We start from the raw sequence: 55,939 nt of genomic DNA on the forward strand, positions 1-55,939 counted from the left end.
CGCGGTGGTGCTGGGTGTGCCGGTCGTGGCGCTCACGATCGCGGAGGGGTTCGTCCCCGCCAACGATCAGGTGGTCTTCTGGTCGGCGATCCTGCACGCGGCGTTCTACGGCTACACCGGCTACGGCCTGATCCGCTACCTCTTCGACGACTCGTGGGTGACTCGCGACGAGATCTTCGCGGTGGGGGCGAACTTCACCGTCGTGTCCTGGATGTTCGCCCACCTCTTCATGGCGGTGCAGGTGGTCTATCCGGGGTCCTTCACCGCCTTCCAGGGCGAGGGGCACCGCACCTTCCTCGAGCTGCTCTACCTGTCCTTCGCCAACCTCACCAGCGTCGGGCTCTCCGACGTGTCGGCAGTGCTGCCGCTCGCGCGGTCGGTCGTGATCATCGAGCAGGTCGCGGGCGTCATGTACGTCGCGTTGATCATCGCTCGTGTCGTGGGCCTGACCATCACCCGCTGGCGCAACTAGGCCGTCGCTGGCGGGTCCTCGGAGACCGGCTGGTCCTCGGATGACGGCTGGTCCACTGAGGCCTGCTGGCCGTCGAGGTCCTTGATGGTGGCCAGGCTCGGGCCGCGTTGCTGCTGCAGCTCCTTTGCGCCCGCCTCCGCGTCCCGCATCACCCGCAGGATGTTGCCGCTGGTGAGCTTGCCGAGGTCGTCGTCGGACCAGCCGCGGTCGGCCAGGGCCGCGAGCAGGCGCGGGTAGCCGGTGACGTCCTCGAGCCCTTCGGGCAGGGTCGCCACCCCGTCGTAGTCGCCGCCGAGGCCGACGTGGTCGACCCCTGCCACCTCGCGGACGTGCTCGATGTGCCGCACCACGTCGGCGAGCGTGGCCTTGGGCGTGGGGTGGGTGAGGGCGTGGGCGTCGTAGAACGTCGAGTAGGCATCCGCGTCGGCGGGTGTGATGCCCTGGGCCGCGGCCACGTCGTTCAGCTCCTGACGCCAGGCAGCCGCCTCGGGGCTCACGAAGGTCGGCACGAAGGTCACCATGCAGACGCCGTTGTTGTCGCGCAGCAGCTCCAGGACGTCGTCGGGCGCGTTGCGCGGGCTGTCGCAGACCGCTCGGGCCGAGGAGTGGCTGAAGATGGCCGGCACCTCGGCCACCCGCAACGCGTCGCGCATCGTGTCAGGGGACACGTGGGACAGGTCGACGAGCATCCCGATCCGGTTCATCTCGCGCACGACCTCGACACCGAAGGCCGAGAGCCCTTGGTGGACAGCCACATCCGTCGCGGAGTCGGCCCAGTCGACGTTGCTGTTGTGCGTCAGGGTCATGTAGCGCACACCCAGGACGTGCAGCATCCGCAAGGTCGCCAGCGAGTTGTTGATCGAGTGGCCACCCTCGGCGCCCAGCAGCGACGCGATGCGTCCGGACTCCCAGGCGGCGGCGACGTCGTCCGCGGTCCGGGCAAAAGCCAGTTGGCCGGCATACCTCGCCACCATCTGGTGGCCGGCGTCGATCTGCTCCAGGGTGGCACTCACGGCGTCGTCACCCGCGAGCGACGCGGGCACGAAGACCGACCAGAACTGGCCACCCACACCTCCTTGCACGAGCCGGGGCAGGTCGGTGTGCGTCGGGGTGCCCCCGGCTTCGATGTCGAGGCGGTCGAAGTCGTAGCCGACCTGCTGCCGGGCCTCCCAGAGGAGGTCGTTGTGCCCGTCGATGACGGGGTGGCGCTCGAGGAGGGCGCTGATCCGGGCGGTGGTCGCATCGGCTGTCGCGGTCATGGCGCCACGCTACCCACCCTTAGAGTGGAGCCCATGAGTTCGACGGCACAGAGCAGTTCAACGGCTCAGCGCAGCGTCGCCTTGGTCACCCTGGGCTGCACCCGCAACGAAGTGGACTCCGAGGAGCTAGCCGGTCGGCTGGCCGCCGAGGGGTGGCTGCTCGTCGACGACGCCGACGATGCTGACGTCGCCGTGGTCAACACCTGCGGCTTCGTCGAACAGGCCAAGAAGGACTCGATCGACGTGCTCATCGAGGCCTCCGCGCGCAAGGGGCACTCGAAGACGCAGAAGGTGGTCGCGGTCGGCTGCCTGGCAGAGCGCTACGGGCAGCAGCTGGCCGACGAGCTGCCCGAGGCCGATGCGGTGCTGGGGTTCGACTCCTACGCCGACATGTCCACGCACCTGCGCGCCGTCCTCGACGGCCACAAGCCGGCCTCGCACGTTCCGTCCGACCGCCGCCAGCTGCTCCCGCTGTCGCCGACGCAGCGACAGGGCGGGTCCGCTGGAGTCGCGCTGCCGGGACACGGCATCCCCACTGATCCCACGTCCCCCGAGCAGACGTCGTCGGAGCCGCTGTCGACGGCGCCGGTCGACGTCACCATCGACGGACCGGTCCCCGCGTCAGGGCCCCGCGTGATCCGGGCCCGTCTCGACGGCCGTCCGTGGGCCCCGCTCAAGATCGCCAGCGGGTGCGACCGGCGCTGTGCGTTCTGCGCCATCCCCATGTTCCGCGGCGCCTTCGTCTCGCGGCGCCCGCACGACATCATCGCCGAGGCGCGGTGGCTGGGGGAGCGCGGCGTCAAGGAGCTGTTCCTCGTCAGCGAGAACTCCACGTCCTACGGCAAGGACCTCGGCGACATCGGTCTGCTCGAGAAGATCCTGCCCGACCTCGCGGCCGTCCCCGGGATCGAGCGGGTGCGGGTGAGCTACCTGCAGCCGGCCGAGATCCGACCCGGCCTGCTCGACGCGATGGCCTCCGTGCCCGGCGTGGTGCCCTACTTCGACATCTCGTTCCAGCACGCCTCTGCCACCCTGCTGCGGTCGATGCGGCGGTTCGGCGGGCGTGAGGCCTTCCTCGGGCTGCTCGACGAGGTGCGGGCGCGCGTGCCGCTGGCCGGCATCCGCAGCAACGTCATCGTCGGGTTCCCGGGCGAGACCGAGGACGACCTCACCGAGCTCGAGGACTTCCTCGTGACAGCCAGGCTCGACGTCGTCGGCGTGTTCGGCTATTCGGACGAGGATGGCACCGAGGCCGAGACCTACGCCGACAAGCTGTCTGATGACGTTGTCGCAGAGCGCGTTTCGCGCTTCACCGCCCTCATCGAGGAGCTCAACCTCCAGCGCGCAGAGGAACGCATCGGCGAGCACGTGGACGTGCTCATCGAGTCGGTGCCCAACGGTGAGGATGACGAAGAGGAGACGTCCGTCGTGGGCCGGGCCGCGCACCAGGGGCCAGACGTCGACGGAGTGACCATGCTCGACCCCACCCAGTTCCCCGACGTCGCCGTGGGCGACATCGTGCGGGCGGTCGTCACCGGGACCGAGGGGATCGACCTGCTGGCCGAGCCATGCTGAGCGAGTCCGCACCGGCTCCCGACCCGGCAGCCACGCCCGTCGCGGTGCCGGCGCCGAGCTCCTGGAACATCGCCAACGCCCTCACCGTCACGAGGATCCTGCTCGTCCCGGTCTATGGCTGGCTGCTGCTCCTTGACGGGGGCGACCGGCCGGCGATGCGCTGGACGGCCGCGGCCGTGTTCGCCTTCGCGACGGCGACCGATCGCGTTGACGGAGACCTTGCCCGACGGCGCGGCCTGATCACGAACTTCGGCAAGATTGCCGATCCGATCGCCGACAAGACCCTGATGGGGATGGCGTTCGTGGGCCTGTCGGTCCTCGGCGAGCTCCCGTGGTGGGTCACCGTCGTCGTGCTGGTGCGCGAGTGGGGCGTGACGGTCCTGCGGTTCTTCGTCATCCGCCACGGCGTGATGCCGGCCGGCCGCGGCGGGAAGGTCAAGACTGCCCTGCAGTTCTTCGGGCTGCTGCTGTTCACCCTGCCGCTCGCCTCGTTCGCCGGAGCGGACACCTGGACCCTCGTGGCGGATGTCATCCTCGGTCTCGCCGTCGTCGTCACCGTGGTGACCGGGCTGGACATCGCGGTCAAAGCGCTGCGTCTGAGGCAGACCAGTGAGCGTTCGGCGATGAAGCGCGCGCGTCGAGCCGCCCGCCAGGGATGAGCACCGCGCCTGAGGTGGTGGCCGCGCTGGTCGCAGCCTCGCGAACCATTGCCACCGCCGAGTCGCTCACCGGCGGCCTGGTCTGCGCCGCCCTGACCGACGTGCCGGGCGCCTCGGCAGTGGTGCGGGGCTCCGTGGTCGCCTACGCGACCGAGCTCAAGGCGCAGGTCCTCGGGGTCGACGCCGACCTGCTCGCCGCCGGTGGTGCGGTCCAGGCCGAGGTGGCCCGCCAGATGGCCGCCGGGGTATGCCGCGTGCTCAGCTCCGACGTGGGCGTCGCCACCACGGGTGTCGCAGGGCCGGAGCCCCAGGACGGGCGAGCGGTGGGCACCGTGTTCGTCGCCGTGGCGTTCGAGGACGAGGTGGTCGTGCGTGAGCTGGCCCTGACGGGGGACCGTGCGTCGATCCGGCGGGAGACGGTGGCCCGCGTGCTGGAGCTGGTGGCTGGTGTGGTCGGTGGGACGGAAGATTCTCACCCCCTGGACCGTTGATGCTGTCGTACCGCGTGTTCTGCGATTCCTGCGCGCGCAGCGTCAGGACCTCGGGGTACCGTTGGTGCCTACGAACCGGCAATCGAGCAGTGAATGGAGGCGTCATGATTCTGCTTCGTCGTGAACTTGGTGACGTGCTCCGCGAGCAGCGCCAGTCGCAGGGACGCACCCTCCGCGAGGTTTCGGCCGCCGCCTCCGTCTCGCTCGGTTACCTCAGCGAGGTCGAGCGCGGTGAGAAGGAAGCCTCTTCGGAGCTCCTCGCCTCGATCTGTGGCGCGCTGCGCCTGCCGCTCTCCCAGGTGCTTGGCCAGGTGTCCGAGCGGGTTGCCGAGACCGAGGCGCTGACCGCGCCGGTGTCGCTGCCGCTCCCCGCGACCGCGATGGTCTCCGCGTCCGCAGCCTGACGTCCCGTTCTACCTGACCTGCGACCTGGCTGAGTCCGACGAGGACGTCAGTTGCGGCGGTAGCCCGTGGTGCGGCCGCTAGAACGACCTGCCGTCGCGCCGAGTGGGCGCTGCGGGCGTCCGTCGTCGGTGGGCCCCACGCCGCCCTGGCAGCCGGGGCAGTAGAACATCGTGCGTTCGCGGGTCGGCGGGCCGATCATCGCGACCCGCACCGTGGTTCCGCAGCGCCGACACGGACGTCCGGAACGGGCATGGACGTAGGACTCCTCACCACGGCGCCGGATCCCGGTGCTGGACTGGACCGCATGGTGCCGGGCCTGGCTGAGCAGGTCGTGCGCTCGGGCGACCACCGCACGCAGGTCGTGGTCGCCCACGTCGGCGATCGGTGTCCACGGCCCCACCCGGCTCAGGAAGAGTGACTCGCTGGCCCACAGCGTTCCGATGCCCGCGAGGTTGCGCTGGTCGAGCAGGGCGGCAGCGACGGTGGTGCCGGAGCTGCGCAGGTTGGCGATCGCGGTGGTCTGGTCCCAGTCGCTGCCGAGCACGTCGGGTCCGAGGTGGCCGACGAGCGTGCCCTCGGCGCTCGTCGGGACCAGGTCGAGCATGCCGAGCCGCAGCCCCAGCGCGGTCCAGTTCGCGGTGCCGACCGCGGCACGCAGGTCTTCGCGCCGCAACCACCGCGGAGCGTCGGCCGGCGCCTCGACGCGCCACTGGCCCTCCATCCGCAGGTGTGAGTGCAGCGTGAGGCCGTTGTCGAAACGGTGCAGCAGGTGCTTCCCCCGGCTGACGACTTCCAGCGTCGTGGTGCCTCGGAGGTCCGTCGTGGCGACCTCGGGAAACCGCAGGTCAGACACGATGACCTGGCCGCCGGCGAGCGCCTTGTCCAGTCGTTGCGCGGTCCGCCAGACGGTGTCGCCCTCAGGCATGGGCGGCGCTCACCGGCGCAGCCGCAGCCCGCGGGGCGTGGCGTGGAACCCGGCCCTGGCCAGCGCCGACGCGAGCGGGTGACCCGAGCCCAGCACCGCGCCGCCGTCGGCCTTCTCGACGGTGAGCCGTCCCAGCGCACCCTCGCGGACGGCGAGTGCCAAGGCGTCGGCGGCGCTCTGCAGCGACTGTTCGTCGTCGGTCCAGGACAGGAGCGTCTTGCCACCGCGCTCGACGTAGAGGACGAGCTCGCCGTCGACCAGGACGACCAGCGCTCCGGCCTTGCGCGCCGGTTGGTGACCGCGTTTTCCTGCCGGCACCTTCGCGGTTGAGGACCCTGCCGCTGATGGTGGCGCCGCCGATGACCGTGCGCTCACCGAGTCGTCGGGGCTGGCGTCGTCCGGTGCGACCGCCCGGTCCGGCCAGGGCAGCGCCGCGCCGTAGGCGTTGGCCGGATCGGTGGCGGCCAGCACCATCGCGGGGACGGACCGGTCGGCCTCGTCGCCGACGGGACGGGAGCCAGCACGGAGCCGGTCGATGGAACCGGTGGTGGAGAACTGCGAGGCACCCAACGACTCCACGAAGTAGCCGCGTCGGACCCGTCCGGACTCCTCGGCAGCGGCCAGGACGCGGTAGACGCCGGCGAACCCGCCCGGCACCTCCTCCGCCACCACGGAACCACGGGTGACGACGCCGTAGCGATCGAGGAGCACCTCTGCGGTGGCGTAGGCGCGGACGGTCGTGTCCTGCTCGACCTCGGGCAGGAGGGACCACCGCCCGGCACCCGCCGGTGGTCCGCTGCGGGTGGGCACCGTCGGGCGCCCCAGCCCACGCTGGCCGGAGAGGGCACCCAGCGAGCCGCGCCGACCGGCATAGCGGGTGGTGCGGGGGCCCGGGCGGTTGCGCTTGTGGCTGGTCCTGCCACCCGCGAGCAACGCCCGCAAGGGGGTGAGCGTGTCGTTGCTGACCCGGCCGTCCCAGGCGAGCGCCCAGAGGTCGGCCAGGAGGGCTTCGTCGTCGGTGCTGCCGACGGCGTCGGCCAGGGTGCGGAAGAAGTAGGCGCCGCCACCGGCCAGGGCGTCGACGATGGCCTGCTCGCCTTCACTGGGCGCGCGGTCGGACGGCGGTGCCAGGGTCAGGTGGGCGGTGTCGGCGAGGTGCAGTGACACCCAACCGTCGTCGCCGGGAAGCGACCCGTGGCCGCGCCACAGAACCTCGCCGCTGCTGGTGAGGTCGTCGAGCAGGGCGGGGGAGTAGTCGACGATGCGGGTGGGCAGGACCAGGCTCTCCACGGCACTCGCCGGCAGGACGGCGCCCGCGAGCTGCTCGACGGCACGGACCAGGCCCTCGCGGCCGCGCAGGCCACCACCGACGGACTGCCACTGCGGCAGGAACCGGGCCAGCTCGACGGCCGGGACGGGCTCGACCTCGGCGCGCAGGGCGGCCAACGAGCGGCGACGCAGGAGTCGGAGCACCTCGGCGTCGCAGTAGTCGAGGCCGTGCAGCCCGCCGCCGTTCTCGGTGGGCAGCAGCTCACCCTCGACGACGCGACCGGTGGAGACCATCCGACGCAGGGCATCGAGGGCAACGGCGGGCCCGACGCCCCACCAGGCGGCGACGGCGGCAGCAGGGAAGGGACCATGCGTGCGGGCATAGCGGCGAACGAGGTCGCCGAGCGGGTCGGGCACCGACTCGAGGAAGGTCTGCGGGATGCCGACCGGCAGGGAGCTGCCCAGGGCGTCGCGGAGCCGGCCGGCATCCTCGATCGCGGCCCAGCGCTCCTGGCCGGCGATGCGGACGCGGATCAGGCGTCGCGCCCCTTCGAGGTCGACCAGCCAGGCACCGATCTCGTTGCGCGCCAACGACTCCTGCGACCGTCGCACGATCTCGTCGAGGGGCAGCGGACCCAGGACGCGGAGCAGGTCGGCCACGTCCTCGGCGTCGCGGCAGGCGCGCTCGGGCACCAGGCGCTGGAGCTCGGACTCGGTGCGGGTGACCTGTTCCGGGTCGAGCAGGTCGCGTAGGGACAGTCCCTCACCGCGCCCGAGCAGCTCGGCCAGCAAGGTCGGGTCGAGCGCCAGGGCGGCAGCGCGCTTCTCGGCCAGCGGGGAGTCACCCTCGTACAGGAACTGGGCGACGTAGCCGAACATCAGCGACCGGGCGAACGGAGAGGGCTGCGACGACTCGACGTCGACGAGGGTGACCTCGCGGGACTCGATCGACCGCATCAGGGCCGTCAGACCGGGCACGTCGAACACGTCCTGGACGCACTCGCGCACCGTCTCCAGGACGATCGGGAAGGAGGCGTACTGGCTGGCCACCTCGAGCAGCTGGGCCGCCCGTTGGCGTTGCTGCCACAGGGGTTGGCGACGGTCGGGTCGCCGACGGGGCAGGAGCAGCGCGCGCGAGGCACACTCCCGGAACCGCGCCGCGAACAGGGCTGACCCACCGATCTCGGACGTGACGAGGTCGTGGACGTCGTCGGCCTCCAGCCGCACCAGCTCGAGCAGCTCCGCACCCACCCCGCGGTTGCCGGACCCCTCGTCCTCGAACTCGAGGTCAGGGAGCCGGAAGACGATCCCGTCGTCGCCGTGCATCGCCTGCACGTCGACGCCGTAGCGCTCGCGCATCCGGGCGGAGACGCACAGCGCCCACGGTGCGTGCACCTGGCCACCGAACGGAGAGTGCACCGCCACTCGCCAGTCGCCGATCTCGTCACGGAACCGCTCGACGACGATGGTCCGGTCGTCGGGGACGTGGCGGGTCGCCTCCTGCTGCTCGGCGAGGTAGGACAGCAGGTTGTCGGCCGCCCATTCGTCGAGCCCAGCGGCGGTCACCCGGGCGCGGGCCTTGGCGGGGGACAGCCCGACCACCTCGCGGACGAACGCACCGACGGCCCGCCCGAGCTCGGCAGGACGCCCCTGCTGGTCGCCCTTCCAGAACGGCAGCCGCCCGGGCAGACCCGGGGCCGGCGTCACGAGGACCTGGTCGTGGGTGATGTCCTCGATCCGCCACGTGGAGGTGCCAAGCGTGAAGACGTCGCCGACCCTCGACTCGTAGACCATCTCCTCGTCGAGCTCACCCACCCGCCGACCGGCACCCTCGCTGGAAGCCAGGAAGACGGCATACAGACCACGGTCGGGGATGGTGCCGCCGGAGGTGACGGCGAGGCGCTGTGCGCCCGGGCGCCCGGAGAGGACGCCGGTCACACGGTCCCACACGATGCGCGGGCGGAGCTCGGCGAACTCGTCGCTTGGGTAGCGGCCCGACAGCATGTCGAGCACCGACTCGAGGATCGAGCGCGGCAGCGAGGCGAACGGGGTGGCCTTGCGGACCACGGTCTCGAGCTCGTCGACGGTCCACTCGTCGAGGGCGCACATCGCCACGATCTGCTGGGCGAGGACGTCGACGGGATTGGCGGGGACCCGCAACGACTCGATCGCGCCCGCGCGCATGCGTTCGACCACCACGGCGGTCTGGACCAGGTCGCCACGGAACTTCGGGAACAACACGCCCCTCGACACCGCCCCCACCTGGTGACCGGCGCGGCCGACGCGCTGCAGTCCCGAAGCAACCGACGGCGGGGACTCGACCTGGATGACGAGGTCGACCGCGCCCATGTCGATGCCGAGCTCGAGCGAGCTGGTCGCGACCACCGCGGGCAGCCGCCCGGCCTTGAGGTCCTCCTCGATGAGCTGGCGGTGCTCCTTGCTCACCGAGCCGTGGTGCGCGCGGGCGAGGACCGCGGGTGCCCCGGACGAGGCGCCCGACTGCGCCATCACCTGGGCCGGGGTGCGGTTGCCGGTATGCCGCGTGCTCGCTTCAGGGGGATCGTCGCCGCGCGCTTCGCGCATGGTCTCGAGCCGCTCCTCCCAGATCTCGTTGAGTCGGGCCGTGAGCCGCTCGGCCAGGCGTCGGGAGTTGGAGAAGACGAGGGTGGAGCGGTGCGAGGCGATGAGGTCGACGATGCGTTCCTCGACGTGCGGCCAGATCGAGGCCCGGCGCTCGGCCCCGGAGGCGGGTCCGGACAGGTCGTCCTCGATGACCTCGCCCAGAGCGGACATGTCCGCGATCGGGACGACGACCTCGAGGTCCCACTCCTTGGTCGAGGGCGGGCGCACGATCTCGACCGGTCGGCCGCCGGCCAGGTAGCGGGCGACCTCGGCGACGGGTTCGACCGTGGCAGACAGTCCGATCCGCTGAACGGGCTTGTCCAGCAACGCATCGAGGCGTTCGAGGGACAGCGCGAGGTGGGCGCCACGTTTGGTGCCGGCGACTGCGTGGACCTCGTCGAGGATGACGGTCTCGACGCCGGCCAGCGCCTCGCGCGCCTGCGAGGTGAGGATGAGGAACAGTGACTCGGGCGTCGTGATGAGCACGTCGGTGGGTGTGCGGGCGAACGCGCGGCGCTCGTTGGCGGGGGTGTCGCCGGAGCGCACCGACACGGTGATGTCCGGCGGCGTGAGGCCCAGCCGGGTCGCCGCGTGCCCGATGCCGACGAGGGGTGAACGCAGATTGCGCTCCACGTCGACCGCGAGCGCCTTCATCGGCGAGACGTAGAGGACCCGGCAGCGCTTGATCTTCTCGGCGGGAGGAGGCTCGGCGGCTAGCCGGTCGAGGGCCCACAGGAACGCGGACAGGGTCTTGCCCGACCCGGTCGGCGCCACGACGAGGGCGTGGCGGCCCGAGCTGATGGCGTCCCAGGCGCCCGCCTGGGCGGCGGTGGGCGCGCTGAAGGATCCCCGGAACCACTCGGCGGTGGCGGGGGAGAAGCGATCGAGGACATCCGCTGCCATGAGAAGGACAGCCTCTCACCCGGCACCGACACACCACCGCTCCGTGCCGGCTCCCATGCGCGCGCCCCTCGACCTTCGGGGGCGGAAGGGAGGGGCGACACGGTTACCTGCCGCGGGTTGCGAACTGGTTCCGGGGGATGCGCACAGCCCCGGACGGTTAACAGTCGCAACCAGGGTCCGGGGCAGCGCCTTCACTCTACTCCCGGCCGGCCCGCAGCAGAAGAGCCGTGGGCCACATCTTGCGATGTGGTTGCCCCGCTTGGCGCCACCCACGTTTGGCTGCACTGGCGTGCGACTCCGTCGACCAGCTACCGCATCCGTCGTAGCCTCTCCCCCATGGACGCGGTGTGGTCGGGGCAGGACCCCCGTGGCTGATGCCGAGGACGTGCGCCGACTGGCCACCTCGCTGCCGCACGTGGTGGAGGTCCCCAGCGATGGCTTCGACTTCCGGGTGGGGGACAGGGGATTCGTCTGGTCCTACCCCGAGCGACGGCCGGGCAAGCTCCGGGTGATCCGGACGGACATCGCGGTGCTCTACGTCGGTGACGAGGACGAGAAGCAGGCGCTGCTCCTCGGCGAGCCCACCCTCTTCTTCACGGCGCCGGGCTACCTGAACGCCCCGCTGGTGATGCTGCGTCTGGCGCAGGTGGGGGTCGACCGTCTCAGCGAGCTCGTGACGGACGCCTGGCGGATGCGCGCTCCGGACGCCCTCGCCAGCGAGCTCGCTGGTGAGCTGCCCGCGGACGCCAGCTCGGCCGGGACCGACCCTGGCTGACGACCGTAGCCGTGCGAATCCAGCCGGTCAGGAATCGAGAAGCGCCCACTGACCGGTCCGGCCTAACCTTTCGACGAAGGCCGGCACGATGCCGAGTCCGCACGCTCACGAAGGGAACCCGAGATGCCCGCGAAAAAGGCCACCACCACTACCCAGCCCGATGGATTCAGCGCCGAGGAGCGTGCCGCGATGAAGGGGCGCGCCGCCGAGCTGCGTGCCGAAGGCAAGAAGGGGGCCAAGGCGGCTGACGGCCTCCAGGCGCTGCTCGACGGGATCGCGGCGATGGACGCGGAGGATCGCGCGCTCGCAGAACGGGTGCATGTGACGGTCTCTGCCACAGCTCCAGACCTGGTGCCCAAGACCTGGTACGGGATGCCCGCCTACGCGAACGCGGACGGCAAGATCGTCCTGTTCTTCCAGAACGCCGGGAAGTTCAAGTACCGCTACGCGACGCTGGGTTTCCAGGATGAGGCCAACCTCGATGACGGTGACATCTGGGCGACGTCGTACGCCCTCCAGAAGTGGACGCCTGCGGTGGAGAAGAAGGTCATCGCGCTCGTGAAGGCCGCCATCTCCTGACCCGTGGCAACGCAAGGGCCGTCCATCTGGGCGCACCCTGTGGCGGCTTCCTGGCGCCGACCTCACAGGGTGGTGCGCATCACCCAGCGCCACTTGGCGATCTTGCGATCCCGGACGAAGCCGAAGTCCTCGAACAGCTCCTCCGGACCGGTGTGCAGGAAGGCACCGCGCTGGGGCGGTCGGTCGATGGTCTGCTCCGGATAGGCCTCGACCACCCCCCCGGCGGTCCGGATTGCGGCCAGCGCACCGGCCACCGCCGCCCGTGCCACACCATGCCCGCGGCGCTTGCTGTCGGTGAAGATGCACCCGATCCGCCAGTCCGGCACCAGGACGGCGTCCCGCTCGTACTTCGCGCGGTTCTGGATGTTGGGCAGCTCCACCGGGGAGCCGTACTGGCACCAACCCACGCACGTGTCCGACTCGTCGTAGACCAGGATCTGGTGGACCGTCCCGCCGTCGACGTGCGCGCGCTTGGCCTGCTTGTTGCCCTCCCGCGTGTGCCCCTTACCGACACCCTCCGGGTGGAAGCCCATGCACCAACACCCGCCCCACACACCGTTGTTGGCCTCGACCAGCGCGCAGAAGTCACCCCACGTCTCGGCCGTCAGCGGCGCCGTCCGGTACGTCGGTTCAGACTCCCCAGTCACACGCCGATGCTCTCACGACCCACCGACAGCCTTCGGGGACGCAGGACGGCATACCCGTGGCTGCTTGCGGGTCGGCCGCGTGGTGGTGTCGGATCGGGGGACGGGTGTTCGTAGGAGTAGTGAGTGGCAGCCCACGAGGGACGCCCGAACCACAGGAGCTGATCCTCAGATGCAGTACCTCGTTTCCGTGATCGATGACAAGAGCAACCCGGGCAGCACGGACCGGCAGCCCGCCATCAGCGCGTTCAACGAACGTCTCATCGCCGAGGGCTACTGGGTCTTCGCCGGCGGGCTCGCGGACACCGATGCCGCCACGGTCGTCGACAACCGGGGCGAGCAGGTGGTGTTCAGCGACGGGCCCTTCGTCGAGTCGAAGGAGTACCTCGCCGGCGTCTGGGTGTGGGAGGCCCCCGACCTCGACGTTGCGCTCAAGCTCGCCACCGAGGCGTCGGAGGTCTGTGACCGGAAGATCGAGGTCCGGCCGTTCCTGTGAGTGCTGCCGACGTCGCAGGGGCGATCACCCGGGTCCACCACGAGGAGTGGGCACGGGTGGTCGCCTCCCTGACCCGGCGGTTCGGCGACCTGGACATTGCCGAGGAGGCGGCCGCCGAGGCGTTCGCCGTCGCCGTCCAGCGGTGGCCAGCCGACGGCATACCCCCCAATCCAGGCGCATGGCTGACCACCACCGCCAACCACAAGGCAATCGACCGGATCCGGCGCGAGGCCAAACGCGAGGACAAGCAGAAGCAGGCCCAGATGCTGTACGACGACGACCCTCCCGCGCCCACCGGAGCCATCGTTGACGAGCGGCTGCGGTTGATCTTCACCTGCTGTCACCCCGCGCTCGCGATGGAGACTCGCGTGGCGCTCACGTTGCGCATGGTCGCCGGGCTGACCGTCCCGGAAATTGCCCGCGCCTTCCTGGTGCAGGAGACCACGATGGGACAGCGGATCACCCGCGCGAAGGCCAAGATCAAGGCGGCCGGCATCCCCTACCGAGTGCCGTCCGAGGAGGACCTTCCCACCCGTGTCTCCGGCGTGCTCGCCGTCCTCTTCCTGGTCTTCAACGAGGGCTACCTCGCCACCGGCCCCGACACCGACCCGGTCCGTCATGAGCTGACCGCCGAGGCGATCCGGCTCACTCGACTGGTCCGTGACCTCATGCCAGAGGACGGTGAGGTGGCCGGACTGCTCGCCTTGATGCTGCTCACCGAGGCCCGCCGCACCGCTCGGGTCTCGGCGGACGGCGAGCTGGTCACCCTCGACGAACAGGACCGTGGGGCGTGGGACGCGACGTTGGTCGCCGAGGGCCACGGGTTGGTGCGCGAGCGCCTGACCTCAGGGGTGGCCCCGGGTCGCTACCAGCTCCTCGCAGCGGTCAACGCCGTGCACACCTCGGCCCGCGACATCCGCGACACCGACTGGACCCAGGTCGTCGCCCTCTACGACCAGCTCGTCCGCCTCGACCCGTCGCCGATCGTTGTCCTCAACCGGGCCATCGCGGTCGCGGAGCTCGACGGCCCAGAGGTGGCACTCGCGTCGGTGGACCGTCTCGAGGGCGCGTTGGCGGGCTACCACCCCTACCACGCAACCCGGGCCGACCTGCTCCGTCGGACGGGCCGAAGCCGCGACTCGCGGGCCGCCTACGACAAGGCCATCGAGCTGGCGGGGAACACCGCCGAGGTCGCCTACCTGACGCGGCGCCGCGACCAGCTGCGCTGACGCTGCTCGCGTTCGCGATGGGTATGCCGTTCGGCGGGGTGCGAGGCGGCGGGGTGCGGGGCGTGTGGCGCCTCGGGTCACGAGGCGGCGCGGGTCACGAGGCGGCGCGGCGGGTGAAGGTGAGGTGGGTGACGCCGCTGGGGGAGGAGACCGCCTCGATGTCGTAGCCGTCCTCGAGGGCCTCGAGACCGTCCCAGACGCGGACCCCGCGGCCGAGCACGATCGGGACCTGGACGAGGTGCATGTGGTCGACCAGCCCGGCGGCGACGAAGTCGCGGACGACGGTGGCGCCGCCGCCGATCCGGACGTCCAGGCCACCGGCGGCTTCCCTGGCCGTGTCGAGTGCCTCGGCCGGTGTGGCGTCGAGGAAGTGGAACGTGGTCCCGCCCTCCATCTCCATCGAGGGCCGCGGCTCGTGGGTCAGGACGAAGGTCGGGGTGTGGAAGGGCGGGTTGGGACCCCACCAGCCCGTCCAGTCAGGGTCGTCCCGCCAGCCGGGCGGGCCGAACTTGTTGGCACCCATGATCTCGGCACCGAAGCCTGCACTGTGCCGTTGGGCGAAGGCGTCGTCGACGCCGGTGGTTCCGCCAGCGGCCCAGAACCGGGTGGCGAACATCCACTCGTGGAGTCGCTCGCCGGCGTGGCCGAAGGGCGCTTCGGCTGACTGCGGCTCTCCGGTGGCGAAGCCGTCGAGGGAGATGGACAGGTTGTGGATCCGGACCAGGGACATCGGCTGCTCCTCGGGTGGTGACCGCGCTCGGCGACTGCTTCTGGTGATTGTGCAGCAGTCGGTCTCACGAAGACCGACCAGCGTGGCCGACGATTCTCATCGGTCACGCTGGTCGGTCTTGCCCGAGAAGCGCGGTCAGCATGCTCAAGGCTGGCGCAGTCCGGTCACTTGACCTCGGCGCGGCGGACGATCAACAGCCCGACCGCCATCGGCAGGACGAACCACAGCGCGCCCGCGGTGCCGAGCTGCTGCCACTGCTCGCTCGTCATGGTGCCGTTGAAGAGGGAGGTCTGCGCGTAGTTGAAGTCGACCCACGGCTGCAGGTCGGCAAACCACTTCTGGTTCGCCGCCAGCAGGCCCAGCAGCGGAGGCAGGACGAGCGTGTAGACGAAATAGGTGACGATGGCGCCCGCCGAGTTGCGGATGACGAGGCCGAGCATGAAGCCGAACAACATCCCCAGGACGCTGCCGAGGACGATCAGCGCAAAGTGGGCTGCGGAGACGTTCCACACCGGGTCCACGCCGGCGATGGCGCTCCCGACCAGGGTGCCGAGCACACCGACGACGAGGGCGATGAACATCGACACGACACCGACGCCGATGGCTGCGAGGAACTTGGCCCCGAGCACCCGGCCGCGGTGCGGCACGAGGGTGAAGGTGGTCAGGCCGCTGCGCTGGCTCCACTCGCTGGTCACCGCGAGGATCCCGATCATCGGCAGGATCACCGTCATCGGTGCCCCGATGGCTGCGGCGAAGTTGTCGAAGGTGAGCTGGTCGTCCGGTGCGAACACGATGATGGCGGCCGTGGCCAGGACGCTGGTGATGACGATGCTGGCCATCAGCCAGAAGCCCGAGCGGGTGTCGAACATCTTGCGCAGCTCCACCCCGATGAGGCGGGTCAGCGGTATCCGGGTGGGCGCGGTGCGGGTGCGGTGTGTGGCGGTGCCGGACTCGGAGGCCGGGGCGGTGAGGACGGTGGTGGTCATGCTGCTGCTCCTTCGCGCTGGGTGTCTGCGGTGAGCTCGAGGAACATCTCCTCGAGCCCGGCCCCGTCGGCGGCGCGGAGCTCGGTGAGGACCACGCGGGCGGTGAGGGCGATCTCGCCGACCTGGTCGGGTGAGGCATCGGTGTGCACGCTGCCGTCAGCGTGGGCCGTGAACACGAGGCCGGACTGCTCCATCGCCCGTGTCAGCGCGGCCGCGTCGCGGGACCGCACGACCGTGCCGGCCGTGGCGAGCAGGTCCGCCTTGGTCCCCTGGGCCACGATCCGTCCGTGTCCGATGACGACGAGGTCGTCGGCGATGACCTCGATCTCGTGCAGGAGGTGGGAGGACAGCAGGACGGTGCCGCCCTGGTCCGCGAACCCGCGCAGGAGGTCACGCATCCAGCGGATGCCGGCGGGGTCCAGGCCGTTGGCCGGCTCGTCGAGGATGAGCACGTGCGGGTCGCCGAGGAGGGCGGTCCCGATGCCGAGGCGCTGACGCATCCCCAGGGAGTAGTCCTTGACCCGCCGGTCGGCCTCGGTGCTGGTGAGGCTGACCAGGTCGAGCATCTCCTGGACCCGGCCCCGGGGCAGGCCCATCGTCCGCTGGGCCAGCGTGAGGATCTCCCGGCCGGTGCGGCCGGCGTGCTGTGCGGAGGCATCAAGCAGCACGCCGACCTCCGTGCCGGGGTTGGGCAGGTCGGTGAACCGGCGGCCGTCGACCGTGGCGGTGCCCGACGTGGCCGGCGTGAGGCCGACGATGATGCGCATGGTGGTCGACTTGCCGGCGCCGTTCGGGCCGAGGAAGCCGGTGACGCGGCCGGTGGACGCGGTGAACGAGACGTCGTCGACCGCGGTGAGGCCGCGGCCGTAGGTCTTGGTGAGTGATTCGACAGTGATCATGCCGAGAAGAGTGGCCGCGACGCCCACCTGGACGCATCGGGGAGACACCCGATCCTCACCCTGAGCCGACCCTGAGACTGACTCGGGGTGCTGCCCTGACCTGCTCCGCCTCGCCGGTGGCCGCGCGACGTCGAGCTAGGCAGTCCCTACGACATCGACCGAGATCTCAACGGCGGGAACGGTTCCGCGGTTTTCCAGCCAGTGCAAGGTGTTGCGGTCCTCCGGCCAGCCCAGACCCGGACCGTAGTCCGTGGTGGTCCCGTCCCGGTGGTCGGTGATCGTTCCCTGCAGCACGTAGACCGTCCCCGGTCTGCCCTTGTGGTCGTGGATCGGCCCGAAGACGCCTCCGGGCTGGATGGTCACCATCCGCATACGGAGCTGGCGCCCCTCCATGCCCTCGATCTCGGGGCCGAGGTCGACGGTGGCCAGCAGCTCCACCGAGACCCCCTGAGACTCCGGTGCCACCTGTTCACCCATGGTGCGTCCCTTCCTGCGTCGAGTCCCTCAGAGCTGCAGGACTCTGGCCGAGATCTCGTATGCCGCGGCCACGCCTTTCGGGTCGTGCAGGCCGGCTGGTGCCTCCAGGGCTGCCTGCACGTGGGCGCGCACCGCGGCGCCGGGGTCCGCGGCAACGAGATCGTCGCACAGCCCAGCGACCACGGTGTCGGCATCGTGCTCGTCCAGACCGTCCAGTGCGAGGCCGTTGTAGAGCAACGTCGCCGCTTCCAGGAACACCTCACGGGCCATCTCGAGGTCCACCTCGGGTCGAGCCTGGGCTACCGCCTCGGCCGTGGCGAGGAGCCGGTCGAAGGGTGGGTCCAAGGGTCCGGCAGGCATGCGATGAGCCTCTCAACGGGCACGCGTCCCGGCAAGCGAGTTTCACCGACCTGGGGCTGACGCGTGGCCGAGCGCCCAGGGCCGGTGCCGGCCGCTGTCAGGCCAAGATCCTGATGGAGGTCATCGGCTCTCTGCCCTCCGCAGGACCGACTCGAACTGCTTCCCCAGCGTGCGCGGTCCGGCGATGGGTATCAGCGCAGCAATCAGCTTGCCTTTGAACGAGTTCGGCACCCGTGTGAGTGTGACCTTCAGGTCGGTGCCCGCCGAGGCCGGCACGAGCTCGTATCGCCACCCGCTGCCGGTTCCCCACAGGTTCGAGTCGAGGGTCTCGATCGTGACGATGCCCGCGGCGGCGTCCCAGGAGTAGCGTTCCCGCTCCCAGCCCATGTTGGTGCCCTCGGTCACCTCAGCCCAGTCCGGTCCGAGCTCGTGGACCGTGAAGTGGGCCTCGTCGACGTTCGGCCACCACCGCGACCGGTCGGGGCCGAAGTCGTTGATCACGGCCATCACGTCGCTCGGGGACAAGCTCGTGTGGACGGTGAACTTCGTGGTCGCCATGTCGCGTCCTCTTCCGTTGCGGGAGTGTCGGCCGTGCTGCCCCATCATCCGCCCATGGTCAGTCGGAGGGGCCCGAGGTGGGTCGGTACAGCTCTTGCACGGCCGCCTCGATGTCGCCGCCGCTGCGGTCGACCGGTTCCATGTACAGCCGCGCCGCGGCGATCAGGTCGTCGCGCACCGTCAGGATGATGACCCCACGCATGGCGAAGGGAGAGCCATCGGTGTGTCGACCCTGCCAGTCGAACTCGCCCCACTCGGTTGCCCCGTCCACCGAGGACGCGAGCAGCTCGCCGCGGAAGTCTGGGACGCCGGCAAAGACCGCGGTCCAGTTGGTCAGCACCTGCGCGCGACCGGTGAACGTACGGCCGGGATGAACAGGTTGGGCACTGGCGTAGTCCTCAGCGAAGCAGGTCGCCATGCGCACTGCGTCGTGGGCGTTCTGTGCCTCGGTGAGACGCTCCAACATCGTCCTCATGAAGCCGAAGGTAGCCCAGGAGGTGGCGTCGGGTCAGGTCCAGAACTGGGTGGTCTTCGGAACTCGACAGGGGTGGAGTCGACCGGCAGGCTGGCCGGTATGTCGGCTGAGCGGGGGAGCGACACCCAGGACGGGGGACGACCCCAGGTCGCGTGGCGCGTGGTCGTCCCGGCGGCCCTCGCCCAAGCGGTCGCGCTGACGTTCGGATCGTTCGGCTACGGCTACCACCGCGACGAGCTCTACTTCCGGATGCTGCCCCCTGCATGGGGCTATCTGGACCAGCCGCCGCTCACCCCCTTCTTCGCCAGGCTGACCACCCACCTCGCCGACCAGCCGTGGGCCCTGCGGCTCCCTGCCACCGTCGCGACAGCCCTCTCCGTCGTCGTGATCGCGCTCATCTGTCGAGAGCTCGGGGGTGGCCGAGGAGCTCAAGCGCTCGCTGCCTGGGGGTACGCCTTCGCCGCGCTGCCGTTGATGCTCGGCCACGTCCTGCTCACCTCCACGGTTGACCTCCTGTTGCTGGCCCTCGTGGTGCTGGCCGTCCTCCGAGCGACCGGCGGCTCGCCCCGATGGTGGCTCGCCGCCGGCGGCATCGCTGGGGTCGCCACCTACAACAGACTGCTCGTTGCCGTCGTGGTCGCAGGCCTCGTCGTCGGCATCGCGGTGCTCGGTCCACGCAGCGTCTTCCGATCGCCCAGCCTCTGGGCGGGTGGTGCCTTGGCCGTCGTCGTCGGCCTGCCGAACCTCGTCTACCAGGCCAGCCACGACTGGCCACAGCTCTCCATGGGCGCGGCACTTGCCGACAACAACGCGGGCGAGGTCCGCAGCCAACTGCCCTACCTCCTCCTGGTCATGCTCGGCCCACCGCTCGTCGCCGTCTGGGTCACTGGGATCGTCTGGCTGTTGCGCCGTGAGCGCCGCCCCCGCGTCGGCTACCTGGTGGTCGGGACCGGAGTGCTGATCGCGTTCACCTTCGCCTCCGGCGCGCAGCCGCACTACCCGATCCACCTGCTGGCCGTGATGTATGCCGCGGGCTGCGTGCCGGTCGCCCACTGGCTCGCGTCGCGTCGCGCCCTTCGGGCGGTCGCCGTCGGACTGCTGGTCGTCAACGCCGCGGTCTCGTGTGTTCTCGCCCTGCCCGTCGTCCCGCTGGCCAGCGTCGGCGGCACCCCGCTGCCGGACGTCGGCCCGCTCGTCGCCGACCAGGTCGGGTGGCCGCGCTACGCGGACCAGGTCGCCGCGGCATACCGGGGCTCTGCCCTGCACCCCACGGAGGTGATCACGTCCAACTACGGCGAGGCGGGGGCGATCGCGCGCTTCGGACCCGCCCTCGGGCTGCCGCGGCCGGTGAGCGGGCAGAACTCGCTGGCGTCGGTCGTCCGTCCTGCTGACTCGAGCACCGTGGTCGTCATGGTCGGCTACCAGCTCGACGAGGTGGCCGGCCTGTTCGCCTCCTGCCAGGTGGTCGACCGGCTGGACAACGGCGTGGACGTCGACAACGAGGAACAAGGCGCGCCGGTGGCGGTGTGCCGCGACCCGAGTGAGCCGTGGGCCGCCCTGTGGCCGCGGTTCCACCACCTCGACTGAGGGAGTTCCCTCGACATCCTCCGCCCTGCTTACACTCACTGCGTGCGGCTGAGCCATTTCTGGGTGTTGATGAACGACGAGTTCGGGGAGGGCTATGCCTCCTCGCTCGCGCAGCACCTCGTCCTCGGCGTGCTCGGCGAGCGCACGGTGGTCCAGGCGCTCGAGGCCGGGGAGAGCCCGCGCCGGGTCTGGCAGGCCCTGTGCGACGCCATGGACGTGCCCGAGTCGCGTCGCCTCGGCATCGAGCGGCGACCAGCGAAGTGAGCTCGCTCGACTGGTCGGCCTGCCCCTTGGTGCTCGCACCGATGGCTGGCGGCCCGGCGACAGTCGAGCTCGCCGCCGCAGTTGGGGAGGGCGGGATGTTCCCGTTCTTGGCAGGCGCCTACCTCACGCCGGAGCGGCTCCGCAACGACATCGCCGCACTGCGCGCCTTGACGCCGAAACCCTTCGCAGTCAACATCTTTGCGCCATCACCAGACAGCCCGTCGATGCGGCAGGACGCCATCGCGTATGCCGGGTTGCTTGCTCCCTGGGCAGCCTCCGCGGGCGTCGAGCTGGGAATGCCGCGCTATGACGAGGACTTCTTCGACGCGAAGGTCGACGTGCTCGCGGAGGTGGCGCCTGCCCTGGTGAGCTTCGCCTTCGGCTGGCCCTCGGCGGAGGTGGTGGCCCGCCTGCAGGCCGCAGCAGTCGAGGTGTGGGTCACCATCAACGAAGCCACCGAGGTGGAGTGGGCCCAGGAGCTCGGTGTCGACGGTCTCGTCGTGCAGGGGTGGGAAGCCGGTGGTCACCGCGGTGGTCCGGTCGACACCGGCGCCACCCAGTCCGCGCTCCTGACGCTCGTGGAGGAGGTCGCCGGACGCACCAGCTTGCCGGTCATGGGCGCAGGTGGGGTGATGACAGGAGCCGACGCGGCGCGGGTCCTGCGCGCAGGCGCGAGTGCCGTGGCGTTCGGGACGGCGTTCCTGGACTGCCCCGAGGCAGGAACGGCGCCCGTGCACCGGCACGCACTGACCCACCGGACGGGTACCACCGTGACCCGAGCCTTCACCGGTCGCAGTGCGCGGGCCCTGACCACGACGTGGACCGAGCTGTTCACCGAAGCCGCGCCGGCGGCCTACCCGCACGTCCACCACGTCACGGCCCCGCTCCGGGCGCATGGCAAGGCCACGGGTGAGGCAGAGCTGGTCCACCTGTGGGCCGGGACCGGGCACGGTCGGCTGCGCAAGCTCCCGGCCGCACAGCTCGCTCGAACCCTCGTGGAGGAGCTCCGTGCGGAGCAGGCAGGCGACTCGACGAAAAACCGTTGAGGGTCTGTCGGTGAACCTCGATAGCGTGGTCGACCGTGACCGACGACTCCCTGCCTGACAACGAGATCTTGCTGAGCGCAACCGGACTGACCAAGACGTTCGGGGAGTTCACGGCCGTCGACGGCATCGACTTCGCCGTCCGCAAGGGGGAGTGTTTCGGCTTCCTCGGCCCCAATGGCGCCGGCAAGTCCAGCACGATGCGGATGGTCGGCTGCGTGTCCCCGGTGACGAGCGGCGAGCTGCGCCTGTTCGGGCTCGACCCCGCGGGCAACGGTCCCGCGATCCGCGCCCGACTCGGCAGCTGCCCACAGCGTGACACCCTCGACGAGGAGCTCACCGTCGAGGAGAACCTCTGGATCTACGGACGCTACTTCGGCCTGTCCCGCAAGGAAGTTCGCTCGCGAGCGGCCGAGCTGCTCGACTTCGCGCAGCTCACCGACCGGGCCGGTGACAAGGTCGAACCGCTGTCCGGTGGGATGAAGCGACGGCTGACGATCGCGCGGTCACTCATCAACTCACCCGAGATCCTGCTGCTCGACGAACCGACCACCGGCTTGGACCCGCAGGCCCGACATGTGTTGTGGGACAGGCTGTTTCGTCTCAAGCGGTCGGGGGTGACCTTGGTGCTGACCACGCACTACATGGACGAGGCCGAGCAGCTCTGTGACCGGCTGGTCGTCATGGACCACGGGCGGATCGTCGCCGAGGGGTCGCCACGCTCGCTCATCGACGAGTTCTCCACGCGCGAGGTGCTCGAGCTCCGGTTCGACGCCGAGGACCACAAGGACTTCGCCGAGCAGGTCACCGGCATCGGCGAGCGGGTCGAGGTGCTGCCCGACCGGTTGCTCGTCTATGCCGACGACGGTGAGCAGGCCGCAGCCGTCGTGCACTCACGTGGCATCGAACCGCTGTCCTCGCTCGTGCGACGAGCCACCCTCGAGGACGTGTTCCTGCACCTCACCGGCCGGACCCTGGTCGACTGATGGCGCTCACCCAGCCGCAGTCCCAGCCCGGTCCCGGCGGTGAGGGGCCCAGTCGGGCCGAGCACGGCATACGCCAGCCGTTGTCGGCGACCGAGCGGGTGCTCGCCGTCTTCACGTACTTCCTCACGGTCTACAAGCGCACCTGGCGCGGCAGCATCATCGGCCGGTTCCTGTCGCCGCTGTTCTTCCTGCTGGCCATGGGGATCGGCCTCGGCTCGCTGGTCGACGACCGGGTCGGGGGAGTCGAGGGGCTGCCCTACCTGCAGTTCGTCGTCCCCGCGATCGTCGCGACCCAGACGATGTGGGTGGCGATGGGGGAGTCGACCTACCAGGTGCTCGGGTACATCAAGTGGAACATGGGCTACCACGCGATGCTGGCGACCCCGATGACGGTTCGCGACGTGCTGCGCGGTCACTTCCTCGCGGTGGCGGCGCACCTGACGACGGCCACGGCGATCTTCATGGCGGTGGCGTCGCTGTTCGGGGGCTTCGGGTCGGTCGCGGCGGTGTTCTGCCTGCCGATCGCCGTCCTCACCGGGCTGGCGTTCACGACCCCGATCTTCGCGTTCACGGCCCGGCAGGAGGGCGACAACGGCTTCAACATCCTGTTCCGCTGGATCGTCACGCCGCTGATGCTGTTCTCCGGCACCTTCTTCCCGATCGAGCAGCTCCCGGGCTGGATGCAGCCGATCGCCTGGGCCACCCCGTTGTGGCACGGCGTCGAGGCCTGCCGGGCGGTTGCCACGGGTGCCGTCGTCTGGACGCCGTTCGTCGGGCACCTGTTGGTCCTCGCTGGGTATGCCGCGGTGGGCTGGTGGCTCGCAGAGCGCTCCTTCGCCAAGAGGTTGGTCCCGTGAGCACGTCGACATCCGGTTCCCAGCCCGCGCCCCAGCCCGCGCCCCCGTCCACACCCTCGTCGCGTGGATCAGCGTCGGCTCGGCTGGCCCACCTGGTGCCGATGCCTGCGGGCGCCGGCTTGGCCCGGATGCTCGTCGAGCGCAACATCACCTCGTTCCGGCACGGCTGGATCGCGCTCGTGACGGGCTTCGCCGAGCCGGTGTTCTACCTGTTCTCCCTCGGCATCGGCATCGGCGCTCTCGTGAAGACCGTCACGACCGACTCGGGTGCGGTCGTCTCCTACCCCCAGTTCGTCGCGCCCGCGCTGCTGGCCGCGTCCGCGATGAACGGTGCGGTGTTCGACTCGACCTTCAACGTGTTCTTCAAGCTGAAGTACGCCAAGCTCTACGACGCGGTTCTCGCAACGCCGATGGGTCCGCGCGACATCGCGGTCGGAGAGATCTCCTGGTCCCTGATCCGCGGCGGCCTCTACTCCGCCGCGTTCCTCGTCGTCGCGGTGCTGGCGGGCGCGGTCGGGTCGTGGTGGGCGCTCCTGGCGCTGCCCGCCGCGGTGTTCATCGGCTTCGCCTTCGCGGCGCTCGGGATGTTCGCCACGACCTTCATGAAGTCGTGGGTGCACTTCGACTACATCACGCTGGCCATCCAGCCGATGTTCCTGTTCTCCGCGACCTTCTTCCCGCTGTCCACCTATCCCGAGGCGCTGCAGTGGCTCGTCAGGGCGACGCCGCTCTACCACGGCGTCGCGCTCGAACGCGCGCTGATGCTCGGGGACGTCGGCTGGGGCATCCTCGCCCACGTGGCCTACCTCATCGTGCTCGGCGGTATCGGTGTCGTGGGAACCGCCCGCCGCCTCGAGAAGCTGCTGCTCTCGTGAGTGGGCCGGACCTGCCCGTGCGGTCGGCGGGGTTCGACGAGCTCTCCAGCCACACGGCATACCGGCTCTGGGCGCTGCGCTCCGAGGTGTTCGTCGTCGAGCAGGCAGCGGCCTACCTCGACCTCGACGGGCGTGACGTCGAGGCGGGCACCCGCCACCTGTGGGTCGAGGCCGATGGCCTGCCGGTCGCGACGCTGCGCGTGCTCGACGACGGCGACGTGTGGCGGATCGGCCGAGTCGCCACGGCCAGTGCGCAGCGGGGTCGCGGGCTGGCGGCCGGCTTGGTGCGGGCCGCGTTGGCGGAGTGTGTGGGACGCCCGGTCGTCCTGGACGCCCAGTCCTACCTCACCGACTGGTATGCCGGGTTCGGCTTCGTCGTCCACGGCGCCGAGTACGTCGACGAGGACGGCATCCCGCACACCCCGATGCGGTTGGACATCGTCGCCGCACCCGAGGTCCGTCAGGCCACGGACTTCTAGGCGCTCGGCCGGGCCTGTCCCACGGGGTGGGCCCCGACCGCCCACGGCCGCTCGGTCAGTGCTGCGACGATCAGCGCGGCCAGACACCCGAGGGTCAGCGCGATCGGCCAAGTGGGTTCGGAGTGGTCTTCGACGTAGCTCCCGAGCGTGGTGGCGCCGCCGACAGCGCCGATGGCCCAGCCCAGCAGCGTCCATGCCCGGATGACAGGCAGGCGTTCGACACACGCCGGCACGGCAATCGCCAACGCCGCGAAGCTCAACAGGACAGTCGCCAGGCCCGACGACGAGTGGGAGACCTGTGCACCGGAGAGGCCCAGGAGACCAGCTGCCGTGACCGAGGCGCCCCAGGCAAGCCCCCGGGAAATCCCCGAACGGGGTCGGGGGAGTGCCGATGGGGGAGTTCGGGCCACGGTCACGAACCCCAGGGCGCCGACCACTGCGAGGCCTGACTGGCCCACCAGTCCGACGTACCAACCTTCCTGCATGGAGCCGACATCGGTGTCCGCGAACGATCCGACGAAGCCAAGCGCTGCCGGGGCGACCGCGCCCGCCGCCAGCCCCAGTCCCACAGGCCCACGACCTCGCAGGAACAGCGCGCACGCGCCAGCGCTCACCGCGACCAGGCCAAGGGTCACCAGGCGGACGATCGAAGTCTCCAGGACGAACCAGCCGATGTTGTCGTACTGGACGTTCAGGACGAGCGGCGCAAGAACGAGGACGCCCATCGCCACGAGGCTGGCGCCGAACCATGACCGGGGGCGAGCGGTGGTGTCGGGCTCGCTGCCCGGGTCTGCTGCCACGGTAGCTATGACGGGCGAGGTGGTGTTCTGTGCCGCGATCTTGGCCGGAGATCCGCGCAGACCCAGGACCGCCACAACCCCGGCGGCCGTGGACGTGAGGCAGCCGGCCCACGCGACCCAGGCACCTGCCTTGATGTCGTAGGTGCTGATTCCGTCCATCGTGACCCTGAGGACCGCGATGGTGACGAGCGCGACGACGCTCATCGTGAGGACCGTCCAGGGCCAGTGACGCCGCGTCATCGAGCTCGTCAGGGTGGACATGGCGGTCCCGATGCAGAGCAGTCCGACAACAACCAGGACAACCCCCAACCAGTTGTGGAAGGTGAACACGTCGTTGCCGTAGACGAACGCGGGAAGCAGCACGGACAGCAGGACGAGGGAACCGCCGGCCAGGAGCGCCCGACCCGCCATGACGCGGTTGTGTGGCCATTCAGGGACGGCGGAGGGGGTCGCCGGGTCCGTCGTGGCGGCCCTCGTGGCCGACTGGCCGCGGAGGAGGGTTGCTGCGGTCGCGGCGGCGGACGGGTGAGCGGAGGGTGCCACGCCGAGGGGCGGCGTCGCCGAGCTGGTGGCCGGCTCCGGCGGGTCCGACGGGGCGGGTGCCGGCTGCTGGCGGGAAGTCAGGGTGTCAGCTCCGGACTCGACCGTGACGGGTATGCCGCTGGGGCGGGCCTCCGCCTCGGCTGTCGGTTCGTGCGCAGGTCCGGTCGGCGCAGATACTGCCGTGAGGGCGTCTCGTGCCGCCTCGGCGACATAGGACGTGTCCGAGCGGGCGACGTCCTGCAGCGCCTCCCGAGCACCCAGGGACACTCCGGGGTCAGCGCTCGCCAGCCGGGCTCGCAGCTCACCGACGGCGCCGAGTCGTGTGTACATGTTGTCGTCCTGCACGGCCGCGCGGAGGTCGGGCGGCAACGGCACGGCTCGGACGCGCTTGCGGTGGCTCCTGGCGACGTAGAGCTCACCCTGCAGCTCGATGTCGCGGCTGGGGGTCTGGTTCGGGTTCTGGGCGCGGACCTGGTCGAACACGTAGTCGTAGAGCTCGTTCAGCGAGACCAGCCCGTCCTCATCACGGTCCGCCGCTCCACTCCGGAGGCCTTCGACGACCGCTGAGGTGAAGACCGAGGGCTGCCGCTGCTCGTCGGAGGCGAGGGCGCTGCCCTCGAAGGCGTACTCCATCGCGCTCGACGCGGTGATGACCGCCCGACCACGCCCGCCCCCGAGCTTGCCGGCAGGGAAGCTCTCGAGGACGTTGGCCGGGCCTGCCGCCCGCACTGCGACACCCTCACTGAACGCCCCGCCGTAGCAGCAGTCGAGGAAGAGCACGATGCTGCGAGCCCGCGAGCCGCGCATGCACCGCTGGACGAAGTCCGCGGACACAGCCGTGGACGCGAGCCGGTCGGGTCTGGTGTTGGTGGCGGCGAAGAACAGCTCACCGGAGTCGCTCTTGAGCCCGTGCCCGGAGAAGTGCAGGAGCAGCAGGTCGTCGGGCCTGCCCTCGGCGAACAGGTCCTCGACCCGGGCCTGGACGGTGTGGGAGGGCGAGTTGTGGACGACGCGGACGTCGAAGCCTCCGATGTCCGGGTCACCGAGGACACCGGCCAGCGCCTCGGCGTCCGCGGACGGCGCCTGCAGCCGGCTCAGCCCCGCGTGCTCGAACTCGTCGCTCGCGACGATGAGTGCTGTCCGGCGGCCGTCCATCACGACCCGGTTCCTGCGTGGCGGCTCAGGAAGAGGGAGACCAGCTCGTCGTGCTCGGCCGCGGTGGCTCCGGACAGCTCGAGCACGTCGCCGTCCACCTCGACTCGGATGCTCCTGGGAGTCTCGTGGCCGCGGTCCAGCCAGGCTCGTACGGCAGTGATCACGGCGGTCAGCCCGCCGGAGCCCATCAGTGCCACGGCCAGGGTGCCGACGGTCGATGCGTCGCCACGGGCGCCTGGGGGACCTGGCTGGGACGGGCCAGGCTGCACCTCGGTGCCGTCGAGCTGGCGCAGCTCGTCGCGCAGCATTCGGCTCAGCTGGTCGAGCCTGGTCTGGTCGGACCCGCTCTCGGCCAGGGTGAGGTGAACTGTGGGCTCCATCGGCCCGCCTCCCGGCACGTGTTGCGGCACGTGTCCTGCCCGTTCCCTGCACCCAAAATGCTACTGCTGGTCGGCCCTCGGCGTGTCGCGTGTCGAATTCCCGATTTCGAACAGGTGTTCGGTATGTTCGTCCACAGGTGGAACCACCACAGACCACCGTCCACAGGCCGCGAGAGCGTCCCGGGCGGCTGTCGGTGCCGACACCTAGCGTCTGACCCGACAAGCAGAACTGCTGCCCGAGGGTCGAAGGCAGGCGCGCCCGACTCGAAGCGAAAGAAGGAACGGTGGCCAGAATGGCTGGAGCGGTAACACCAACTGTGGACCAGAAGGCAAAGTCCCTCGACAGCGTGATGGGGCAGATCGAGAAGTCGTTCGGCAAGGGTGCAGTCATGCGCCTCGGCGACGACGTCCGACCGCCCATCGACGTCATCCCCACCGGCTCGATCGCGCTCGATGTCGCGCTCGGTATCGGTGGCCTCCCGCGCGGCCGCGTCGTGGAGATCTACGGCCCGGAGTCCTCCGGCAAGACGACGGTCGCCCTGCACGCGGTGGCCAGCGCACAGAAGGCCGGCGGTATCGCGGCGTTCATCGACGCCGAGCACGCGCTCGACCCCGACTACGCCAAGAAGCTCGGGGTCGACACCGACGCGCTCCTCGTCAGCCAGCCCGACACGGGTGAGCAGGCGCTCGAGATCGCCGACATGCTGATCCGCTCGGGCGCCATCGACATCATCGTGATCGACTCCGTGGCCGCGCTCGTGCCACGCGCCGAGATCGAGGGCGAGATGGGTGACAGCCACGTCGGTCTCCAGGCCCGCCTGATGTCGCAGGCCCTGCGCAAGCTCACCGGTGCCCTCAACAACACCGGCACGACGGCCATCTTCATCAACCAGCTGCGCGAGAAGATCGGCGTCATGTTCGGCTCGCCCGAGACGACGACGGGTGGCAAGGCGCTGAAGTTCTACGCCTCCGTCCGCCTGGACGTCCGTCGCATCGAGACCCTCAAGGACGGCAGCGAGCCGGTCGGCAACCGCACCCGGGTCAAGGTCGTCAAGAACAAGGTGGCCCCACCGTTCAAGCAGGCCGAGTTCGACATCCTCTACGGCCAGGGCATCTCCCGTGAGGGTGGGCTCATCGACATGGGAGTCGAGCAGGGCTTCGTCCGCAAGGCCGGCGCCTGGTACACGTACGAGGGTGACCAGCTGGGGCAGGGCAAGGAGAACGCCCGGCAGTTCCTCAAGGACAACCCCGACCTCGGCAACGAGATCGAGAAGAAGATCAAGGAAAAGCTGGGGATCGGCCCACAGGTCGACAAGCCGGCTGACGCGATTCCCGAGGTGCCGGTCGAGTTCTGAGCCACTGGTTCGAGCGACCCACCACTGATCTCGCAATGACTGATCGACACGCCGCAGCCAGGGCAGCCTTCGAGGCGGCCCTGGCTGCGACGTCGGCCCCCGCTGACGAACCGAACCCGAGGCAGGCGCGCCCGCGGGCCTGGCAGCCCATCCCGGGCGACCCCGAGGCCGACCTCCAGACGAGCGACAACGAGCCCGACGCCTATGACGTGGCGCGGCAGATCGTGCTGCGCCAGCTGGCCATGTCGCCCAAGAGCCGTCAGCAGCTCCTCGACAAGCTCCGCACCCGCAACTGCCCCGACGACGTCGCCGAGGCCGTCCTCGACCGGATGACTGCCGTCGGGCTGGTGGACGACGTGGCCTACGCGGGAATGCTCGTGCGGTCCCAGCAGGCCGGACGCGGGCTGGCCAAGCGAGCGCTGGCGCGTGAGCTGCGCACCAAGGGGGTCGACGACGAGACGGCGCGGGCGACCCTCGAGTCGATCGACCCTGAGGGTGAGCGCGACCGTGCCGCGCAGCTCGTGGCCAAGAAGCTCAGGTCGATGCATGGGCTCGAGCCGCTGGTGCAGAAGCGGCGCCTCGCCGGCATGCTCGCCCGCAAGGGCTACCCGGCGGACCTGGCGATGGCCGTCATCCGCGAGGCCATCGCCGGGGCGCCGGAGCACCAGCGGGACTGACGGGGACCCTCAAAACCCCGGGTTCCCCACCGTCCGGCTCCGGCCTCCTGGGGGGGCGCGTCATCGCATTTCTTGATCACTGTAAATGAAGACCTTTGCAAGTGATGTAGTCTTCATGTAGAAGGTCCACACGTGAGGACCGGCCGAGACATGCGACTTCCCGACAGGCAGATTGATGCGCGTTCCGCTCTACCAAGCCAAGGCCGAGTTCTTCAAGACGCTCGGCCATCCCGCGCGGATCCGGATCCTGGAGCTGCTCTCCGAGCGCGACCACGCCGTGCACGAGATGCTCGGGAAGATCGCCATCGAGCCCAGCAACCTCAGCCAGCAGCTTGCCGTGCTGCGCCGAGCTGGACTCGTCCTTTCGCAGCGGCATGCGGGGGAGGTCGTCTACTCGGTGAGTGTGCCGGAGGTCCGCGACCTGCTGCTCGCCGCTCGCCAGATCCTCTCCGGGGTCCTCGCGTCGCAAGGCGCGCTGGAAGCCGAGCTGTCCCAGTCCGCGCCTCAGTGAGTACCGCGCAGCGCGCGGGGTCCTCGCCCGCAGCCCGCACGACCAGCTTGCGCGAGTTCTTGGAACGGACCGTGCACCTCCTTCCGCGGAGAGCGGACTGGATGGGTGGGCGACCGGTACGTGATCTGACTGCTGGCCTCATGGTCGGACTGGTCGCCTTACCCCTCGCCCTGGGGTTCGGTGCCAGCTCGGGGCTTGGCGCGGGCGCCGGATTGGTGACCGCGGTCGTTGCCGGAGCTGTCGCTGCGGTGTTCGGTGGAAGCCGGGTCCAGGTCAGTGGCCCCACCGGTGCCATGACGGTCGTGCTCGTTCCCATCGTCGCCACTCACGGAGCCGACGGGGTCCTCGTGGTCGGCCTGCTCGCTGGTGCCGTTCTGGTCGGACTCGCCTACCTCGGTGCTGGTCGGTTCATCCGTTACGTGCCGGTCCCCGTCGTGGAGGGCTTCACCCTCGGAATCGCTGCCATCATCGCGCTCCAGCAGTTGCCCTCGGCGCTCGGAGTGAGAGTCCACGCCGACAAGGTGCTCGTCTTGGCTGCCCGTGCGGCGGCGGCGTGGGTGCGGGCCCCGATGTGGGCGCCCCTGATGGTCGCCGTCGGGGTCGGGACGGCAGTCCTGCTGCTGGTCCGGCTGCGGCCCGCCCTCCCCGGGTCGCTCATCGCCGTGGTCGCCGCAACGCTCGGCAATGCCGCCTTCGGCTGGGGTGCCGCGCCCATCGGGAGCATCCCCTCGGGGTTGCCTGTCCCTTCCTTGCCGGGCGTTCCGCTCGGTGACATAGGCGCGCTGGTCCTGCCGGCAATCGCCGTGGCAGCGTTGGCGGCGCTCGAGAGCCTGCTCTCCGCCACCGTCGCCGACGGAATGAGCGTCGGTCGGCGACATGACTCCAACCGGGAGCTCTTCGGGCAAGGCGTGGCCAACCTCGTCGCACCGCTGTTCGGCGGCATCCCCGCGACGGCGGCCATCGCCCGCACGGCCGTCAACGTCCGGGCGGGTGCGACGTCGCGGCTCGCTGCGCTCACCCACTCGCTCGTGCTCCTCCTCGTCGCAGTGGCCGCCGCCCGCTGGGTCGCCGACATCCCACTGGCCGCACTCGCCGGCGTGCTCATCGCCACCGCTATCCAGATGGTCAGGGTGTCCAGCTTGCGCGCGCTCCTGCGCTCCACCCGGGGGGATGGCGTGGTCCTGGTCCTCACCGCTGTGGCGACTGTCACCTTCGACCTCGTGACGGCCGTGCTCGTCGGACTTGTCATGGCTGGGTTCTTCGCCCTTCAGCAGACTGCCCGGGCGGCCCGGGTGGAAGAAGTCCCGCTGGAGGCGGGCGACCACACCGACGAGGAGCGTCGCCTGCTCGACGAGCACATCGTCGCCTACCGGATCGACGGGCCTCTCTTCTTCGCCGCTGCACACGACTTTCTCCTCGGGCTGGCAGACGTCACGACGGTGCGCGTCGTGGTGCTGCGCATGTCTCGCATCACGGCGATCGATGCCACGGGTGCCAGCGTCCTCGCCGACACCATCAGCCGCCTGGAGGGCCGGAACGTGACCGTGTTGCTGTCGGGCGTCCAGGCGCACCATGAGCGGGTGCTGCAGGAGCTCGGCGTCTACGGTCACCTCGCCCACGAGCGGCACCTCTTCGCCACAACTCCCGAAGCGATTGCCCATGCGCGCCTGCACGCCGCCAGGGTGACGCACAGCCCGCCCGTGGGGCCGTGAGCCTGGGATCAGGCGGCATACGTGGTCGGGCGGAGCACGTACTCTTGGCCTGCGATGAGTACCACCACCACAGCACCCAGGACCTACGACGTCCGCACGCACGGCTGCCAGATGAACGTGCACGACTCCGAGCGGCTTGCCGGCCTGCTCGAGACGGCTGGCTACGTCGACGTCAACAGCCTGCCCGCGACGGCCCGACCGGAGGCGGCCGACGTCGTCGTCTTCAACACCTGCGCGGTGCGCGAGAACGCGGACAACAAGCTCTACGGCAACCTCGGCCAGCTGCGGCCCGCCAAGACCCGCAACCCCGACATGCAGATCGCGGTCGGCGGCTGCATGGCGCAGAAGGACCGCTCCACCATCGTGCAGCGGGCTCCTTGGGTGGATGTGGTCTTCGGGACCAACAACATCGGCAGCCTGCCGGCCCTGCTCGACCGGGCCCGCCACAACAAGCGCGCCGAGGTCGAGATCCTCGAGAGCCTCGAGGTCTTCCCCAGCACCCTGCCGACGCGCCGCGACTCGGCCTACGCCGGCTGGGTGTCGATCTCGGTGGGCTGCAACAACACCTGCACGTTCTGCATCGTTCCGAGCCTGCGCGGCAAGGAGGCCGACCGTCGGCCCGGTGACGTCCTCGCCGAGATCAAGGCGCTCGTCGAGCAGGGGGTTGTCGAGATCACCCTGCTCGGGCAGAACGTCAACACCTACGGCGTCGAGTTCGGCGACCGGTTCGCGTTCGGCAAGCTGTTGCGCGCCTGCGGCGAGGTCGACGGACTCGAGCGGGTCCGGTTCACCAGTCCGCACCCGGCGGCCTTCACCGACGACGTCATCGCGGCGATGGCCGAGACGCCCAACGTGATGCCGAGCCTGCACATGCCGCTGCAGTCGGGATCGGACCGCATCCTCAAGGCGATGCGACGCTCCTACCGCAGCGAGAAGTTCCTCGGGATCATCGACCGGGTGCGCGCGCAGATCCCTGACGCCGCGATCACGACCGACATCATCGTGGGATTCCCGGGCGAGACCGAGGCGGACTTCGAGGAGACGCTGCGGGTGGTGCGCGAGTCGCGGTTTGCGAGCGCGTTCACCTTCCAGTACTCCATCCGTGCGGGCACGCCGGCCGCCACCATGCCGGACCAGCTGCCGAAGGCCGTCGTCCAGGAGCGCTACATGCGACTCCTCGCCGCGCAGGAGGAGATCTCCTGGGCCGAGAACCGCACCGTCGAGAGGCGCGACGTCGAGGTCCTCGTAGCCACCGGCGAAGGCCGCAAGGACACCGCGACCCACCGCCTCTCCGGTCGGGCGCGCGACAACCGGTTGGTGCACTTCGCCGTCCCCGATGGCGCCGAGCGGCCTCGCCCCGGCGACATGGTCACCGTCGGTGTCACCTACGGCGCACCGCACCACCTCGTCGCCGACGCAGCTCTGGAGGGCGGCGCCTACGCCGTGCGGCGCACCGCCGGCGGTGACGCGTGGGCCTCGCTGCAGGACGCTCCCGTCCCGGGCAAGCCCGGAGTCTCCCTGGGTATGCCGGGTGTGGGCCGCCCCGCGTCCGTTGCCGCCCCGTCCTGCGGCTGAGCTACCAGCCCCCGAGATCGCGCACGGGGCAACGGGTCTGAAAGACTCCCGGCCATGACCGTCCGTCCCATCGTCATCACCGGGGAGCCCGTGCTCCACCGCCGAGCCGACTCCGTGGAGAAGTTCGACGACGACCTCCGCAGCCTCGTCGCGGACATGTTCGACACCATGGACGCTGCCAACGGCGTCGGGTTGGCTGCTCCCCAGATCGGTGTCGGCCTGCGTGTCTTCACCTGGCAGATGGACAACGAGGACGGTGTTCCCGCTCGCGGGGCCATCGTGAACCCCTATGTCACCTCGGCCAAGGCCTCCCTCGAGGAGCCCGACCCGCACGACGAGGCCGAGGGCTGCCTCTCGGTCCCCGGCGAGAGCTTCCCGCTCAAGCGCGGTGAGACGGCGACGATCACCGGGTTCGACGTCGTGGGGGCGGAGCTGTCGTTCGAGGCGACCGGGTGGTTCGCCCGCTGCATGCAGCACGAGTACGACCACCTCAACGGCTTCCTCTACGTCGACCGGCTCAACGAACGCTGGGGCAAGAAGGCCCGCAAGGCGGTCAAGAAGGCGGGGTGGGGCAAGCCCGGCTTCACCTGGCTCCCGGGCGTGGACCCGGACCCGTTCGGCCACGACCTGGACCCCGACAGCGAGAACTGGCACGACCACGAGCACGACCTGTGACCCGATGACGACGCCCCTCATCGTCGTCGTCGTCGGGCCCACCGCGACCGGCAAGTCGGACCTCGCGCTCGACCTCGCCGAAGCCATCGGTGGCGAGGTGGTCGGCGCCGACGCCAGCCAGCTGTACCGCGGTATGGACATCGGCACGGCCAAGGTCCCGCTTGCCGAGCGACGCGGCATACCGCACCACCAGCTCGACGTGCTGGACGTGACCGAGGAAGCCAACATCGCCGCCTACCAGGGGTCGTCGCGAGCCGACTTCGCCGCGATCCAGGACCGCGGCCACCATCCGGTCCTGGCCGGTGGGTCCGGCCTCTACGTGCGCGCCGCCCTCGACGTCCTCGAGATCCCGCCCACCGACCCGGACGTGCGTGCCCGGCTCGAAGCCGAGGCGAACGCCGCAGGGACAGCGGCGACCTTCGCCCGCCTGGAACAGCTCGACCCCGAGGCGGCACGAGCGATGGAGCCGGCCAACGTCCGGCGCATCGTGCGCGCCCTCGAGGTCATCGAGCTCACCGGACGACCGTTCTCGGCGACCATGCCGACCCGCACCCACGTGCAGCCCACGGTGGTGGTCGGCCTGCGCATGCCGCGAGCGCGCCTCGACGAGCGCATCACGGCCCGGGTGCGTCGCATGTGGGAGCAGGGCCTCGTTGCGGAGGTGCGCCACCTCGAGCCGCTGGGGCTGCGCGAGGGCCGAACGGCCTCACGGGCGCTCGGCTACGCACAGGCCCTCGCCGAGATCGACGGGACGCTGACCACCGAGCAGGCGCAGGAGCAGACGACCGCTTTGACCCGACGGCTCGCCCGGCGTCAGGAGTCCTGGTTCAACCCCGACCCGCGGATCACCTGGCTCGACGCGCTGGCCCCCGACGTGTCCGAGCAGGCGGTGGCGCTGGTCCGGGAGGCGATCAGGGACAATGGCAGACATGGCTGACCAGACCGCCTTCACCAAGGGCCACGGGACCGAGAACGACTTCGTCCTCGTGCCTGACCTCGAGGGCGTGCGCGAGCTGACTGCTCAGCAGGCTGCCCGGCTCGCCGACCGCCGCGCCGGAATCGGCGGCGACGGCGTGATCCGCGTCGTACCAACGGCTCTGGCCACCGAAGGTGGCATCCTCGCGCAGGCGCAGGCCGCCCGGTGGTTCATGGACTACCGCAACGCCGACGGCAGCGTGGCCGAGATGTGTGGCAACGGCACGCGCGTCTTCGCCGCCTACCTGCGACGCGAGGGGCTCGAGACGGCCGACGAGTTCGCCATCGCCACGCGGGCCGGCACCAAGCTCGTCCGGTTCGAGTCGCCCGACCTCATCGCGGTCAACCTCGGCCCGTGGCGGCTGGCCCAGCCTGCGATCGCGGACGAGGAGGGCTTCGACGCGCTGGTCCACCTCGAGGGCCACGAACCCCTGTCGGCACTCAGCCTCGACCTCGGCAACCCGCACACGGTGGTGGCACTGCCGGAGCCGATCAACCTGGATTCCCTTGACCTGCACCGACTTCCGGTCGTGAACCCGGTGCCTCCGCACGGGACGAACGTCGAGTTCGTCCGTCCGATGGGAGCCGGACACATCCGGATGCGGGTCCACGAGCGCGGGGTGGGGGAGACGCGGTCGTGTGGCACCGGTGCCGCTGCGGCCGCCCTCGCCACCCGCTTCTGGGCCGGCGACGTCACGGACACCTGGACGGTCGACGTGCCCGGTGGTCGACTCAGGGTGCGGGCGCTGCCCGGCCAGGACGTCGAGCTCGCGGGCCCCGCGGTCCTGGTGGCCGACGGCACGACCGACCTCGTCTGACCGACCCCGACCCACGTGGGGTCAGGAGCTGCGCCGGACCTCGAGGATGCGAAAACCCCGGTCCGAGGTGAACCGCGACACGGCATACGCCTGCGGGTCGAGCTGCTCCGCCAACCATCGCTGCAGCGAGTCCGAACCGAGGTTCTTCTGCACGACGAGGTGCGCCACCCCGCCGGGCGCCAGCCGCGGCAGCCACCTGAGCATCAGGTCGTGCAGCGCCGCCTTGCCCACCCGGATGGGTGGGTTCGACCAGATCGCGTCGAACTGCACCCCCTCGGGTATGCCGTCCGGCTGGCTCGCGTGCACCCGGTCCAGACCCAGCGAGGCCGCCGTGGTGCGCAGCAGGTCGAGCGCACGTTCGTTCACGTCCACGGCATACACGGTCGCCTCGGGGGAGCGGAGCGCCAGGGTGAGGGCGATCGGACCCCAGCCACACCCGAGGTCCAGGAGGTTGCCTTCGGCGGGCGGCGCAGGGGCGAGCCGCAGCAGCACGGAGGTGCCCTGGTCGACCCCTGCGGGGCTGAAGATGCCCGCCGCGGAGCGCACCTCGACGGTCTGCCCGGCGAGTCGCACGGTGATGGTGCGCTGCTGTGCGGGGCTGGCCGGTTCGGCCGTGAAGTAGTGGTCTGGCGTGCTCATCGGGCCCAACGGTAGACGGAAGGACATAAACCGGTCGCTGCGCCCGTTGAAAGGGTGAGATTCTTGAGGGGATATGACACTGAAGCGATCAGACATCTTTGACCTGAAGGCCACCGCGCTGGCGACCGAGGACGGATTCCTCCCCAGCGACGGGGCCGGCTATGACGGCGACCAGTACGACCGTGAGGACCGGGCTGCGCTGCGCCGTGTCGCGGGGCTGTCCACCGAGCTCGAGGACATCACCGAGGTCGAGTACCGCCAGCTGCGGCTCGAGCGCGTGGTCCTTGCTGCAGTCTGGACCGAGGGCACCGCCGAGGACGCCGACAACTCGATGCGCGAGCTGGCCGCCCTGGCCGAGACGGCAGGTTCCACCGTCCTCGCGGGACTGGTCCAGCGCCGGGCCAAGCCCGACACCGGCACCTACCTCGGCTCCGGCAAGGCGATCGAGCTGCGTGACATCGTCATCGCCGAAGGCGCCGACACCGTCATCTGCGATACCGAGCTGACGCCCAGCCAGCGGCGGGCGCTCGAGGACGTCGTCAAGGTCAAGGTGATCGACCGGACCGCGCTGATCCTCGACATCTTCGCCCAGCACGCCAAGTCCAAGGAGGGCAAGGCGCAGGTCGAGCTGGCCCAGATGCAGTACCTCCTGCCGCGGCTGCGTGGTTGGGGTGAGTCGATGTCGCGGCAGGCCGGTGGCCAGGCCGCGGGCGGCCAGGGCATGGGTTCGCGAGGTCCGGGTGAGACCAAGATCGAGCTCGACCGTCGCCGGATCAACACCCGGATGGCCAAGCTGCGCCGCGAGATCAAGGACATGAAGGTCAGCCGCGACACGCGCCGGGTCAGTCGCAAGACCAACGAGGTCCCGAGCGTCGCGATCGCCGGCTACACCAACGCCGGCAAGTCCTCGCTGCTCAACCGGCTCACCGGTGCGGGCGTGCTCGTCGAGAACCAGCTGTTCGCCACCCTCGACCCGACGGTGCGGCGCGCCGAGACCGAGGACGGCCGCCTCTACACGCTGGCCGACACCGTCGGATTCGTCCGCCAGCTGCCCACCCAGCTCGTCGAGGCGTTCCGGTCGACCCTGGAAGAGGTGGCGGACGCCGACCTCCTCCTGCACGTGGTCGACGGCTCGCACCCCGACCCCGAGGGTCAGATCAGCGCCGTGCGTGCGGTCCTGGCGGACGTGGATGCGGGCAACGTCCGCGAGGTCATCGTCATCAACAAGGCGGACGCTGCCGACCCGGAGGTCCTCGACCGGATCCAGCGCCACGAGAAGCACTCGATCGTCGTGTCGGCTCGCACCGGAGCGGGGCTCGAGGAGCTCCGTGCCCTCATCTCCGCAGAGCTTCCGCGGCCGACCATCGACGTCGAGGTGCTGGTGCCCTACGACCGTGGCGACCTCGTCAGCCGGCTGCACCAGGAGGCCGAGGTGCTGTCCAGCGAGCACACCGGGAGCGGCACCCTGCTCAAGGCCCGGGTCCACCCCGACCTGGCCGGCGAGCTCGCCGGGTTCGCAGCCTGAGCGCCTGAGCGGCTGAGCGGTCAGGACGTGCCCGACGTGCCGAGCGCCATGCAGATCAGGCTGGGCGGTCTCGAGACGTCAGAGGTGGCGGCACTGCTGGCCGAGCACGTCGAGGACATGCGTCGCTACTCACCACCCGAGAGCGTGCACACCCTCGACCTCGACCGGCTGCGGACGCCGGACCTGACCTTCTGGAGCCTGTGGCAGGAGGACGTGGTGCTGGGCTGCGCCGCGTTGCGCGAGCTCGACCCGACGCACGGGGAGCTCAAGTCGATGCGCACCTCGCATGCGCACCGTCGCCGTAGGGTGGCGGCCGCACTGCTCGACCACGTCGTGGCCGAGGCGAGGCGACGTGGCTACGCGCGGCTGAGCCTCGAGACCGGTTCGCCGGCCGAGTTCGCACCGGCGCGCACGATGTATGCCGCGTACGGCTTCACCCCGTGCGACGCCTTCGGGCCCTACGTCGCGGACGACTTCAGCATGTTCATGACCCTGGACCTGGCTGACCAGCCGGCTCGCTAGGCTCGCTGGATGGGCACCATCGCACTGACTGGCGTGACCGGGCACCTCGGCAACCGGGTCCGAGAGCTGCTGCCCGATGACGGCCGCCAGCTGGTGCTGTTGGCGCGGAGCCCGGGAAAGGTCGTCGCCGGTCCACGCGACGAGGTGCGTCGCTGCGACTTCGCCGATCCCGAGGGTGCCGCCCGGGCTTTGTCAGGAGTCGACACGCTGCTCATGGTCTCGGCCTCCGAGGCGGCAGACCGGCTCGACCAGCACCGGGCCTTCGTGGGGGCGGCCGCCCTGGCGGGTGTCAGCCACATCGTCTACACCTCGTTCCAGGGAGCCGCCGCGGACTGCACTTTCACGCTGGGGCGGGACCACTGGGCGACCGAGCAGGCGATCCGAGAGGCGGGCCTCGAGTTCACCTTCCTGCGCGACAGCTTCTACGCAGACTTCCTGCCCCTCATGGCCCAGGACGGGGTGATCCGCGGGCCGGCCGGCGACGGGCGGGTGGCGGCGGTCGCGCGCGAGGACGTCGCGGCGGTGGCGGCCGTGGTGCTCGTCGACCCGATCGCGCATGCCGACGCGGCATACGACCTCACTGGTCCGGAGGCACTCACGCTCGCCGCGGCCGCGGCCCTCATCGAGGAGGTGACCGGGCGCCCGACGCGCTACCTCGACGAGACCCTCGAGGAGGCGTACGACTCGCGGGCTTCCTACGGAGCGCCGGACTGGCAGGTCGACGCGTGGGTGTCGACCTACACCGCGATCGCGGCCGGCGAGGTGGCGACTGTCTCCGACGCCGTGCCGCGGATCACGGGCCGTCCAGCCACGAGCCTGCGGGACCTGCTCGCGCCGGCGGTCACAGGCGACGCATCGCCTGGGTGAGCACCACCGGCTCGCCAGCCTCGTCCGAGGCGTCCAGGTCGACCACGGCTTCGATCACCCAGTCGTGGTCGCCCGCCGGGTCGTGGACGGTCTGACGCGCCTCCCAGAGACGGTGCTCGGTGTCCGGCTCCGCGGCGCCCGGCGGTGGCCCCTGCGACGGGGTGATGGTGAGCAGGCCGGGGCCTCGGGCCTCGGAGTCGGTGCCGATGGAGTCGTGGTCGGCGTAGTAGGCGCCGAGGGCTTCGTCCCACGCCGGACCGTCCATGAGGACGTGTCGCGGCGGCTCGGGGAGGGCGGCGTTGGCTGCCTCGAGCGCCGCGAGGTCGCCGAACCGGTCGCGGCTGGCGAGCTCGACGCGGCGGAACATGGCGTTGCGGACCATCACCCGGAAGGCGCGCTCGTTGCTCGTGATGGGGCGGGCCGGTCGGGTGCCCCCATGGGCGGCCAGTCCCTCGAGCTCTGCGAGGCGCTCGTTGGCGTCAGGATCGGTCAGGGCCTCCCACTCGTCGAGCAGCGAGGAGTCTGTTTGCCGCACGGTCTCGCCGAGCCACTCGAACAGGTCGTCGAACTGCTCGCTGTGGTGGGTGTCCGGCACCGTCTGCCGCAGCGTCCGGTAGGCGTCGGTCAGGTAGCGCAGCACCAGCCCTTCAGAGCGCGCCAGCTGGTAGGTCGAGACAAACTCGGTGAAGGTCATCGCGCGCTCGTACATGTCGCGCACGATCGACTTGGGTGACAGCGCCGAGTCGGACACCCACGGGTGGCTCTGCCGGAAGATCTCGAACGTCGCCTCGAGCAGGTCGGCGAGCGGACGCGGCCAGGTGACCTCGTCGAGCAGCGCCATCCGCTCCTCATACTCGATCCCCTCCGCCTTCATCTCGCCCACGGCCTCGCCACGGGCCTTGAACTGCTGGGCCATCAGCACCTGGCGCGGGTCGTCGAGGATCGCCTCGATCACCGAGACGACGTCGAGCGCGTAGGTGGGTGACTCCGGGTCGAGGACGTCCAGCGCTGCAAGGGCCAACGGCGCCAGCGGCTGGTTGAGGGCGAAGTCGTTCTGCAGCTCGCCGCGGACCTCGATGCTCCGGCCATCGGGTCCCGGAGGCGAGATGCGTTGCAGCACACCGGTGTCCAGCAGGCTCTTGCCCAGGATGATGGCGCGCCGGGAGAGCTTGGCCTGGCCGCGGGGCGTCTCGTGGTTGTTGCGCAGCAGGTGGCTGAGCGCCCGCACCGGGTCGCCGGGCCGCTGCACGATGTTGAGGATCATCGAGTGGTCGACGCGCATCCTGGAGACCAGCGGCTCCGGGTCAGCGGCGACGAGCTTGTCGTAGGTCTGCTCGGTCCACGACACCTCGCCGTCGGCGGGCTTGCGCCGCTGGACCTTGCGGAGCTTCTTGGGGTCGTCGCCGGCCTTGGCGATCGCGCGTGCGTTGTCGATGACGTGTTCGGGGGCCTGGACGACCACCGACCCGCTCGTGTCGAAGCCGGCCCGCCCGGCGCGCCCGGCGATCTGGTGGAACTCGCGAGCCTTGAGGATCCGCTGACGCGACCCGTCGAACTTGACCAGCCCGGTGAACAGCACCGTGCGGATGGGCACGTTGATGCCGACGCCCAACGTGTCGGTGCCGCAGATGACCTTGAGCAGCCCGTCCTGCGCGAGCTGTTCGACCAGGCGTCGGTAGCGCGGCAACATCCCGGCGTGGTGCACCCCGATGCCTGACCGGACCAGCTTGGACAGGGTGCGCCCGAAGCCCGCCGTGAACCGGAACCCGCCGATCCGCTCGGCGATCGCCGCCTTGTCCGCCTTGACGGTGCCCTTCAGCGAGAGCAGTGCCTGAGCCTGCTCGAGGGCCGCGGCCTGGGTGAAGTGCACGACGTAGACGGGGGACTGGTGGGTGGTGAGCAGCTCCTCGATGGTCTCCGCCAGCGGTGTCAGCGCCCAGGTGAAGCTCAGCGGCACCGGCCGCTCGGTGCCGGTGACCATCGTGGTGGACCGGCCGTTGCGGCGGGACAGGTCCTCGGCGAGCTCGGTCAGGTCGCCCAAGGTCGCGGACATCAGGACGAACTGCGCCTGGGGCAGCTCGAGCAGGGGGACCTGCCAGGCCCAGCCGCGGTCGGGCTCGGCGTAGAAGTGGAACTCGTCCATGATGACCAGGCCCACGTCGGCGTCGGCACCTTCGCGCAGTGCGATGTTGGCGAGGATCTCCGCAGTGCAGCAGATGATCGGGGCATCGGGGTTCACCGACGCGTCGCCGGTCAGCATGCCGACCTCGGACGCGCCGAAGATCTCGCACAGCGCGAAGAACTTCTCACTGACCAGGGCCTTGATTGGCGCCGTGTAGAAGCTGACCCGGTCGGTGGCGAGGGCGGCCAGGTGCGCGCCCGTTGCGACGAGGGACTTGCCGGAGCCGGTCGGGGTGGAGAGGACGACGTTCTCCCCGGCCAGCACGGCGAGCAGCGCCTCGTCCTGATGCGGGTACAGCGGGGTGCCAAGCTCGCGCGCCCAACCCTCGAACGCGGCATACACGTCGTCTGGCTCCGCAAGGCCCGGGGGGAGCAGATCGGTGAGGAGGGCCTTCTGGTCGCTGGTCATCGTCGCTCATCCTCCCGTGCCCAGCACAGGACAACCACACGGCCCCGGTGGACACTGAGGCATGGGGGTCGTGGTCGAGCGCAGCCGGGGGAAGATCCTCCTCGCGTTCCTGGGGTCAGTCGGGTTCGTCGTGCTGTCACTCGCCATCCTCACAGTGGGGTCTGCCAGCAGCCTCGTGGTCGGAGTCCTGGGCGCGCTGACGTTCGGGGTGTTCGCGGTGGGCTGGCTGCTCCTCCTCTTTCGGGGCGGGCCCGGTCTGGTCTTGGACGACGACGGCTTCGAGGACCACAGCTCTGGGGTGGCGGTCGGGCGGGTGCCTTGGACCGACGTCACGTCGGTGGACAGGTGGGGCGCCTTCGGGTCGGCGTTCGTCGTGGTCCGTGTTCGCGACCCCGCGGTCTACCTCGCCCGGCTGAGCTGGCTCGCCCGGCCTGCCGCCTGGGCGAACTGGCGCATGGTGGGGTCACCGGTAACGCTCGGCAGCGTGGGGCTGCGGACCGGATTCGACCACCTGCACGGGTTGCTCCTGGACGGCTTCGAGCGGCACCGCCTGCGCCCGCGGCGGGCTTTCGATGACGACGTCGGCGGTCATCGGTAGCGTCGACACGTGCCTTTCGAGACGACCACCCCGCGGCTGCTGCTGACTCGCCCGACCGAGCAGGACCGCGCCTTCCACACCGCTGTGCACAGTGACCCTCGGCTCTACGCGCACGCGCCCCATGTCCTCGGCACGCCGGCGACGAACGCTGAGTTCTTCGACGCGATCATTGCCCATTGGGCGACAGAAGCCTTCGGCTACTGGGTCGCGCGCGACCGCGACTCGGGTATGCCGGTGGGCTGGGTGGGCGTCCAGCGCCGCGACGGGCACCTCAACCTCTACTACCGGTTCGTCACCGAGGCGCAAGGGCGACGGCTGGCCCGCGAAGCCGCGCGGGCGGCTGTCGCGATGGCCACTGAGTGGCATCCCGACGCCGTGGTGCGTGCGCTGGTCAAGGACCACAATGAGCCCTCCGTCAGGACGGCCGAGGCCGCCGGCCTGGTCCGCACAGGTGAGCAGCTGGTGCTGGCCGACGACCTCCCGGACGAGGCTCCGTCGTCGGTATTCGAGGCACCACAGCTGGGGCGGGTCGAGGTGCTCGATGACGCGCTGCGGACCGAGCTCCTCGACCTCTGGTGTCGCGTCAACGATGCCGGTGGGTCGGTGGGCTTCCTGCCTGGCGCACCGTTGGAGCGCGTGGCCGAGGTCCTCGCGACCCACGAGAAGCAGATGGCTGCGGGCGACGCGGTCGCCGGGGCACTGCGCGAGCCGGACGGCAGGCTGGTGGGCTGGGCGTGGTGGGTGCGCGTGCCCAACCCACTCCTGCACCACGGCCGGTGGCTCTACCGAGTGATGGTCGACCCGGCTCGCCAGCGGCGAGGCCTCGGGCGGCTGCTCATGGCCGGGATGCATCGGGTCGCGCGCGAGGACGGTGTGGAGCTCCTGCAGCTCGGGGTTCGCAGCGGGTCCGGCGCGAGCGCCTTCTACGCCCAGTGCGGCTACACCGAGGTGGGCCGGATCCCCGGTGCCATTCGTGTCGCCCCCGGAGACGACCGCGACGACGTCACGATGGCCAGGCGGGTCGACGGGCGGCCACCCGTCGCCCACGGTGGGGGCTGAGCGCGGGTTGGGGACGGCCGACGAGGAGGCCGGGCGCACGGCATACGCTGACCCAATGGCCAGTCTCGACGACCTCCTGCACGCAGCCGTCCAGGGAGTCGGAGGTGTCGAGCGGCCGGGCCAGGTCGAGATGGCTCACGCCGTCGAGGATGCCGTGGCCAAGGACGAGCACCTCCTGGTCCAGGCCGGCACCGGCACGGGCAAGTCGCTGGCCTACCTGATCCCCGCAGTCATGCACGCGCAGAAGACCGGCAAGCCGGCCGTCGTCGCGACCGCGACCCTCGCGCTGCAGGCCCAGATCGTCGACCGCGACATGCCGCGACTGGCTGAGTCGATCGCGCCGCTGCTGGGCAAGCGGCCCACCTACGGCCTGGTCAAGGGTCGCCGCAACTACCTGTGCGCCCACAAGCTGGAGGGCGGTTTCCCTGACGACGAGGAGGGGCTGTTCGAGGTGGCTGAGGTCGACCGCGCGGCGTCGCGGCTCGGCCAGGAGGTGGTGCGGCTGCGCGAGTGGGCCGACACGACCGAGTCCGGTGACCGCGACGAGCTGGTCCCCGGCGTGAGTGAGCGAGCCTGGCGACAGGTGTCGGTGAGCGCGCACGAGTGCATGGGCAGCAAGTGCCCCGCGTTCGCCAACTGCTTCGTCGAGCGCTCGCGGGAGGCCGCCAAGGACTGCGACGTCATCGTCACCAACCACTCATTCATGGCGATCGACTCGTTCGAGGGCCGCCAGATGCTGCCCGAGCACGACCTGCTCGTCGTCGACGAGGCCCACGAGCTGGTCGACCGTGTCACGTCCACGATCACCGACGAGATCACGCCGAGCATGGTCAGTGCCGCCGCCAAGCGCGCCGGCCGGCTCGCCGAGTCGACCGAGGCCGTGGAGGACTCGGCCATCTTCCTGCAGGGCGTCCTCGACGCGCTCCCCGAAGGCAAGCTCAACGGCATACCCGACTCGCTGTCGCTCGCCCTCGCGCGGGTGAGGGACACGACGAGGCAGGTGCAGTCCGAGCTCAAGCCCGAGAAGGGCGTCGAGCCCGACGGCGCCCGCAAGGTGGCCCAGGCCGCGGTGGACGAGCTGTTCGAGAACTCCTCGCGCGTCCTCGAGCAGCGCGACCTCGACGTCGTGTGGGTCAGCCGTGACATGCGCCGCGGATCGGTCCTGCGGGTGGCGCCGATGAGCGTCGCGATGTTGTTGCGCGACAAGGTCTTTGGTGACCGCACCGTGGTGATGACCTCGGCGACGCTCGAGCTGGGCGGCACGTTCGACGCAGTCGCGGGCACCATGGGACTGCGCGGCGATGGCGCCCCGGACTGGCGCGGGCTCGACGTCGGCAGCCCGTTCGACTACCCGCAACAGGCGATTGCCTATGTGGCGCAACACCTTCCGGCGCCCGGCCGCGATGGGCTGAGCGACCAGACCCTTGACGAGATCGAGGCGCTGGTCCGGGCGGCGGGCGGTCGCACGCTGGGGCTGTTCTCCTCGATGCGCGCGGCCAAGGAAGCCACCGAGGCGATGCGCGAGCGGTTCTCCGACAAGGAGGGCGAGATCGGGTTCCTCTGCCAGGGGGAGGACCAGATCACCACGCTGGTGCGGCAGTTCGCCCGTGACCCGCAGACCTGCCTGTTCGGCACCCTCACGCTGTGGCAGGGAGTCGACGTTCCCGGCTCGGCCTGCCAGCTCGTCATCATCGACCGGATCCCGTTCCCGCGGCCCGACGACCCGCTGTCGTCGGCGCGCTCGCAAGCCATCGCGAAGATGGGCGGCAACGGCTTCATGGCCGTCTCGGCCACTCATGCTGCGCTTCGCCTCTCGCAGGGTGCTGGGCGGCTCATCCGCCGAGCCGACGACCGAGGCGTGGTCGCCTTCCTCGACTCGCGCATGATGACCGCGAGGTATGCCGGGTTCCTCCAGCGTTCGCTGCCCCCGTTCTGGCCGACCACCGACCGCGAGCGCGTGCTCGCCGCGCTCAGGCGCCTCGACGAGACCGCAGCGCCGCCCGTGCAGGTGCACGAACCGGCCCTTCGGGGCATCACCGGCGCGTTGGTCGGCACCTCGTTGGGCGGGACTGGCGAGGACGTCGCCGAGCATCCCCGACCGGTGGCCGACGCACCGCCGCCCGCCGAGTCGTCGCGTACCGCCGTGACCGACGGGCATGCCTGGACCGCGGAGTCCGACGAGGAGCTGCGCGACGGGGTCGAGCTGGGGCTGTCGGTCGACGAGCTCGCCGAGAGCCTCGAGCTGCCTGCCGACGTCGTGGCGGCCCGGCTCAAGGGCCTCGGTCTCGAGGCCACCGGCGCCGCGACCCTGGCTTTCGAGTAGCGGGGCCTTTGGCCCCTGCGCGCCGCTCGCGCCCGTGAGGGCCTCGGACGATACTGACGACATGGCTGATCCCTGCACCCTGCACGTCGTCGGAGACGGACCCGTGGCCGAAGCACTCATCGCCCTGGCCGGCCCGTTGGGCTGGTCGGTGAGCACCTCGACGGACGACCCCGGCGTTCCGGATGGCGTGGACGCCCTGGTCGTGACGAGCCATCACGACGGGGTCGACGGTCCGGCGATCCGCGCGGGCCTGGACGCCGGTACGGCATACATCGGTGGCATGGGGTCCCGGCGCACCCAGGACCGGCGGCGGGCCTGGCTCCTGGGTGACGGGGTCACCGAGGAGCAGCTCGCGAGCGTGCGCGCGCCGATTGGCCTCGACATCGGCGCCAACGAGCCGGGGGAGATCGCCGTGGCGATCCTCGCCGAGGTCATCGCGACCCGTGCGGGGCGGACCGAGCTGGGTTCGGTGAGCGACCGGGAGGGTCCGATCCACCCCGACCTCGCGCCGGGCGACGCCTACTGCCCTGGCGGCTGAGGCTGTCCCCGGTGCATGGGAGGCTGTGCCCGTGACCGCCACCGCGACGCGCAGCGTGCCCCCTCTCGTCCTGATCAGCGGACCCGAGGCGGTCATCGCCGACCGCGCGCTCAGCACTACGCTCGAGGAGCTGCGGGCGTCGGCGCCTGACCTCGAGGTGATCCGGCTGGCCGCCGAGACCTACGAAGCCGGCGCGCTCGGCATGCACGCCAGCCCGTCCCTGTTCGGCGGCGACAAGTGCATCGTCGTGCAGGACCTCGACGAGGCACCGGACGAGCTCCAGGAGGACCTGCTGGCCTTCCTCGCCGCCCCCGACCCCGACGTGACGCTGGTCGTCACCCACAAGTCGGGGCAGCGCGGCAAGAAGGTCCTCGACACCCTCAAGAAGTCCCAGGCGAGGGTCCTCGAGGCGCCAGCCATCAAGTCCGACCGCGACAAGACCGACTTCGCGATGCACGAGTTCCGAGCGGCCGGCAGGCGCGCCACCCCCGATGCCGTGCGGGCGTTGATCGAGGCGATCGGCAAGGACGTCCGCGAGCTCGCCTCGGCCTGCCAGCAGCTCGTGGCCGACACCACCGGCACGATCGACGAGGACCTCGTCGCGAAGTACCACGGTGGCAAGGTCGAGGCGAGCGGCTTCAAGGTCGCCGACGCCGCCGTCGCAGGCAACGCGGGTGAGGCCCTCCGGCTGCTCCGGCACGCGATCGCCACTGGGGTCGACCCCGTCCCGATCGTCGCCGTGCTCGCCCAGCAGCTCCGTCAGCTCGTCAAGGTGGGTGCCGCCGGTCGTGGGCGCTCGGCCGACGTCGCGCGCGACCTCGGCATGGCGCCGTGGCAGGTGGACAAGGCCCGCCGTGGGCTGTCTGGCTGGGGGCCCGAGGGGTTGGCCGAGGCGATCCAGGCAGTGGCCAACGCCGACTTCGAGGTCAAGGGCGGCGGCCGCGACCCGGTCTATGCCGTCGAGCGTGCCGTGCTCACCATCACCCGTGCACGCAGCGGTCGCTGAGCACGCGACGGTCGCTGAGCACGCGGCATAGCCACGTTTTGGGGGAGTGGGCTCCTCGCTGGTAGATTTGCCCATCGCGTGCGCGCATGGTCGTGCGCGCATGCAGCACCATCCAGAGCCTCTCAACCGCAGGTGCCCCACGCCTGGTCCCGAGAGGCTTCTGCCGCCCTCTAACGGCAACCACCGACCAACCAAGAGAGACACACCTGTGGCAAACATCAAGTCCCAGCTCAAGCGGATCAAGACGAACCGTACGGCTACCGAGCGCAACAAGGCCGTCAAGAGCGAGCTCAAGACCTGGATCCGCAAGTTCCAGAGTGCCGCTGACGCCGGCGACGCCGCTGCGGCGAACGAAGCCCTCGCGACCGCCAGCAAGAAGCTCGACAAGGCTGTTGGCAAGGGCGTCATCCACGCCAACCAAGCCGCCAACAAGAAGTCGGCCATGGCGAAGAAGGCCTCCTCGCTCTGAGCGAGTCGCCTTCCCAAGGCTTGACGAAGGGCCGGTCACCCGCGGGTGGCCGGCCCTTCGCGTTCCCCGCCGGGCGCGCTGACGGGTCTGCCGGGTGGCCGGCGTGGTGGCTGGCCGAGCGCCAATGCCTGGATGCGCCTCAGCGCGCGGCGCGAACCGCGGCGGCCACCTGGTCGAAGCGCTCGCGGTCGAGGACGGCACCCTCGCGTCGGACCGCGGTCGCGTCCACCCGCAGGATCCGGTCGATCCGGACCTCGCTCGGACGTCCCCTGCTGTCCCACGCACCCGACCCGATGTCCTGCCAGTGCCGGCCGTGGCGAGCTTCCTGCTCGTGGTCGCGGTCGTGGTCCTTGCTGGTCAGCATGAGGGCGAGGAGCCAGTTGCCGTCGCGGCCGATGATGAGCACCGGACGGTCTTTGCCCTGGTGGTGGTCCTCCTCGTAAGGCACCCAGGTCCAGACGATCTCACCCGGGTCGGGTCGACCGTCAGGCTTGGGGGCGTAGGCGAGGTCCGGCGTGCCGGTGAAGTCCCCGGGATAGGCGCCATGGGACGGGGCGTCGAGAGTCTCGGACGACCGGCGGTCTCGCGCGGACGTGCGCGGACTCGAAGGGCCACCCTTGGTCGGAGCTGTCGAGGCGGCCGACGTGGCGGCCCGTCGCCAGAGCCGGGACAGCCTGGAGCGCAGCGAGGTCGGGTCCGATGCCATGCCTGTCACGCTATCCCGGCTCAGAACGGCGGTTCGTCCGTGGCTCTCGTGATGCGGCTCCGCCCGCGTCGGCGACAGGACTCGCCGAACGCACGGTCGATGATGAAGTCATCACGACAGGTGCTGAGCTCAGCACTCAACACACGACGGCCTAGTGGCTGCTCGGAATCCCTTCCGGAAGCCAGCCTGAACACCGGGCGTCGAATGCGGAAGCGTTCGGCGCGAGCCAGCTCATGGGCGAGCTCCTCTTCCCAGGCGGACCACATGACTTCGGGCGTGTCTCGTGGCGCGAGACCGGAGGGCCTGGGTGGTGCGGACACGGACGATTCGAGATGGGCGTCGCGCTGGAGGAAGTCCAGGGGCAGGGTGGTGCGCACTCTGCCGGTGGGGTCGGTCCAGGTGACAGTGGCATCGGGGTCGATCCGGACCCGCCACCGAATCGTCTGCTTGATCCGGTGGTGCCGACGGCACAGGCGGATCAGGTTCGCCGCGTCGGTCGGCCCGAGTGGCCAGGGCGCGACATGGTCGAGGTCGCAGAATGGTGCGTTGATGGTGCAGCCGGGGAAGCGGCATCGTCCGTCGCGAGCCTTGACCAGGTCGATGAGCGTCTGCGGTGGCCGGTAAGCCCTCGACTCGGTGGCGTGCCCCCGGCCGGACCGGCCCGATCGACCGGACCGGTCAGTCTGGGCTGACTGGTCGAGCACGTCACTGCCGATCGCCAGGAGGGCACCCGTGTCGGCGTGGCAGGCGACCACCTCCCAGCGGGCCGGCTTGAGCCCGTGCGTCGTCGTCATCGCGTCGCGATCCGCCTCGCCGGCCTGCGTGAGCGTCGTGAACCACTCCCGTCGCACCTGGGTCGTGCCCGGCATCCCGAGTCCGGCCACCGTCACCAGCTCTTCGTTCTCGAGCGCAGCCGCGGAATCCGAGTTCGTCGTCTCAACGATCTCGGCTGCTCCCGGAGCAGGAAGGGCCATCGCACGCCGGGTAACCGACGGCTGCGTGTGCGAAGGCTGGGCGTGCCAAGGCGGAGTGGGCGCAGGCGCTGGGTGGGTCGTGGCGTTGAGCTGGTCGGCGGGGACGGCCACCTGCACGACGAAGGTGCCGGTGGCGCGCGCGTGGATCAGGTCCATCAGCGCGTCCGCCCGCGCCTGCGTCAAACCGGCCGCCCTGCCGTCACGGACGTACTGACGTGCCAGGCCATCGACCACCGCCCACCCGCTGCGGGACTGCTCGGCGGGGAAGCTGCCCATCCAGGTGTCGACCCCGGGCTCGTCCCCGGGCCACCGGCACAGGCTGCGCTCAGACCTCGCCCGGGCTGCCTTGGCCCGCAACAGGTCCGCGTCGACCGCGTCCAGTGCCTGTCGCACGCGTCGTCGCAGCATCGCTGGTGGCTCCGTGCTCAGCGTGTCCGCGATCCTCGTGACGACCTGCGCGCAGACCTCGGGTGGAGCGTCCCGCAGCTCGTCACCCACGACCCGGGCGCGGTACTCATCGAGCCTGCCGTCACCCATCGCCGTCAGCAGACCAGGAAACCGGGTCACCACCTCCACGGCCGTCCCCATGCGGTTGCTCGCGGCGGCGTCGCTGACCCCCAGCTGGTCACTCACCAGGGCGGGCGCGTCCAACCGCTGGTGCCCCAGCCCTCGGTGCTGCTCCACGACCGTGCCGTCCTCCAGTGCGACGTCCTCGATCGCCGCGACGTGCGCCATCGCGAGGGTCTGCACTGCGGCGGCCTGGTTCATCAGCGACTGGCACGCCCCCACGAGGTCGAGGAGGTCACTCAGTGCACGGTCCCGACCATCAACCGCAGCCGAGCCAGCTCCGACTGGAGCTCAGAGGCGGCGATGGACATCTCGAACATGTGTTCGATTCTACCCGATGACTCTGACAGCGACAAGGTCTGTCCACTGACGAATCCCATTGACAGGAAACAGAATCCGCAATCCCCGCGATACCGAGCGGGACGGCCGGCAACCGTCGTGAGCGCCGTCCGAGGGGTCAGCGCTGTCGGCGGACCGCGTCAGCGACGAGAGCGAAACGACCAGCGTCGATCGCCGCGCCCTCGCGTCGGATCCGACTCGGCTTCACCCGGATGATCCGATCCACCTTGACCTCGCTGGGCCGTTGCTGACGGTCCCAGGGGCCGACGCCGATGTCGACGCGAGTCGGCGCAGCTCGGCGCCTGCCCTCCGCGACACCGCGCCGCTTGGTGGTCAGGCTCACGCCGAGCAGCCATCTTCCGTCCCTGCCGATGAGCAGGACCGGACGATCCTTGCCCTTGCGGTGGTTGTCCTCGAACGGCACCCACGTCCACACGATCTCGCCAGGATCTGGTCTGCCATTCGGCACCGGGGAGTACTCCATGGTCGGGGTGCCGACGAAGTCCCCTGGGTAGGCACCGGTGACCAGTCGCAGCAGTCGTCGGAACCAGCCGTCAGCCAATGTCGCTTCCGCGATCGTCGTGTCCCCCATGCTGCCAACGCTAGTGGCGTGGCGCCTCCCCATGAGCGGGTTTGCGCTATGACCATCCGCGCCGGTGGGCGAGCAGTGCGATGAAGGTGCGTGCCATGAGTCGCTGGTGGTCGCGGATCGCGTTCAACGGGCTAGGAGCGATCGGATGCCCACAGCTCTCCACCATGTAGCCCGCGATGATGGCAAGGAACGCATCCACCGCCTCGCCGTCCACCCCGTACAGCAACGGCGACCGCGCCATCGTCCGGTCCACATCGAGGCCATGGTCGGCCATCAACGGCAGCAGCCCGACGAAGTCGCACCACGCCGGCCCACGAGCAACCCAGTTCCAGTCGACCAGCCGGGCCGCGCCCTGCGCCGTGATGAGCATGTTGTCGGGCCGCAAGTCGCTGTGCACCAACCGATCTCCGACCAGTGCCTCCGATGCCTGGTGCCCCAGCCGCGCCAGCTCAGCCGCTCGACGAGGAGGCAGCGCAGGTATGCCGTCCGGCCACGACCGCGTGCCCCGCGCGAGCTCGTCCAGGCACGCCAGCGCCGCCGTGTCGCCTCCCACGTCAACTGCCAGCGAGGAAGTGGTCAACGCCGCGACATCCGCGGGGTCCAGCGCCGCCAGCTCAATGCAGGCAGCGTGCGCCGCGTCGGCGTCGTGCTGGGCCCACGGCACCCCGGGCATCTCGCCGTCGATGGCTTCGAGGACGACCAGCTGCCAGTCCCCGGCCGCCGCCGACCCGACGAGCTCCGGCGCCGTCACCCGGCCCGCCAAGCCGCGAAGGATGCCCGCCTCGCGCGGAATCGCTTGCAGCGCATGGGGAGCCGCTGGTCCGGCAGCCTTGGCGAACACGCGGCGGCCGTCGCGCAGTGCCAGCAACCCGGCATACGCGCCGGTGAAGCCTGTGGTCACCGGCGGAGCGGCGACATCGACGGCGGACCCGGCCACGCTCGCGATCCCGTCACGCACCTCCGGCGGGAGCTCTGCGAAGGACGGCCGCGACGACGTGCGTCGGTAGTCGACCTCGGTCACGGACGGGCCTTCGGCCTCCACAGCAGGCGGCCGGGGCGGCGCCGGTCACGCAGGGCGTGGGAGCGCCAGACCAGCACCGGGTGCGAGGCCAACGCGTTGACGACCCAGACGAAGAAGCCCTTCTCCGTCGTGGCGCGGTCCGCGAGGGCGTTCACGTCCACCGTGCGGTTGAGGTACTTGCCGGCGGCCAGCGTGGCCATCGCGCCCGCGCTGCCGCGCGGCACGAGGGAGAAGCCGTAGTTGTCGGCGGTGTACTCCTGGCTGCGGCTCAGCGTCGACCCGACGAACGGGATCCACTGCGCCCCACTGATTCCGAGGACCCGCCAGTAGCTCGTGTGGCCGGCCGCGATGTGTCCCACCTCGTGCCCGATGATGAAGCGGAGGGCGTCGGGGTTGCGCGCCTGGCCACCGATCTCGAACAGGTCGCTGTAGACGAAGATGAACCGGCGGAACCCGTGACCCGACGCGGCCGCGTTGATCATGCCGTTGCCGAGGACCACGTAGGCGTCGGGAACCTTGGGCAGGCCGTAGTGCGCACAGGCATCGACCAGCATCTGGTGCGCCTCCGGGTACTGCGTCGGCGAGATCTTCACGCCGGACAGGCGGAGCCCCGCGTAGAGCTGGCCACGCAGGAAGTAGATGACGAGCGGGGCGGCGAGGAAGAACACGGCATACGGATCCGGCTGGCGACGGTCGATGATCGCCGAGGCGACCTCGTAGCCGGAGATGGCCCACACGAGGAGCGACCCGAGGATCACGACCACCAGGCAGAGGTTCTCCAACGGGTGGCGCAGGTGCGACCGCACCTGGGTCCGGTAGCCGGGCGGAGCCGGTGGCAGCAGGGCTGCCCCGCCGAGGGGCTGCGGTGCGCCGGGCGGCTGGGCGTACTGGATCGGTTCGGACATGGTCCCCTCGATGCTGTCGTCGGTCGGGTCCGATGCTATGTCTCGACGGTTGGGCGACCGGCACCCAACCCGCCGCAGTGGGCGCACCATGGGGGAATGACCGGCCGACCAGCTTTCGTTGTACTGCCGTGACCGACGCCACCCTCTCCGCGCAGACGGAGCTCGACGAGCCCACGGTCCGCCCCGCCCACGTCAACCTCGCCCTGCTGGCGCTCGCGGTCGGCGGCTTTGCCATCGGCACCACCGAGTTCGTGACCATGGGCCTGCTGCCGGAAGTGGCGGACGGCGTGGGCATCGACATCCCGACGGCCGGCCACATCGTGTCGGCCTACGCCGCAGGCGTGGTCGTGGGGGCGCCCATCCTGGCGACTCTCGGCGCACGGCTGCCTCGCAAGCAGCTACTGCTCTGGCTGATGGGGGCCTTCGCCGTGGCGAACGTGCTGTCCGCGCTGGCCAACGGCTACGGCCTGCTCATGGGGGCACGCTTTCTCTCCGGGCTCCCGCACGGCGCCTACTTCGGCGTCGGGTCACTGGTCGCGGCGTCGATGGTGCCCGCGCACCGTCGCACCTGGGCGGTGTCGATGATGATCACCGGGCTCACGGTCGCCAACATCGTGGGTGTTCCGGTCACCACCCGCATCGGCCAGAGCTACGGCTGGCAGTGGCCGTATGCCGCGGTCGGAGTGATCGCGCTGCTCACCGTCCTCGCGGTGTGGCGCTGGGTGCCGTTCTGCCCGCCCGACGGCGGCCTGAGCCTGCGTTCGGAGCTGTCCGCCCTCAAGCGGCCGCAGGTCTGGCTGGCGCTCGGCATCGGCACCGTCGGCTTCGGCGGCATGTTCGCCACCTTCTCCTACATCTCGCCGACGATGACCGAGCTCGGCGGCTTCGGCAGGGCGACCATCCCGCTCATCCTCGCGCTCTACGGCGTGGGCATGACGATCGGCGCGGTCCTGTCCGGAACGGTGTCGCGCATCGGCATGATCCGGGGGATCACCGTCCTCCTGGTGGCGATCGCCGTCATGCTCTTCCTCTTCGGGCCGGCCGTGCAGGCGGCGAAGTGGTCCGCCCTCGTCGCCGTGTTCGTCCTCGGGTTGCTGCCGAGCGCGCTCGTCCCGATGCTGCAGACCCGGTTGATGGATGTCGCCCACGAGGGCCAGGCGCTCGCAGCCGCCCTCAACCACTCGACCCTCAACCTCGCCAACGCACTCGGAGCCTGGCTCGGGTCGATCGTCCTCTCGGCTGGCCTGGGCTACGAATGGCCGTCACGGGTCGGCGGATTCCTCGCCGTGGCCGGGATCGGCATCGCCCTGTGGTCCGCCCTGCTGCAGCGTTCGACCCAGCGTTCAGCGCGGCGGATGGCCTGACTGGAAGACACTGACCAGCACCCCGTGCGTCGCCTCGCGCGGGCCGGCTTCGGGGAGCTCGTCGACCAGCCGCTCGAGGTGGCTGGACAACGCAGCGGCCTGCTGCCGGGTCAGCCGGATGCGGCGCAGGTTCAGCAGCGCGTCGGTGGGGGAGCCGTCGATCTCCTCGGCCACCGCCTGCAGGAGTGCTGCCGTGTGACCAGCCCGGCTGCCCCCGGGTGTCCTCAGCCGACGCGCCACGCGCAGAAAGTACTGCTCCGTACCGCCGCGCACCTGGCGGCGGTCGCCACGGCGGACCAGACCGGCCTGCTCCAGCACGGCCAGGTGGTGGGCGACGTTGCCCTTGTTGGTGGACAGTGACTTCGCCAGCTGGCTGACGGTTGATCCCTCCGCGCCGAGTGCGAAGATGATCCGGTTGCGCAGTGGGTGCGCCAGGGCCTTGAGCTGCCGGGGGTCGGTGGCTTCCAGCACCTCCACGGCAGGGTCTCGGTCGCGGGGCATGACGAAAGCGTCAAGAGATTTTGACGCTTTGTCAAGGGACGTCCCACCCTGTTTCCCATGAACCCAGCTGAGATCCAGGCCATCGTGACCAAGGCAGCCCAGGCCGTCGAGGACGGTTATGTGTTCCCCGACAAGGGAGCGGACATCGCGGCCCTGCTCCGTGCCCACCTCGCGGAGGACAGGTATGCCGCGTGCACCCGGCCCGCTGAGCTTGGCAGCTCCGTGACCGCTGACCTCTGCGCCGCCTCTGGCGACCTCCACCTCCGGCTGCTCTTCCACGAGGACGGGGCCGTCGGGGAGGAGGACCAGGCTGCGCTCGCGGCCGCGTGGGCGGAACAGGCGCGCCAGACCGCTGGCGGAATGCGTCGCGTGGAACGGCTCGACGGCAACATCGGCGTGATCGAAGTCGGGCCGGTGCTGGGCCACCCGGGCACGGCTGGTGGTGCGGTCGTCGCTGCGATGTCGCTCGTGGCCGACGCGGATGCCCTGGTCATCGACGTGCGGGGTTGCCGTGGTGGGAGTCCCGACGGAGTGGTCCTGCTGCTCAGCCACCTGTTCGGCGACGAGCCGGTCCGGCTCAGCGACATCGAGTCCCGTGAGGAGGGGACCCGTCAGTTCTGGACGGCGGCGGTCCTGCCGGGGCGGCGGTTCGGGCCGGACAAGCCGGCGGCCGTGCTCGTCGGGCCCGAGACGTTCTCCGGTGGCGAGGGGCTGGCGTTCGACCTCCAGGAGCAGGGTCGCGCCACGATCGTGGGGGAGTCGACCCGGGGCGGCGCGCA

56 protein-coding genes (2 of these 56 only partly in view) are annotated in these 55,939 nt (G+C 70.4%); 35 read left to right on the forward strand and 21 right to left on the reverse strand.

Translation table 11 applies throughout. The features are described 5' to 3' along the window. Positions 1–472 carry the 3' portion of an ion channel gene (locus EAH86_RS03355; RefSeq protein ID WP_140737162.1) on the forward strand. It extends 191 nt beyond the left edge of the window, so only the last 472 of its 663 coding nucleotides appear in the window; the start codon falls outside the window, past its left edge; the stop codon is at positions 470–472. Here EAH86_RS03355 and EAH86_RS03360 read toward each other — a convergent pair. Beyond that, complete coding sequence (locus EAH86_RS03360; RefSeq protein ID WP_140737163.1) at positions 469–1,731, reverse strand: dipeptidase; 1,263 nt, start codon at positions 1,729–1,731, stop codon at positions 469–471. The genes EAH86_RS03355 and EAH86_RS03360 overlap by 4 nt on opposite strands. A gap of 33 nt (positions 1,732–1,764) precedes the next feature. Between EAH86_RS03360 and rimO the strand changes: the two genes are divergently transcribed. From rimO to EAH86_RS03380, 4 genes are all read left to right on the forward strand, one after another. Then, positions 1,765–3,306 carry a 30S ribosomal protein S12 methylthiotransferase RimO gene (rimO, locus tag EAH86_RS03365; RefSeq protein WP_140737164.1) on the forward strand — a complete coding sequence of 514 codons (1,542 nt, stop codon included), beginning with the start codon at positions 1,765–1,767 and terminating at the stop codon, positions 3,304–3,306. Beyond that, positions 3,300–3,965: a CDP-alcohol phosphatidyltransferase family protein gene (locus tag EAH86_RS03370; RefSeq protein ID WP_140737165.1), complete on the forward strand. Its 666-nt coding sequence runs from the start codon at positions 3,300–3,302 to the stop codon at positions 3,963–3,965. The genes rimO and EAH86_RS03370 overlap by 7 nt, the downstream gene beginning before the upstream one ends. After that, on the forward strand, positions 3,962–4,456 hold the full coding sequence (locus EAH86_RS03375) for a CinA family protein (RefSeq protein WP_140737166.1): 495 nt from the start codon (positions 3,962–3,964) through the stop codon (positions 4,454–4,456). Before EAH86_RS03370 ends, EAH86_RS03375 begins: the two co-directional genes overlap by 4 nt. A gap of 104 nt (positions 4,457–4,560) precedes the next feature. Further along, positions 4,561–4,860, forward strand: coding sequence for a helix-turn-helix domain-containing protein (locus tag EAH86_RS03380; protein ID WP_140737167.1), 300 nt, complete (start codon positions 4,561–4,563; stop codon positions 4,858–4,860). 47 nt (positions 4,861–4,907) lie between these two features. Here EAH86_RS03380 and EAH86_RS03385 read toward each other — a convergent pair whose 3' ends face one another. Continuing rightward, complete coding sequence (locus EAH86_RS03385) at positions 4,908–5,786, reverse strand: DNA-formamidopyrimidine glycosylase family protein (RefSeq protein WP_140737168.1); 879 nt, start codon at positions 5,784–5,786, stop codon at positions 4,908–4,910. A gap of 9 nt (positions 5,787–5,795) precedes the next feature. Continuing rightward, complete coding sequence (locus tag EAH86_RS03390) at positions 5,796–10,580, reverse strand: ATP-dependent helicase (RefSeq protein WP_140737169.1); 4,785 nt, start codon at positions 10,578–10,580, stop codon at positions 5,796–5,798. 367 nt (positions 10,581–10,947) lie between these two features. On the opposite strand from EAH86_RS03390, the gene EAH86_RS03395 reads away from it, so the two are divergent. Both EAH86_RS03395 and EAH86_RS03400 read left to right on the forward strand, forming a co-directional pair. After that, positions 10,948–11,355: an MmcQ/YjbR family DNA-binding protein gene (locus tag EAH86_RS03395; protein WP_140737170.1), complete on the forward strand. Its 408-nt coding sequence runs from the start codon at positions 10,948–10,950 to the stop codon at positions 11,353–11,355. 123 nt (positions 11,356–11,478) lie between these two features. Next, entirely contained in the window at positions 11,479–11,934 is a 456-nt protein-coding gene (locus EAH86_RS03400) for an iron chaperone (protein WP_140737171.1), read from the forward strand. A gap of 62 nt (positions 11,935–11,996) precedes the next feature. On the opposite strand, the gene EAH86_RS03405 is transcribed toward EAH86_RS03400, so the two are convergent. Continuing rightward, positions 11,997–12,581 carry a GNAT family N-acetyltransferase gene (locus EAH86_RS03405; protein ID WP_140737172.1) on the reverse strand — a complete coding sequence of 195 codons (585 nt, stop codon included), beginning with the start codon at positions 12,579–12,581 and terminating at the stop codon, positions 11,997–11,999. A gap of 169 nt (positions 12,582–12,750) precedes the next feature. Between EAH86_RS03405 and EAH86_RS03410 the strand changes: the two genes are divergently transcribed. Together EAH86_RS03410 and EAH86_RS03415 are read left to right on the forward strand one after the other, a co-directional pair. Further along, positions 12,751–13,074 carry a YciI family protein gene (locus EAH86_RS03410; protein WP_140737173.1) on the forward strand — a complete coding sequence of 108 codons (324 nt, stop codon included), beginning with the start codon at positions 12,751–12,753 and terminating at the stop codon, positions 13,072–13,074. Then, a complete protein-coding gene (locus tag EAH86_RS03415) occupies positions 13,071–14,303 on the forward strand; it encodes an RNA polymerase sigma factor (RefSeq protein ID WP_140737174.1) in 1,233 nt (410 codons plus the stop codon). Before EAH86_RS03410 ends, EAH86_RS03415 begins: the two co-directional genes overlap by 4 nt. A gap of 94 nt (positions 14,304–14,397) precedes the next feature. Here EAH86_RS03415 and EAH86_RS03420 read toward each other — a convergent pair whose 3' ends face one another. The 7 genes from EAH86_RS03420 to EAH86_RS03450 form a co-directional block, all read right to left on the reverse strand. Next, a complete protein-coding gene (locus EAH86_RS03420) occupies positions 14,398–15,033 on the reverse strand; it encodes a dihydrofolate reductase family protein (RefSeq protein ID WP_140737175.1) in 636 nt (211 codons plus the stop codon). Between the two features lie 164 nt (positions 15,034–15,197). Beyond that, the gene (locus EAH86_RS03425; protein ID WP_140737176.1) at positions 15,198–16,019 is read right to left on the reverse strand and encodes an ABC transporter permease; all 822 of its coding nucleotides are present in this window, start codon (positions 16,017–16,019) and stop codon (positions 15,198–15,200) included. Next, on the reverse strand, positions 16,016–16,918 hold the full coding sequence (locus tag EAH86_RS03430) for an ATP-binding cassette domain-containing protein (RefSeq protein ID WP_140737177.1): 903 nt from the start codon (positions 16,916–16,918) through the stop codon (positions 16,016–16,018). Before EAH86_RS03430 ends, EAH86_RS03425 begins: the two co-directional genes overlap by 4 nt. Before the next feature lie 135 nt (positions 16,919–17,053). Further along, positions 17,054–17,395, reverse strand: a complete 342-nt coding sequence (locus EAH86_RS03435; protein WP_140737178.1) for a cupin domain-containing protein — start codon at positions 17,393–17,395, stop codon at positions 17,054–17,056. Between the two features lie 27 nt (positions 17,396–17,422). Continuing rightward, positions 17,423–17,755, reverse strand: coding sequence for a hypothetical protein (locus EAH86_RS03440; protein ID WP_140737179.1), 333 nt, complete (start codon positions 17,753–17,755; stop codon positions 17,423–17,425). Between the two features lie 120 nt (positions 17,756–17,875). Next, positions 17,876–18,313: an SRPBCC family protein gene (locus tag EAH86_RS03445; protein ID WP_140737180.1), complete on the reverse strand. Its 438-nt coding sequence runs from the start codon at positions 18,311–18,313 to the stop codon at positions 17,876–17,878. Between the two features lie 58 nt (positions 18,314–18,371). Further along, positions 18,372–18,788, reverse strand: a complete 417-nt coding sequence (locus EAH86_RS03450) for a nuclear transport factor 2 family protein (protein WP_140737181.1) — start codon at positions 18,786–18,788, stop codon at positions 18,372–18,374. 99 nt (positions 18,789–18,887) lie between these two features. On the opposite strand from EAH86_RS03450, the gene EAH86_RS03455 reads away from it, so the two are divergent. Genes EAH86_RS03455 through EAH86_RS20755 form a run of 7 tightly spaced genes read left to right on the forward strand, consistent with a single transcriptional unit; the run spans position 18,888 to position 24,879 of the window. Continuing rightward, positions 18,888–20,375, forward strand: coding sequence for a glycosyltransferase family 39 protein (locus EAH86_RS03455; RefSeq protein WP_161988556.1), 1,488 nt, complete (start codon positions 18,888–18,890; stop codon positions 20,373–20,375). Between the two features lie 42 nt (positions 20,376–20,417). Further along, complete coding sequence (locus EAH86_RS03460; protein ID WP_140737183.1) at positions 20,418–20,639, forward strand: DUF3046 domain-containing protein; 222 nt, start codon at positions 20,418–20,420, stop codon at positions 20,637–20,639. Next, entirely contained in the window at positions 20,636–21,685 is a 1,050-nt protein-coding gene (locus tag EAH86_RS03465; RefSeq protein ID WP_241668158.1) for a nitronate monooxygenase, read from the forward strand. Before EAH86_RS03460 ends, EAH86_RS03465 begins: the two co-directional genes overlap by 4 nt. Positions 21,686–21,720: 35 nt before the next feature. After that, the gene (locus tag EAH86_RS03470) at positions 21,721–22,668 is read left to right on the forward strand and encodes an ABC transporter ATP-binding protein (RefSeq protein ID WP_206665709.1); all 948 of its coding nucleotides are present in this window, start codon (positions 21,721–21,723) and stop codon (positions 22,666–22,668) included. After that, positions 22,668–23,525, forward strand: coding sequence for an ABC transporter permease (locus EAH86_RS03475; protein WP_140737184.1), 858 nt, complete (start codon positions 22,668–22,670; stop codon positions 23,523–23,525). Before EAH86_RS03470 ends, EAH86_RS03475 begins: the two co-directional genes overlap by 1 nt. Then, positions 23,522–24,400: an ABC transporter permease gene (locus EAH86_RS20750; protein WP_241668159.1), complete on the forward strand. Its 879-nt coding sequence runs from the start codon at positions 23,522–23,524 to the stop codon at positions 24,398–24,400. The genes EAH86_RS03475 and EAH86_RS20750 overlap by 4 nt, the downstream gene beginning before the upstream one ends. Then, complete coding sequence (locus tag EAH86_RS20755) at positions 24,397–24,879, forward strand: GNAT family N-acetyltransferase (RefSeq protein WP_241668160.1); 483 nt, start codon at positions 24,397–24,399, stop codon at positions 24,877–24,879. Before EAH86_RS20750 ends, EAH86_RS20755 begins: the two co-directional genes overlap by 4 nt. On the opposite strand, the gene EAH86_RS03490 is transcribed toward EAH86_RS20755, so the two are convergent. Together EAH86_RS03490 and EAH86_RS03495 are read right to left on the reverse strand one after the other, a co-directional pair. After that, positions 24,876–27,377 carry a caspase family protein gene (locus EAH86_RS03490; RefSeq protein WP_140737519.1) on the reverse strand — a complete coding sequence of 834 codons (2,502 nt, stop codon included), beginning with the start codon at positions 27,375–27,377 and terminating at the stop codon, positions 24,876–24,878. The two genes, EAH86_RS20755 and EAH86_RS03490, sit on opposite strands and share 4 nt — an antisense overlap. Next, entirely contained in the window at positions 27,377–27,757 is a 381-nt protein-coding gene (locus EAH86_RS03495; protein ID WP_140737185.1) for an effector-associated constant component EACC1, read from the reverse strand. Before EAH86_RS03495 ends, EAH86_RS03490 begins: the two co-directional genes overlap by 1 nt. 293 nt (positions 27,758–28,050) lie before the next feature. On the opposite strand from EAH86_RS03495, the gene recA reads away from it, so the two are divergent. From recA to dapF, 8 genes are all read left to right on the forward strand, one after another. Next, positions 28,051–29,112 (forward strand): recombinase RecA, encoded by a 1,062-nt coding sequence (recA, locus tag EAH86_RS03500; RefSeq protein ID WP_140737186.1) that lies wholly within the window; start codon positions 28,051–28,053, stop codon positions 29,110–29,112. A gap of 35 nt (positions 29,113–29,147) precedes the next feature. Then, a complete protein-coding gene (locus EAH86_RS03505; protein ID WP_140737187.1) occupies positions 29,148–29,789 on the forward strand; it encodes a regulatory protein RecX in 642 nt (213 codons plus the stop codon). 175 nt (positions 29,790–29,964) lie between these two features. Then, positions 29,965–30,300, forward strand: a complete 336-nt coding sequence (locus tag EAH86_RS03510; protein WP_140737188.1) for an ArsR/SmtB family transcription factor — start codon at positions 29,965–29,967, stop codon at positions 30,298–30,300. Positions 30,301–30,401: 101 nt separating this feature from the next. Further along, positions 30,402–32,012, forward strand: coding sequence for a SulP family inorganic anion transporter (locus tag EAH86_RS03515; RefSeq protein WP_140737189.1), 1,611 nt, complete (start codon positions 30,402–30,404; stop codon positions 32,010–32,012). Between the two features lie 54 nt (positions 32,013–32,066). Further along, entirely contained in the window at positions 32,067–33,587 is a 1,521-nt protein-coding gene (gene miaB, locus EAH86_RS03520) for a tRNA (N6-isopentenyl adenosine(37)-C2)-methylthiotransferase MiaB (protein ID WP_140737190.1), read from the forward strand. Between the two features lie 54 nt (positions 33,588–33,641). Further along, positions 33,642–34,262, forward strand: a complete 621-nt coding sequence (gene def, locus EAH86_RS03525) for a peptide deformylase (RefSeq protein ID WP_140737191.1) — start codon at positions 33,642–33,644, stop codon at positions 34,260–34,262. A gap of 4 nt (positions 34,263–34,266) precedes the next feature. Continuing rightward, positions 34,267–35,199, forward strand: a complete 933-nt coding sequence (gene miaA, locus EAH86_RS03530) for a tRNA (adenosine(37)-N6)-dimethylallyltransferase MiaA (RefSeq protein ID WP_140737192.1) — start codon at positions 34,267–34,269, stop codon at positions 35,197–35,199. After that, positions 35,192–36,055, forward strand: a complete 864-nt coding sequence (gene dapF / locus EAH86_RS03535; protein ID WP_140737193.1) for a diaminopimelate epimerase — start codon at positions 35,192–35,194, stop codon at positions 36,053–36,055. The genes miaA and dapF overlap by 8 nt, the downstream gene beginning before the upstream one ends. A gap of 21 nt (positions 36,056–36,076) precedes the next feature. Here the strand turns inward: dapF and EAH86_RS03540 are convergent, their stop codons facing one another. Continuing rightward, positions 36,077–36,694, reverse strand: coding sequence for a class I SAM-dependent methyltransferase (locus EAH86_RS03540; protein WP_140737194.1), 618 nt, complete (start codon positions 36,692–36,694; stop codon positions 36,077–36,079). 73 nt (positions 36,695–36,767) lie between these two features. On the opposite strand from EAH86_RS03540, the gene hflX reads away from it, so the two are divergent. The 3 genes from hflX to EAH86_RS03555 are packed head-to-tail and all read left to right on the forward strand — an operon-like array spanning position 36,768 to position 39,608. Continuing rightward, positions 36,768–38,219, forward strand: a complete 1,452-nt coding sequence (gene hflX, locus EAH86_RS03545; RefSeq protein WP_140737195.1) for a GTPase HflX — start codon at positions 36,768–36,770, stop codon at positions 38,217–38,219. 27 nt (positions 38,220–38,246) lie between these two features. After that, a complete protein-coding gene (locus EAH86_RS03550; protein WP_241668161.1) occupies positions 38,247–38,741 on the forward strand; it encodes a GNAT family N-acetyltransferase in 495 nt (164 codons plus the stop codon). A gap of 9 nt (positions 38,742–38,750) precedes the next feature. After that, positions 38,751–39,608 carry an NAD(P)H-binding protein gene (locus EAH86_RS03555; RefSeq protein WP_140737196.1) on the forward strand — a complete coding sequence of 286 codons (858 nt, stop codon included), beginning with the start codon at positions 38,751–38,753 and terminating at the stop codon, positions 39,606–39,608. On the opposite strand, the gene EAH86_RS03560 is transcribed toward EAH86_RS03555, so the two are convergent. Beyond that, complete coding sequence (locus tag EAH86_RS03560; RefSeq protein ID WP_140737197.1) at positions 39,583–42,198, reverse strand: DEAD/DEAH box helicase; 2,616 nt, start codon at positions 42,196–42,198, stop codon at positions 39,583–39,585. The two genes, EAH86_RS03555 and EAH86_RS03560, sit on opposite strands and share 26 nt — an antisense overlap. Before the next feature lie 61 nt (positions 42,199–42,259). Between EAH86_RS03560 and EAH86_RS03565 the strand changes: the two genes are divergently transcribed. The 6 genes from EAH86_RS03565 (at position 42,260) to rpsT (ending at position 48,191) form a co-directional block, all read left to right on the forward strand. Continuing rightward, positions 42,260–42,796, forward strand: a complete 537-nt coding sequence (locus EAH86_RS03565) for an STM3941 family protein (RefSeq protein ID WP_140737198.1) — start codon at positions 42,260–42,262, stop codon at positions 42,794–42,796. Between the two features lie 9 nt (positions 42,797–42,805). After that, complete coding sequence (locus EAH86_RS03570; protein ID WP_140737199.1) at positions 42,806–43,855, forward strand: GNAT family N-acetyltransferase; 1,050 nt, start codon at positions 42,806–42,808, stop codon at positions 43,853–43,855. Positions 43,856–43,910: 55 nt separating this feature from the next. Beyond that, a complete protein-coding gene (locus tag EAH86_RS03575) occupies positions 43,911–46,178 on the forward strand; it encodes an ATP-dependent DNA helicase (RefSeq protein WP_140737200.1) in 2,268 nt (755 codons plus the stop codon). Between the two features lie 61 nt (positions 46,179–46,239). After that, positions 46,240–46,716: an XdhC family protein gene (locus EAH86_RS03580; RefSeq protein ID WP_140737201.1), complete on the forward strand. Its 477-nt coding sequence runs from the start codon at positions 46,240–46,242 to the stop codon at positions 46,714–46,716. A 31-nt stretch (positions 46,717–46,747) separates the two neighbouring features. Further along, entirely contained in the window at positions 46,748–47,722 is a 975-nt protein-coding gene (gene holA / locus EAH86_RS03585) for a DNA polymerase III subunit delta (RefSeq protein ID WP_140737202.1), read from the forward strand. Positions 47,723–47,930: 208 nt separating this feature from the next. Next, positions 47,931–48,191, forward strand: a complete 261-nt coding sequence (rpsT, locus tag EAH86_RS03590; RefSeq protein ID WP_140737203.1) for a 30S ribosomal protein S20 — start codon at positions 47,931–47,933, stop codon at positions 48,189–48,191. 139 nt (positions 48,192–48,330) lie between these two features. Here the strand turns inward: rpsT and EAH86_RS03595 are convergent, their stop codons facing one another. The 5 genes from EAH86_RS03595 to EAH86_RS03615 all read right to left on the reverse strand — a co-directional run bounded on the left by EAH86_RS03595 (position 48,331) and on the right by EAH86_RS03615 (position 53,295). Further along, positions 48,331–48,897, reverse strand: a complete 567-nt coding sequence (locus EAH86_RS03595) for a type II toxin-antitoxin system PemK/MazF family toxin (protein WP_140737204.1) — start codon at positions 48,895–48,897, stop codon at positions 48,331–48,333. A gap of 20 nt (positions 48,898–48,917) precedes the next feature. Beyond that, a complete protein-coding gene (locus tag EAH86_RS03600) occupies positions 48,918–50,639 on the reverse strand; it encodes an HNH endonuclease signature motif containing protein (RefSeq protein ID WP_140737205.1) in 1,722 nt (573 codons plus the stop codon). A gap of 256 nt (positions 50,640–50,895) precedes the next feature. Continuing rightward, positions 50,896–51,369, reverse strand: coding sequence for a type II toxin-antitoxin system PemK/MazF family toxin (locus EAH86_RS03605; protein ID WP_140737206.1), 474 nt, complete (start codon positions 51,367–51,369; stop codon positions 50,896–50,898). Positions 51,370–51,415: 46 nt separating this feature from the next. Next, positions 51,416–52,390 (reverse strand): phosphotransferase family protein, encoded by a 975-nt coding sequence (locus EAH86_RS03610; RefSeq protein WP_161988557.1) that lies wholly within the window; start codon positions 52,388–52,390, stop codon positions 51,416–51,418. Next, positions 52,387–53,295, reverse strand: a complete 909-nt coding sequence (locus tag EAH86_RS03615; protein WP_140737208.1) for a M48 family metallopeptidase — start codon at positions 53,293–53,295, stop codon at positions 52,387–52,389. The genes EAH86_RS03610 and EAH86_RS03615 overlap by 4 nt, the downstream gene beginning before the upstream one ends. A gap of 128 nt (positions 53,296–53,423) precedes the next feature. Between EAH86_RS03615 and EAH86_RS03620 the strand changes: the two genes are divergently transcribed. Beyond that, complete coding sequence (locus tag EAH86_RS03620) at positions 53,424–54,659, forward strand: MFS transporter (protein WP_241668162.1); 1,236 nt, start codon at positions 53,424–53,426, stop codon at positions 54,657–54,659. On the opposite strand, the gene EAH86_RS03625 is transcribed toward EAH86_RS03620, so the two are convergent. Next, a complete protein-coding gene (locus EAH86_RS03625) occupies positions 54,639–55,160 on the reverse strand; it encodes an ArsR/SmtB family transcription factor (protein ID WP_140737210.1) in 522 nt (173 codons plus the stop codon). The genes EAH86_RS03620 and EAH86_RS03625 overlap by 21 nt on opposite strands. A gap of 57 nt (positions 55,161–55,217) precedes the next feature. Between EAH86_RS03625 and EAH86_RS03630 the strand changes: the two genes are divergently transcribed. Next, positions 55,218–55,939, forward strand: partial view of a S41 family peptidase gene (locus tag EAH86_RS03630; protein ID WP_140737211.1) — the 5' portion only. Its footprint extends 223 nt past the window's final position; the window shows 722 of its 945 coding nt (coding positions 1–722); the start codon lies at positions 55,218–55,220; the stop codon falls past the right edge of the window.

The sequence above is a fragment of the Pedococcus bigeumensis genome (assembly GCF_006438965.1).
In the GTDB taxonomy this organism is placed as follows: domain Bacteria; phylum Actinomycetota; class Actinomycetes; order Actinomycetales; family Dermatophilaceae; genus Pedococcus; species Pedococcus bigeumensis_A.

Coding starts and splice junctions, on each gene's coding strand:
- dapF (WP_140737193.1), top strand. CDS start 35,192: ATGGCTGACCAGACCGCCTTCACCAAGGGCCACGGGACCGAGAACGAC.
- EAH86_RS03380 (WP_140737167.1), top strand. CDS start 4,561: ATGATTCTGCTTCGTCGTGAACTTGGTGACGTGCTCCGCGAGCAGCGC.
- EAH86_RS03435 (WP_140737178.1), bottom strand. CDS start 17,395: ATGGGTGAACAGGTGGCACCGGAGTCTCAGGGGGTCTCGGTGGAGCTG.
- EAH86_RS03540 (WP_140737194.1), bottom strand. CDS start 36,694: ATGAGCACGCCAGACCACTACTTCACGGCCGAACCGGCCAGCCCCGCA.
- EAH86_RS03490 (WP_140737519.1), bottom strand. CDS start 27,377: ATGGACGGCCGCCGGACAGCACTCATCGTCGCGAGCGACGAGTTCGAG.
- EAH86_RS03420 (WP_140737175.1), bottom strand. CDS start 15,033: ATGTCCCTGGTCCGGATCCACAACCTGTCCATCTCCCTCGACGGCTTC.
- EAH86_RS03375 (WP_140737166.1), top strand. CDS start 3,962: ATGAGCACCGCGCCTGAGGTGGTGGCCGCGCTGGTCGCAGCCTCGCGA.
- EAH86_RS03560 (WP_140737197.1), bottom strand. CDS start 42,198: ATGACCAGCGACCAGAAGGCCCTCCTCACCGATCTGCTCCCCCCGGGC.
- EAH86_RS03400 (WP_140737171.1), top strand. CDS start 11,479: ATGCCCGCGAAAAAGGCCACCACCACTACCCAGCCCGATGGATTCAGC.
- miaA (WP_140737192.1), top strand. CDS start 34,267: ATGACGACGCCCCTCATCGTCGTCGTCGTCGGGCCCACCGCGACCGGC.
- EAH86_RS03515 (WP_140737189.1), top strand. CDS start 30,402: ATGGGTGGGCGACCGGTACGTGATCTGACTGCTGGCCTCATGGTCGGA.
- EAH86_RS03370 (WP_140737165.1), top strand. CDS start 3,300: ATGCTGAGCGAGTCCGCACCGGCTCCCGACCCGGCAGCCACGCCCGTC.
- EAH86_RS03605 (WP_140737206.1), bottom strand. CDS start 51,369: ATGGGGGACACGACGATCGCGGAAGCGACATTGGCTGACGGCTGGTTC.
- recA (WP_140737186.1), top strand. CDS start 28,051: ATGGCTGGAGCGGTAACACCAACTGTGGACCAGAAGGCAAAGTCCCTC.
- EAH86_RS03510 (WP_140737188.1), top strand. CDS start 29,965: ATGCGCGTTCCGCTCTACCAAGCCAAGGCCGAGTTCTTCAAGACGCTC.
- EAH86_RS03410 (WP_140737173.1), top strand. CDS start 12,751: ATGCAGTACCTCGTTTCCGTGATCGATGACAAGAGCAACCCGGGCAGC.
- EAH86_RS03615 (WP_140737208.1), bottom strand. CDS start 53,295: ATGTCCGAACCGATCCAGTACGCCCAGCCGCCCGGCGCACCGCAGCCC.
- EAH86_RS03575 (WP_140737200.1), top strand. CDS start 43,911: ATGGCCAGTCTCGACGACCTCCTGCACGCAGCCGTCCAGGGAGTCGGA.
- EAH86_RS03360 (WP_140737163.1), bottom strand. CDS start 1,731: ATGACCGCGACAGCCGATGCGACCACCGCCCGGATCAGCGCCCTCCTC.
- EAH86_RS03390 (WP_140737169.1), bottom strand. CDS start 10,580: ATGGCAGCGGATGTCCTCGATCGCTTCTCCCCCGCCACCGCCGAGTGG.
- EAH86_RS03440 (WP_140737179.1), bottom strand. CDS start 17,755: ATGCCTGCCGGACCCTTGGACCCACCCTTCGACCGGCTCCTCGCCACG.
- EAH86_RS03595 (WP_140737204.1), bottom strand. CDS start 48,897: ATGGCATCGGACCCGACCTCGCTGCGCTCCAGGCTGTCCCGGCTCTGG.
- EAH86_RS03625 (WP_140737210.1), bottom strand. CDS start 55,160: ATGCCCCGCGACCGAGACCCTGCCGTGGAGGTGCTGGAAGCCACCGAC.
- hflX (WP_140737195.1), top strand. CDS start 36,768: ATGACACTGAAGCGATCAGACATCTTTGACCTGAAGGCCACCGCGCTG.
- EAH86_RS03475 (WP_140737184.1), top strand. CDS start 22,668: ATGGCGCTCACCCAGCCGCAGTCCCAGCCCGGTCCCGGCGGTGAGGGG.
- EAH86_RS03445 (WP_140737180.1), bottom strand. CDS start 18,313: ATGGCGACCACGAAGTTCACCGTCCACACGAGCTTGTCCCCGAGCGAC.
- EAH86_RS03565 (WP_140737198.1), top strand. CDS start 42,260: ATGGGGGTCGTGGTCGAGCGCAGCCGGGGGAAGATCCTCCTCGCGTTC.
- rimO (WP_140737164.1), top strand. CDS start 1,765: ATGAGTTCGACGGCACAGAGCAGTTCAACGGCTCAGCGCAGCGTCGCC.
- EAH86_RS03450 (WP_140737181.1), bottom strand. CDS start 18,788: ATGAGGACGATGTTGGAGCGTCTCACCGAGGCACAGAACGCCCACGAC.
- EAH86_RS03495 (WP_140737185.1), bottom strand. CDS start 27,757: ATGGAGCCCACAGTTCACCTCACCCTGGCCGAGAGCGGGTCCGACCAG.
- EAH86_RS03505 (WP_140737187.1), top strand. CDS start 29,148: ATGACTGATCGACACGCCGCAGCCAGGGCAGCCTTCGAGGCGGCCCTG.
- def (WP_140737191.1), top strand. CDS start 33,642: ATGACCGTCCGTCCCATCGTCATCACCGGGGAGCCCGTGCTCCACCGC.
- EAH86_RS03600 (WP_140737205.1), bottom strand. CDS start 50,639: ATGAACCAGGCCGCCGCAGTGCAGACCCTCGCGATGGCGCACGTCGCG.
- EAH86_RS03425 (WP_140737176.1), bottom strand. CDS start 16,019: ATGACCACCACCGTCCTCACCGCCCCGGCCTCCGAGTCCGGCACCGCC.
- EAH86_RS03430 (WP_140737177.1), bottom strand. CDS start 16,918: ATGATCACTGTCGAATCACTCACCAAGACCTACGGCCGCGGCCTCACC.
- miaB (WP_140737190.1), top strand. CDS start 32,067: ATGAGTACCACCACCACAGCACCCAGGACCTACGACGTCCGCACGCAC.
- EAH86_RS03555 (WP_140737196.1), top strand. CDS start 38,751: ATGGGCACCATCGCACTGACTGGCGTGACCGGGCACCTCGGCAACCGG.
- EAH86_RS03455 (WP_161988556.1), top strand. CDS start 18,888: ATGTCGGCTGAGCGGGGGAGCGACACCCAGGACGGGGGACGACCCCAG.
- EAH86_RS03580 (WP_140737201.1), top strand. CDS start 46,240: ATGGCTGATCCCTGCACCCTGCACGTCGTCGGAGACGGACCCGTGGCC.
- EAH86_RS03385 (WP_140737168.1), bottom strand. CDS start 5,786: ATGCCTGAGGGCGACACCGTCTGGCGGACCGCGCAACGACTGGACAAG.